Origin of the sequence: Chitinimonas sp. JJ19, from assembly GCF_036961565.1 — a bacterium.
Classification (GTDB): Bacteria; Pseudomonadota; Gammaproteobacteria; order Burkholderiales; family Chitinimonadaceae; genus Chitinimonas.
This window is the reverse complement of the sequence record NZ_JBAMDD010000023.1, coordinates 1-47,154: the sequence shown is the minus strand read 5'-3', so window position 1 is coordinate 47,154 and position 47,154 is coordinate 1. Positions and strand designations below refer to the sequence as shown.

General features: G+C 63.0%; 39 protein-coding genes and 1 other RNA gene. 15 read left to right on the top strand and 25 right to left on the bottom strand.

Annotated features, from left to right (window positions below):
- Positions 1-6: 6 nt before the first annotated feature.
- From V7714_RS19750 to ylqF, 8 genes are all read right to left on the bottom strand, one after another.
- Positions 7-810, bottom strand: a complete 804-nt coding sequence (locus V7714_RS19750) for a sulfite exporter TauE/SafE family protein (RefSeq protein ID WP_335711265.1) — start codon at positions 808-810, stop codon at positions 7-9.
- Entirely contained in the window at positions 807-1,274 is a 468-nt protein-coding gene (locus tag V7714_RS19745; protein WP_335711264.1) for an EVE domain-containing protein, read from the bottom strand. The genes V7714_RS19750 and V7714_RS19745 overlap by 4 nt, the downstream gene beginning before the upstream one ends.
- A gap of 153 nt (positions 1,275-1,427) precedes the next feature.
- Positions 1,428-2,003, bottom strand: a complete 576-nt coding sequence (locus tag V7714_RS19740; RefSeq protein ID WP_335711263.1) for a 5-formyltetrahydrofolate cyclo-ligase — start codon at positions 2,001-2,003, stop codon at positions 1,428-1,430.
- Positions 2,004-2,030: 27 nt separating this feature from the next.
- Positions 2,031-2,211, bottom strand: a non-coding RNA gene (ssrS, locus tag V7714_RS19735) — 6S RNA.
- Positions 2,212-2,239: 28 nt separating this feature from the next.
- A complete protein-coding gene (locus V7714_RS19730; RefSeq protein WP_284195441.1) occupies positions 2,240-2,548 on the bottom strand; it encodes a cell division protein ZapA in 309 nt (102 codons plus the stop codon).
- On the bottom strand, positions 2,545-2,760 hold the full coding sequence (locus V7714_RS19725) for a hypothetical protein (protein ID WP_335711262.1): 216 nt from the start codon (positions 2,758-2,760) through the stop codon (positions 2,545-2,547). Before V7714_RS19725 ends, V7714_RS19730 begins: the two co-directional genes overlap by 4 nt.
- 31 nt (positions 2,761-2,791) lie before the next feature.
- Positions 2,792-3,658 (bottom strand): helical backbone metal receptor, encoded by an 867-nt coding sequence (locus tag V7714_RS19720; RefSeq protein ID WP_335711261.1) that lies wholly within the window; start codon positions 3,656-3,658, stop codon positions 2,792-2,794.
- Positions 3,655-4,584: a ribosome biogenesis GTPase YlqF gene (ylqF, locus tag V7714_RS19715; RefSeq protein WP_284195444.1), complete on the bottom strand. Its 930-nt coding sequence runs from the start codon at positions 4,582-4,584 to the stop codon at positions 3,655-3,657. Before ylqF ends, V7714_RS19720 begins: the two co-directional genes overlap by 4 nt.
- Before the next feature lie 149 nt (positions 4,585-4,733).
- Here ylqF and V7714_RS19710 point away from each other — a divergent pair, with 149 nt between their 5' ends.
- The 3 genes from V7714_RS19710 (at position 4,734) to V7714_RS19700 (ending at position 7,632) form a co-directional block, all read left to right on the top strand.
- Positions 4,734-5,237, top strand: coding sequence for a TlpA family protein disulfide reductase (locus V7714_RS19710; protein WP_290333775.1), 504 nt, complete (start codon positions 4,734-4,736; stop codon positions 5,235-5,237).
- A gap of 184 nt (positions 5,238-5,421) precedes the next feature.
- Positions 5,422-5,958, top strand: a complete 537-nt coding sequence (locus V7714_RS19705; protein WP_335711260.1) for a DinB family protein — start codon at positions 5,422-5,424, stop codon at positions 5,956-5,958.
- A 300-nt stretch (positions 5,959-6,258) separates the two neighbouring features.
- On the top strand, positions 6,259-7,632 hold the full coding sequence (locus tag V7714_RS19700; RefSeq protein ID WP_335711259.1) for a hypothetical protein: 1,374 nt from the start codon (positions 6,259-6,261) through the stop codon (positions 7,630-7,632).
- A gap of 74 nt (positions 7,633-7,706) precedes the next feature.
- Here V7714_RS19700 and V7714_RS19695 read toward each other — a convergent pair whose 3' ends face one another.
- Positions 7,707-11,219 (bottom strand): indolepyruvate ferredoxin oxidoreductase family protein, encoded by a 3,513-nt coding sequence (locus tag V7714_RS19695; protein WP_335711258.1) that lies wholly within the window; start codon positions 11,217-11,219, stop codon positions 7,707-7,709.
- Between the two features lie 321 nt (positions 11,220-11,540).
- Between V7714_RS19695 and V7714_RS19690 the strand changes: the two genes are divergently transcribed.
- Entirely contained in the window at positions 11,541-12,407 is an 867-nt protein-coding gene (locus V7714_RS19690) for an alpha/beta hydrolase family protein (protein ID WP_335711257.1), read from the top strand.
- Between the two features lie 70 nt (positions 12,408-12,477).
- Complete coding sequence (locus V7714_RS19685; RefSeq protein ID WP_442891413.1) at positions 12,478-14,508, top strand: oxidoreductase; 2,031 nt, start codon at positions 12,478-12,480, stop codon at positions 14,506-14,508.
- A gap of 89 nt (positions 14,509-14,597) precedes the next feature.
- Here V7714_RS19685 and V7714_RS19680 read toward each other — a convergent pair whose 3' ends face one another.
- Positions 14,598-14,897, bottom strand: coding sequence for a DUF962 domain-containing protein (locus V7714_RS19680; protein ID WP_335711256.1), 300 nt, complete (start codon positions 14,895-14,897; stop codon positions 14,598-14,600).
- A 127-nt stretch (positions 14,898-15,024) separates the two neighbouring features.
- On the opposite strand from V7714_RS19680, the gene V7714_RS19675 reads away from it, so the two are divergent.
- From V7714_RS19675 to V7714_RS19665, 3 genes are all read left to right on the top strand, one after another.
- Entirely contained in the window at positions 15,025-15,423 is a 399-nt protein-coding gene (locus V7714_RS19675; RefSeq protein ID WP_335711255.1) for a hypothetical protein, read from the top strand.
- Positions 15,424-15,622: 199 nt separating this feature from the next.
- Positions 15,623-16,399 (top strand): BPSS1780 family membrane protein, encoded by a 777-nt coding sequence (locus V7714_RS19670; RefSeq protein WP_335711254.1) that lies wholly within the window; start codon positions 15,623-15,625, stop codon positions 16,397-16,399.
- Positions 16,396-16,779 carry a diacylglycerol kinase gene (locus V7714_RS19665; protein WP_335711253.1) on the top strand — a complete coding sequence of 128 codons (384 nt, stop codon included), beginning with the start codon at positions 16,396-16,398 and terminating at the stop codon, positions 16,777-16,779. The genes V7714_RS19670 and V7714_RS19665 overlap by 4 nt, the downstream gene beginning before the upstream one ends.
- Positions 16,780-17,582: 803 nt before the next feature.
- On the opposite strand, the gene V7714_RS19660 is transcribed toward V7714_RS19665, so the two are convergent.
- The 6 genes from V7714_RS19660 to tkt form a co-directional block, all read right to left on the bottom strand.
- A complete protein-coding gene (locus V7714_RS19660; RefSeq protein WP_335711252.1) occupies positions 17,583-18,731 on the bottom strand; it encodes a methionine aminotransferase in 1,149 nt (382 codons plus the stop codon).
- Between the two features lie 275 nt (positions 18,732-19,006).
- Complete coding sequence (gene fba / locus V7714_RS19655) at positions 19,007-20,071, bottom strand: class II fructose-bisphosphate aldolase (RefSeq protein ID WP_284195454.1); 1,065 nt, start codon at positions 20,069-20,071, stop codon at positions 19,007-19,009.
- Positions 20,072-20,151: 80 nt separating this feature from the next.
- Positions 20,152-21,009, bottom strand: a complete 858-nt coding sequence (locus tag V7714_RS19650) for a DUF4349 domain-containing protein (protein ID WP_335711251.1) — start codon at positions 21,007-21,009, stop codon at positions 20,152-20,154.
- A gap of 8 nt (positions 21,010-21,017) precedes the next feature.
- On the bottom strand, positions 21,018-22,187 hold the full coding sequence (locus V7714_RS19645) for a phosphoglycerate kinase (protein WP_335711250.1): 1,170 nt from the start codon (positions 22,185-22,187) through the stop codon (positions 21,018-21,020).
- 128 nt (positions 22,188-22,315) lie between these two features.
- Entirely contained in the window at positions 22,316-23,332 is a 1,017-nt protein-coding gene (gap, locus tag V7714_RS19640) for a type I glyceraldehyde-3-phosphate dehydrogenase (protein WP_284195457.1), read from the bottom strand.
- Between the two features lie 206 nt (positions 23,333-23,538).
- Positions 23,539-25,533: a transketolase gene (gene tkt / locus V7714_RS19635; protein ID WP_335711249.1), complete on the bottom strand. Its 1,995-nt coding sequence runs from the start codon at positions 25,531-25,533 to the stop codon at positions 23,539-23,541.
- A gap of 732 nt (positions 25,534-26,265) precedes the next feature.
- Here tkt and V7714_RS19630 point away from each other — a divergent pair.
- Both V7714_RS19630 and V7714_RS19625 read left to right on the top strand, forming a co-directional pair.
- Positions 26,266-27,477: an esterase/lipase family protein gene (locus tag V7714_RS19630; RefSeq protein WP_335711248.1), complete on the top strand. Its 1,212-nt coding sequence runs from the start codon at positions 26,266-26,268 to the stop codon at positions 27,475-27,477.
- 231 nt (positions 27,478-27,708) lie between these two features.
- Complete coding sequence (locus V7714_RS19625) at positions 27,709-29,445, top strand: hypothetical protein (protein ID WP_335711247.1); 1,737 nt, start codon at positions 27,709-27,711, stop codon at positions 29,443-29,445.
- Between the two features lie 115 nt (positions 29,446-29,560).
- Here the strand turns inward: V7714_RS19625 and V7714_RS19620 are convergent, their stop codons facing one another.
- The 5 genes from V7714_RS19620 to V7714_RS19600 all read right to left on the bottom strand — a co-directional run bounded on the left by V7714_RS19620 (position 29,561) and on the right by V7714_RS19600 (position 34,528).
- Positions 29,561-30,811 (bottom strand): hypothetical protein, encoded by a 1,251-nt coding sequence (locus V7714_RS19620; RefSeq protein WP_335711246.1) that lies wholly within the window; start codon positions 30,809-30,811, stop codon positions 29,561-29,563.
- Positions 30,801-31,682, bottom strand: a complete 882-nt coding sequence (locus tag V7714_RS19615) for a hypothetical protein (protein WP_284195462.1) — start codon at positions 31,680-31,682, stop codon at positions 30,801-30,803. Before V7714_RS19615 ends, V7714_RS19620 begins: the two co-directional genes overlap by 11 nt.
- A 633-nt stretch (positions 31,683-32,315) precedes the next feature.
- Positions 32,316-33,314: a 23S rRNA (adenine(1618)-N(6))-methyltransferase RlmF gene (rlmF, locus tag V7714_RS19610; protein WP_335711245.1), complete on the bottom strand. Its 999-nt coding sequence runs from the start codon at positions 33,312-33,314 to the stop codon at positions 32,316-32,318.
- Between the two features lie 2 nt (positions 33,315-33,316).
- Positions 33,317-34,054, bottom strand: coding sequence for a dienelactone hydrolase family protein (locus V7714_RS19605; RefSeq protein ID WP_335711244.1), 738 nt, complete (start codon positions 34,052-34,054; stop codon positions 33,317-33,319).
- A gap of 33 nt (positions 34,055-34,087) precedes the next feature.
- On the bottom strand, positions 34,088-34,528 hold the full coding sequence (locus V7714_RS19600; protein WP_335711243.1) for a hypothetical protein: 441 nt from the start codon (positions 34,526-34,528) through the stop codon (positions 34,088-34,090).
- 78 nt (positions 34,529-34,606) lie between these two features.
- On the opposite strand from V7714_RS19600, the gene V7714_RS19595 reads away from it, so the two are divergent.
- Positions 34,607-35,008: a MerR family transcriptional regulator gene (locus V7714_RS19595; protein ID WP_335711242.1), complete on the top strand. Its 402-nt coding sequence runs from the start codon at positions 34,607-34,609 to the stop codon at positions 35,006-35,008.
- 16 nt (positions 35,009-35,024) lie between these two features.
- On the opposite strand, the gene V7714_RS19590 is transcribed toward V7714_RS19595, so the two are convergent.
- Positions 35,025-35,660, bottom strand: a complete 636-nt coding sequence (locus tag V7714_RS19590; protein WP_335711241.1) for a LysE family translocator — start codon at positions 35,658-35,660, stop codon at positions 35,025-35,027.
- 111 nt (positions 35,661-35,771) lie between these two features.
- On the opposite strand from V7714_RS19590, the gene V7714_RS19585 reads away from it, so the two are divergent.
- Positions 35,772-36,785, top strand: a complete 1,014-nt coding sequence (locus tag V7714_RS19585; protein ID WP_335711240.1) for a helix-turn-helix transcriptional regulator — start codon at positions 35,772-35,774, stop codon at positions 36,783-36,785.
- Between the two features lie 52 nt (positions 36,786-36,837).
- On the opposite strand, the gene trhO is transcribed toward V7714_RS19585, so the two are convergent.
- The gene (trhO, locus tag V7714_RS19580) at positions 36,838-37,782 is read right to left on the bottom strand and encodes an oxygen-dependent tRNA uridine(34) hydroxylase TrhO (protein ID WP_335711239.1); all 945 of its coding nucleotides are present in this window, start codon (positions 37,780-37,782) and stop codon (positions 36,838-36,840) included.
- A 230-nt stretch (positions 37,783-38,012) separates the two neighbouring features.
- On the opposite strand from trhO, the gene V7714_RS19575 reads away from it, so the two are divergent.
- Positions 38,013-39,302 (top strand): metallophosphoesterase, encoded by a 1,290-nt coding sequence (locus V7714_RS19575; protein WP_335711238.1) that lies wholly within the window; start codon positions 38,013-38,015, stop codon positions 39,300-39,302.
- Positions 39,303-39,325: 23 nt separating this feature from the next.
- On the opposite strand, the gene V7714_RS19570 is transcribed toward V7714_RS19575, so the two are convergent.
- Entirely contained in the window at positions 39,326-41,062 is a 1,737-nt protein-coding gene (locus V7714_RS19570; RefSeq protein ID WP_335711237.1) for a PHA/PHB synthase family protein, read from the bottom strand.
- Between the two features lie 203 nt (positions 41,063-41,265).
- On the opposite strand from V7714_RS19570, the gene V7714_RS19565 reads away from it, so the two are divergent.
- Complete coding sequence (locus V7714_RS19565) at positions 41,266-44,352, top strand: S41 family peptidase (protein ID WP_335711236.1); 3,087 nt, start codon at positions 41,266-41,268, stop codon at positions 44,350-44,352.
- A 44-nt stretch (positions 44,353-44,396) separates the two neighbouring features.
- The gene (locus V7714_RS19560) at positions 44,397-45,590 is read left to right on the top strand and encodes a hypothetical protein (protein WP_335711235.1); all 1,194 of its coding nucleotides are present in this window, start codon (positions 44,397-44,399) and stop codon (positions 45,588-45,590) included.
- A gap of 232 nt (positions 45,591-45,822) precedes the next feature.
- Here the strand turns inward: V7714_RS19560 and V7714_RS19555 are convergent, their stop codons facing one another.
- A complete protein-coding gene (locus tag V7714_RS19555) occupies positions 45,823-46,908 on the bottom strand; it encodes a metallophosphoesterase (protein ID WP_335711234.1) in 1,086 nt (361 codons plus the stop codon).
- Between the last annotated feature and the right edge of the window lie 246 nt (positions 46,909-47,154).

The following is a 47,154-nucleotide window of genomic DNA, read 5'->3' as shown; positions in this document are numbered from 1 at the left end:
GGGTGCTCAGTAACCCAGCAGACCCAACAGCATCTTGCTGGCGATAATGATAAGCAGGGCGGCAAAGCACTTCTTCAGCGTGGCCACCGGCAGCCGGTGGGCCACCGCCGCACCCAGGGGTGCCATCAGCACGCTGGCCACCACAATGCCGGCAAGCGCCGGCAGATAGACGAAACCCAGGCTCCAGGGCGGCAGCTGATCCAGCCCGGCGCCGTTGACGGCATAGCCCAGCAGCCCACCCACCGCAATGGGGAAACCCAGCGCGGCCGAGGTGCCCACTGCCGTCTGCAGCGGCACATTGCACCAGCTCATGAAGGGTACCGACAGCGAGCCGCCGCCTATGCCGACAAAGGCCGATACGCCACCTATCAGCCCGCCAGCGGCACTGAGGCCCGCCGCACCCGGCAGTTGCCGGCTGGGCTTGGGTTTGTAGCCCGACAGCATCTGCGCCGCCACCAGATAAGCAAAGGCCACGAAAAACCACTTGAGCCACAGGCTATCCACCTGCGCTGCCAGCCAGGAACCGGCAAAGGTGCCCAGCGCCAGGCCCAGCCCCATGCGCTTGACGGTAGCCCACTGCACGGCTCCCCGGCCATGGTGGGCCCGCACGCTGGAGAGCGAGGTGAACACGATGCTGGCCAGCGAGGTGCCCAGCGCCAGATGCAGCGTGTGCTGGGGCGGAAAACCGTGCTGCTCGAATACCCAGACCAGGGCCGGCACAATGATCAGGCCACCGCCCACGCCCAGCAGGCCCGCCAGAAAGCCGGCCGCACAGCCGGTGGCCAGGAAGGCCAGCAGGGTCAGGCTCATGCAGGCTCACCCAGCAGCGCCATGACGGCCCGCCAATGGGCGGGCTCCACCGGGGTGATGGAGAGCCGGTTGCCACGTGCCAGCACCAGCATGCCTTCCAGGGCTGGTGTCGCCCGCATGTCGGCGAGGCTGAGGAAACGGGTCTTCCTGACCAGGCGCACGTCCACCTGTTGCCAACGGGGCTGGGCAGGGGTGGACTTAGGGTCGTAATAGTGATGGGACGGGTCGAACTGGGTGGGGTCGGGATAGGGGCCAGAACAAACCTCGGCGATGCCTGCAATACCGGGCACAGCACAGCCAGAATGGTAGTACAGCACCTGATCGCCCTGGCACATCTGGTCGCGCATGAAGTTGCGGGCCTGGTAATTGCGCACACCATACCAACCCACGGTCTGCCCAGGCATGGCGGCCAGATCGTCGATACTCACGTCGTCGGGTTCGGCTTTCATCAACCAGTAGGCCATGGGCTTGCTCCACCGTCAAAACCCGCAGTCTAGGGCCAGTTGGGGATGGGCCACCAGATGCAGTGACCATTTCTGCAGCCCGGCCACAGTACTGAATGCCGGTGCGGCCATGCGGATGGCCCTGTCGCGGGGTGAAAAGACTTTGAACGACGCTTAAGTGCGGTACAGCGCAGCCTCGCTGACCACCCCATCCAGCGGCGCATCATGGGGCTCGCGCGGAATGGCGGCCACCCGCTGGCATTCAAAGCCCACGCCCCACAGCCTGGGCTTTTTCCATTGCTGGCGATGGGCGCGGAAGGCAAATGTGGTGTCGTAATACCCACCACCCTGCCCCAATCGCCCGCCCTGAGCATCAAAACCCACCAGCGGCAGCAGTACTAGGTCCAGCGCGCGGGCGCTGATCAGCTTGCGGGCGTGGTATTCGCGTATGCCATAGCGGTTACGGCGCCACACGCCCTGCGGGTCGGCCAGTGCAGCAAAACGCATGCGGCGGCCACGGCGTGGTACCACCGGTAGGTAGACCGCCACGCCACGCGCTTGCGCTAGGCTGATCAAGGGTGCCAGGGAGAGCTCCGACCCCAGCGCCACATAGGCGGCCAAGCGCATGCCGCGCCGCAGCAGGGGCCGCAGGCGTGCTGCCACCAGGCGTTCTGCCCGCTCGCGCTCGGCAGCGGGCACAGCCATACGCCGCCGGCGCAGTTGGCGGCGGAGCGTGGCTTTGTCGGTCATGGGTGGGGTCTGCAATGGCGGGGAAAGGGGGTCCCCGCGGGCGCCGTTCCGGCTCTCATCTTGAACCTAACGGTTCAAGTGGTCGCAAGCGGCACGCCTTCAGGTGCATCGGATAAACGATGCGCGCAACAGGCGCGGCCAGCCATACAACCCGGGTCAATATATTGGTTCAAAGAATATAGAGCCGGAACAAACGCCGCAGGGAAACTGGAAAATCTGCGGAGGAGACCTTAGGGCTAGAACAGCTGTTGCTGTTCCTTCAAGGCCTCGTCGATAGTCTCCTGCATGTGGCCGATTCTACGCCTAAAGTCGGCTACGTCAAAACCGCCTGCGATTCGGGTGCCCATGAACTCATGCGCGATATTGAGCGCAGCCATGATGGCGATCTTGTCTACCCCCATCACATTGCCGCTATCGCGTATCTCACGCATGCGCCTGTCCACGAAGGCAACGGCCTCCATCAGGGCCACTTCTTCCTCGGGCGGGCAGGCCACCCGGAACTCGCGCCCCATGATGGTCACGTCCAGCTGCTTGGCCTCGCTCATTCGGCTTCCTCCTGCGCATCGACCAGCGGCAGCTGGCCCAGCAGTGCTTCCACACGGGTCTTGGCCCCCTCCACCTTCTCGTTCAGGCGGCGGTTGTCATTCTTCAGCGTCAGCACCGTCTTGCGCAGTTCGACATTCTCGCTGCGCAGCTGCTGGCACAACATGGCCAGGGTCTTGATGCGGTCTTCCAGGCTGTTGAGTTCGGCTTCCATGACGTTCCGGGCTGATGTCCTGCGGCAAATTCTAGTCGATTTTTGCGGGCGTGGCCCGTCGTAGCGTATCCAGCTTGCTGCACAAGGCCGTGGCAGCCGCCAGGAGGCGCGGCCCGGGGCGGCCCAGGGTATCGGGCTCCACGCTCAGGTAGGCTGGCTTGAACGGCAACCTGCGCCATTGCCCCAGCCATTGCTCGGCCGCAGCCGGGTCGGCCAGGGCCACCACGGCATCGGGCCGCATGGCCAGCAGTGATTCGGCCGACAGCAAGGGCACCGCAGCACGCTCGGTACCAAAGGGATTCCGGGTGCCGCAGGCGCGAAACACCGCTGCCACGAACTGCTGGTCGTTCACCGTCATGGCCGGTTCGTGGCCTACCTGGGGCACCACCCTCAGTATGGCGCTGCCGGCATAGCGCTGCTCCAGGCTGCGCCAGGCCGATTCAAACTGCTGCGCCGCCAGATCGGCTTGCCCTGCCAAGCCGGCCAACTTGCCCAGATCACGCATGGCAGCGGGTATGGCCGACACCCTGGCCGGCTGGCTGGCATACACGACTATGCCCAGCTCACGCAGCCGCGCCGTCGCCTGGCCGGCCTGCGGGCCTTCCCAGGCCACAACCAGATCAGGCCGCAAGGCCACGATGCTCTCTACATTGAAGGCACCATACAGGCCCACGGCCGGCAGCCGGGCGGCCGCCTGCGGGTAATCGCTGGCGCCGTCGCGGCCCACCAGCTTGCCGCCGGCACCGATGGCATACAGCAGCTCGGTGGCATGGGGGCTAAGGCTAACGATGCGCTGGGCCGGCTGGGCCAGTTGCACCGCCTTGCCAGCGTCGTCCTGCACGGTCACGGCCGCCAGGGCCGGCAGGCACAACAGCCAGGCCAGCCAGGCCCGCTTCACGGCTGCGCCTCGTCCAGCGTACCCGCCTGGGCATCCGGTACGCCCAGGTGGGCGTCGGGCTCGTCCTCACCCAAGTCCAGGTCCAGGCTATCGGCTGGTCTTTCCAGCGAGATACGGCCCAGGGTGGCCGCGCGGAAGTCCGTCAGTATCCGCTCGGCCGCTTTCTGCGCATCAATGCGGTTGCCCGACTGTACGCAACCGAGCGCACGGGCAGCCTGCTCGAACAGCACATCGCCCGGGGCGGCCAGGTCGGGCAGCTTGTAGCGGCCACGTATCACCTCGGGGTAGTGCAGCGCCAGCCAGCCCATGGCATACCAAGCCACTTCCTCGGCATCGAAGGCATTGCGGCCTATGGTGCCCGACAGCGCCAGTTTGTAGCCGTCGTTGTTGGAGGCAATCTTGGGCCACATCATGCCGGGGGTATCGACCAGGATGGTGCCGTCGGGCAGTTCAATACGCTGCTGCGACTGGGTCACGCCCGGGGTATCGGCCACCTTGGCCAGCTTGCGCTTGGCCAGGGCATTGATGAGGGTGGACTTGCCCACATTGGGCACGCCCAAAATCATGGCCCGCACCGGTTTCTCACCACCGGTGCGATGCGGCACCAGTTGGCGGCAGGCGGCCAGTACCTTGGCGGTATCACGCAGCTTGCCGGCCTCGTCCATGGTCAGCACGGCCGTATTGGCCTCCTGCTTGAAATGCTGCACCCAGGCGGCAGTCACCTTGGGGTCGGCCAGATCGGCCTTGTTCAATATCTTCAGGCTGGGCCGCTGCCGGTGCACCCGTAGCTCGTGTATCAACGGGTTGGTGGTGATCCGGGGCAGCCGGGCATCCAGCACCTCGATCACCATATCCACCTTGGCCATGGTCTCGGCGATCTGCTTCTTGGCCTTGTTCATATGGCCGGGGAACCACTGGATCGCCATAGCTGTGCTCGTCTCGTTTCAAAGGGCGCGGATTATAACGCCGGCAGCGAAAGCACCGGAAAATCAATACAATACCGCCTTTCGCAACTTTAGCAGGCTCTGGCGCTCTATTGCGCCATGATCCAGCATTCCGCGGTACATTCCCAACCATGAAACCCCTCGTCAAATTGGGCCTGGGCCTGGCTATTGCCGGCGCCATCGCCACCTTCTTCTTTGCCGACAACCTGGGCCGCAGCGCCGCCCCGGCCGTGCAATACACCTCGCTCAAGGGCGAACAGCTCACCCAGGCCAGCCTGAAGGGCAAGGTGGTACTGGTGAATTTCTGGTATCCCAGCTGCGTAGGCTGCGTCAGCGAGACTCCCAAGCTGGTCGCCACCCACCACAAATTCAAGGGCCGCGATTTTGCGACCGTGGGCGTGACCATGAATATCGACCCGCCCCAGGTCATCAACGCCTTTGCCGAGCGGTTCCAGATACCCTATTTCATCGCCCTGGATATCGACGGCAGCATCGCCCAGCGCTTTGGCGACGTCCGGCTGGCCCCCACCAGCTTCCTGATCGACAAGCAAGGCCGCATCGTCCGGCGCTACCTGGGCGAACCCGATTTCGAGCAGTTGCACGCCCTGATCGAGGAAAAACTCAAGGAAAGCTGAACGCCGGTGGCAAGACACCTGTCCCAACCCTATCAAGTGCGCCTGCAATGCCCGATTGGTACGGGCGTTCCAAGCTGACAAACGGCCGCTTATAGCGGCCGTTTGGTTGTGGGCTTGTGGCTAGCAGCACCTATGCTCATATGACAGGTATTACCGCCACATACCGAGCCTTCCGGAGGATGCAATGATTTCGTGGAAAAACCACTTCCTGTACCAGGCCGACTACCAGCACTGGGCCAGCGACAAGCTGTTCGAAAGCCTGGACAAGCTATCGGACGAAGCGCGCAAGCGCGATGAGGGGCTGTTCTTCAAAAGCGTGCATGGCACGGTCAACCACCTGCTGGTCACCAACCTGATGTGGTGGGGGCGCCTGCGGGGCGAACCGCAGGATCTGCGGCCCGATCAGCAGCTGTATGAAGACTGGCGCGAACTGAAGCAGGCCCTGAAGCAAACCCTGCGGCAAACCCAGCACTGGCTGCAGGCGCAACCGGCCGAGTTCTTTGAAGGCGAGCTGCGCTACCGCACCACCTCGGGTAAGGAACACACCCTCTGGGTGCATGACATCCTCACCCATATCGCCACCGACTGCGCCCACCAGCGCGGCCAGGCCTCGGCCGCCGCCACCCGCCTGGGCGCCCCGGCACCGGAGATGGACTACAGCTACTACCGGCGTGAGATGCAGGACAGCCTGGCGAATGCGCGGGTGGCGGCAAACGGCTGAGAAAGCGCCTGATAAACCCGACCATCCAGCATGTACTCACCACCCTCGCCATTCGCGGGGGTGGTCGATCAATGAAGCGCGCCAGGGTACCGGCACGCAATCACAGCCGTCTCCACTGCCTGCTCCGCGTAATCAGTTATCAAATCAATCATAATCGCGCCATGTGTGCGCATACCGCCCATATCAGCAGCGCCAAGCTGCCCCACCCTCCCCCATCTGGGTGGCCCACTCCCTGCCGCCAGCTAACCAACATTTTGCTGTTTGCCCTGGCGGGTCACTTTGGCTCGATCAACGACACCTATGCATCACAACGCTACACCCATAGCCGCTTCCCCCTATCTGGAGAAACTGGACAGAACCGCTTTTGAACGGGCTCTCAGTCATGGCCGCGGCGCAGCCATGCTGCATGTGCAGGCGTTTGGTCTGGACGGCATAGCCGACCTGGTTCTGACGGCTTGCCTGCATGACACAGCCTACGACTCGCAATGCGAAGCTGAACGCTCCTCCTGGCTTTACGCGATGTTCAAGACCTCCCCTCACTACAGCCAATTCGCTGCAGCTATCGTGGCCGCGCTGGCAGAGGCATCCGATCAGCACTCACTCGAGCAGATCTGCAATCTCGCCGGTCTGATGGCACTCGATGGCGACAGCAATGCCGCAAATGCGCTGCGTAACTTTGTCTGGGGACAGGACTTCTCGAATGAGGGTAATCAGTACGGCGGCCAAGCCCTCGCTGCACTGGACGGACTTTGCGCCATAGAGGAGCTGGCCCGTCGATTTGGTAGGCTCTTGCAGCAATTACCCAATGCCTGGGTGGATGACCTGGATCACCTGACGGAAAAATCAGGGAACTACGACGCGGCGCTCAGCACCTTGACCGCAAAGTCGGAACAGGATGATGCTATTGCGGCCTATGTTCTGCGGCATACCCAGGAATTGGCCGAGCGCCTGGCACAGCAGGCCAAGCCTGATGAGGTGCGAAAAAGAGAAGCCAGCCAACGAGTACGGCAGCAATCCCCGCTCGCAACCATGCTTTCCGCGGCAGAAGCCGGCAAGGGAGAGCGGCCCAGTTTCTACCTAGTGTTTGGTCGCTGGGCCACCGATGAAGAGCTAGGTATCGTGTACCAACACTTGCTGGCGACCAACTCGGCGGAAACTCGTTTGCGCCTGCTATGGGTTTTCAGAAAAGCACCGCTACCCAGCTTACCCCCCCAAATCTGGGAGTGGGTCGCAGACAGCGATTCGCGTCTTCGCGAAGCAGCGCTATATGCAATGGCCCAGCTTAGCGACGCCCGTATAGCGGTATGGGGACGTCAGCAACTCCGCGATCCCACCTTCTCCGAGGCTGACGCAGATGTGCTTGAGCTTTTTGCAAAGAACTATCAGGCCGGGGATGAGGTTTTGATCATGTCCGCACTACAAAAGCTGAAACTGGATGATGATGGGCTGCACGATATCGGCTTAGCTGCGCTACGCGTTTGTGACGGAAACACTAACCCTGCGCTGGCGGGCTTAGCGGAATGGGTATACAGGACCAATCCCTGCTCATTGTGTCGGCACAGCGCACTGGCATGGCTCCAACAGGCTGCGAGCCTACCTCTGGATATTGCCGAAGATGGTCGCCATTGCGCTGCCCCTGACACCCAAGCGCTGGCACAGACCACAAGCGGCTAAACATAGCGATCGGCTTTACGCCATGAAAAACGCCACCCCGAAAGGTGGCGTTGTTCATTGCTGGTTCCAGCCTGTCACAGCCTTACCGGTGCCGGCTTGGCAGCCGCTGCGGCGGGGGCAGCCGTGCCTTGGTATTGCTTGAGCTTGGCATCCCAGTCGCGCTTGACCGTGTCGTAGGCCGCCAGCTTGATATGGCCGTAACCACGGATTTGCTGGATCAGGCCGACAATATCGGCAGCCTGGGCCAGCTTTTCGCCGCTCAAGCCAGCCAGCAGTGTTTCCAGGCCTTGCTCGAACTCGGTGATCAGGCGGCGTTCCATCTTGCGGTCTTCGGCGTAGCCAAACAGGTCCAGCTTGCCGCCACGCAGGCCCTTCATCTTGGCCAACATGCCGAACGCGCCCATCACCCAGCCGCCGAGCTTGAACTTCTTGGCCTGGCCGTTCTTGGCCAGCCATTGCAGCCAGGTCGGGCCCAGGCTGAAGTTCAGGGTATAGCTGCCGTCGAACTGCTCGGCCAGTTGCTTCCTGAATTCGCCATCGGTGTAGAGCCGCGCTACTTCATATTCGTCCTTGTAGGCCAATACCTTGAAGTAGGCCCGGGCAGCCGCCCAGGTCAGCAGCTCGGATTCGGGCGCGACGCGGCGTTCTGCATTGCGCACCTTGTCCACCATGGCACTGTAGCGGGCAGCATAGGCTGCGTCCTGGTACTGGGTCAGGTCGGCTACGCGGCGGGCGATGAATTCGTCCAGGGTCTGGTTGGCCAGCTTGATGGCCTCGCGCACCTGCGGGAAGGCGATCTTCTCGACCATGACGCGGTCCACTGCGGCATGGCGGCCCCAGACAAAGGCCTGCTGGTTCATGGCCACGGCAGCGCCGTTCAGTTCTATGGCCTGCATGATGGACTCGCCCGTCACCGGGATCAGGCCCTTCTGCCAGGCAAAGCCGAGCATGAACATATTGGTGGCGATGGAATCACCCATCAGCGCAGTGGCGATCTGGGTGGCATCCACCTGGTCGAAATGCGCCTCGCCCACGGCCTGCTTGACCGTATTCAGCATGGAGCTGGCGGGGAACTTCATGTCCGGTTTCTTGGTGAAGTCGCCGGTAGCCGCCTCGAAGCCATTGAGCAGCGCGTAGGTATGGTTGTGCCGCATCTTGCCCAGGCAATCATTGGTGGCGGTCACCACCATGTCGCAGCCCAGCACCACGTTGGCGTCGCCCGCGGCAATGCGCACCGCGTGCAGCTTGCTCTGCTCGCTGGCAAAGCGCAGGTGTGTGGTCACCGCGCCGCCCTTTTGCGCCAAACCAGTCTGGTCCAGCACGGTCGAGCCTATCTCGTCGATGCGGGCAGCCATGCCCAGCACGCCGCCAATAGTCACCACGCCGGTGCCGCCCACGCCGGTCACCAGCACGCTCCAGGGGTGGTCCAGGCCGGGCAGGACGGGCTCCGGCAGCGCCGGCAGGGTGGCATAGGCTTCGGCACCCAGCTTGGAGCGCTTGGGTTTGACCTCGCCTTCCAGCGTGACAAAGCTGGGGCAATAGCCCTTGAGGCAGCTGAAGTCCTTGTTGCAGCTGGACTGGTCGATCTTGCGCTTGCGACCGTATTCGGTCTCGGCCGGGATCACCGACAGGCAGTTGGACTGCTTGGAACAGTCGCCGCAGCCTTCGCACACGCGCTCGTTGATGAACACGCGGCGGGGCGGGTCTATCATCTTGCCGCGCTTGCGCCGGCGACGCTTCTCGGCGGCGCAGGTCTGGTCGTGGATCAGGATGGTGACGCCGGGCAGCTCGCGCAGCTCGCGCTGGATACGGTCCAGCTCTTCACGCGGGTGGACGGTGATGCCGGCCGCCAGGCCGGTCACGCCCTGGTATTTCTCCGGCTCGTCGGTGGTGATGATGATCTTGTTGACGCCTTCGGCCTCCAGCTGGCGGGTCAGCATGGGGACAGTCAGCGTGCCGTCCACAGACTGTCCGCCGGTCATGGCCACGGCGTCGTTGTAGAGCAGCTTGTAAGTGATGTTGAGCTTGGCGGCCACGGCCTGGCGTATGGCCAGGATGCCGGAGTGGAAGTAGGTGCCGTCGCCCAGGTTCACGAACATGTGCTTGGTGTCGGTAAACGGCTGGATACCGGCCCAGGTGACGCCCTCGCCACCCATCTGGCTGAACATCTTGGTACCCGGCGTCACCCACATGGCCATGTAGTGGCAGCCGATACCGGCCAGGGCCAGCGAGCCCTCGGGCAGCTTGGTGGAGGTGTTGTGCGGGCAGCCTGAGCAGAAGTAGGGCTGGCGCAGGATGATGTCGCGCGGCTTCTTCAGCGCATGTTCCTTCTCGTCGAGGAAGCGCAGGCGCTCTTCGATGACTTCGCTGGTATAGAAGCGGGCAATGCGGCTGGCAATCACCTTGGCGATCATGGCCGGGGTCAGCTCGCCAGCAGCCGGCAGCAGCCAGTTGCCTTCGGGCAGGGTCCATTCGCCCTTTTCGTCGAACTTGCCGATCACGCGGGGGCGGACTTCCTCGCGCCAGTTGTAGAGCTGTTCCTTCAGCTGGTATTCCAGCACCTGGCGCTTTTCTTCCACCACCAGGATTTCATCGAGGCCCTCGGCAAAAGCGTGGGTGCCTTCGCTCTCCAGCGGCCAGGTCAGGCCAACCTTGAAGATACGCAGGCCGATATCGGCTGCCAGCTTTTCGTCTATGCCCAGGTCGTCCAGCGCCTGCATCACATCGAGGTAGCTCTTGCCCGAGGTCATGATGCCCAGGCGCGGCTTGGGCGAATCGACCACGATGCGGTTGAGCTTGTTGGCACGCACATAGGCCAGCACGGCATACAGCTTGTGGTGCAGCAGGCGTTCTTCCTGCTCCAGCGGTGGGTCGGGCCAGCGGATATTAAGGCCGCCCTCGGGCATCTTAAAGTCGGTGGGCAGCACTGGCTGCACCCGGTCCGGGTCGATATCGACTATGGCCGACGATTCCACCGTGTCAGAGATCGCCTTGAGCGTGACCCAGCAGCCGGAGTAGCGGCTCATGGCCCAGCCGTGGATGCCGAAATCGAGGAATTCCTGCACGCCGGCCGGATTGAGCACGGGCACCATGAAGGCGTCGAAGGCGTGGTCGGTCTGGTGTGGCAGGGTGGACGACTTGGCCGCATGGTCATCACCAGCAATCAGCAGCACGCCACCGTGCTGGCTGGAGCCCGCTGCATTGCCGTGACGGATAACGTCGCCGGAGCGGTCCACGCCTGGGCCTTTGCCATACCACATGGCAAACACACCGTCGTAACGGGCGCCAGGGAACAGGCCAACCTGCTGCGAGCCCCACACTGCGGTGGCGCCCAGGTCTTCGTTCACGCCTGGGGTAAAGACGATGCCGTGCGGCTCGAGGTATTTCTTGGCGCGGGCCAGCTCCTGATCCAACCCGCCCAGGGGGGAGCCGCGATAGCCGGAGATAAAGCCAGCGGTATTGAGGCCAGCGGCCTGGTCTCGCTGGTGTTGCAACATGGGCAGGCGCACCAGCGCCTGAGTACCGGTCATGAAGGCGCGGCCCTTGGCCAGCGCGTACTTATCGTTAAGGGAAACGATATTTCCCATGATGTCTCCTTCTTTTTGGCTGCAGGCCGCCTGCTCGATAGGCTGCGGTCGTGGCTAGCTTCGTTGTAGCTTGTGGCTGGGCGAAGCGGGATCCTATCGCCATCGAACATGCACACAATGGCAGGTAGGCCTGGCTACGACGACAGCGATGCGCGCGCATTCTAGGCGCTTTTTTGAGCAAATGCTCGGCTTATTTGACGTTAACGTCAATTGCGGGTTTTAACACACCTAGCAAGTGCTCGATTGACTACTTACTGATTAGTAAGTATCTTGCCTATCAAAGACTTGGCGAATAAATATCGTAAGGGTCATGGAGGCAAGATGAGCATCGAATCCACACTGGAAATCCACACTGCCGATGGCTATCCGCTGGCGGCGCGGCTGTATCGCCCTGATGGTGAGACACGCGGCGTCGTTCTACTGGTTTCGGCCATGGGCGTGCCGCAAAGTTTCTATGCGCCGTTCGCCCGTTGGCTGGCCCAGCAGGGCTGGACAGCACTCAGCTTTGACTACCGTGGCATGGGCGATTCGCGCCATGTGCCGCTGCCCAAGCTGGAAATCGACGTCATGGGCTGGGGCCAGCACGACTGCGCCGCCATGCTTGAGTCCGCCCAAGCCCAGGCACCGGGCAAGCCGCTGCTGTGGATAGGCCACAGCCTGGGCGGCCAGCTACCCGCCTTCACGCCCAACATCAACCAGGCCAGCCGCATCCTGACCATTGCCGCCGGCAGCGGCTATTGGCTGGAAAATGCCTGGGCGCTGAAGCGCCGCGCCTGGTTGCTATGGTTTTTCTTCGCCCCGCTGCTGACGCCTATCTGGGGCTATTTCCCCGGCCGTCGCCTCAATATGGTGGGCGACCTGCCCCGTGGCGTCATGCAGCAGTGGCGCCGCTGGTGCCTGCATCGCGACTACGCCGTAGGGGTGGAAGGCGAAGCGGTACGCCAGCGCTTTGCCGCCGTACGAACGCCCATCGTGTCGCTGGGTTTCACCGACGACGAAATGATGTCGCAGCGCAACGTGGCCTCACTACATGGTTTTTACACCGGCAGTACACTTAGCCGTCAACGCTATACCCCGCAGGAGCTGGGCCTCAAGCGCATCGGTCACTTTGGCTTCTTCCGCAAGGAAAACCAGGCTGCCCTGTGGCAGCGGCTGATCGCCCCCGAACTGACAGCGCTCAGCGCTTGAACTACCTTTGATTGAATCATAGATAAATCGCCGGCCAAGCCCCGGCGCCAACCCTACCGTACTGGAGCCCATGATGTCGCACGCCCGCTACCCCCACCTGCTTGAACCCCTGGACCTGGGCTTCACCACGCTAAAGAACCGCGTGTTGATGGGGTCCATGCATACCGGCCTGGAAGAGTCGCCCAATGGCTTCGAGCGCATGGCCGCTTTCTATGCCGAGCGCGCCGCTGGCGGCGTGGGCCTGATCGTGACCGGTGGCGTGGCCCCGAACGAGGCTGGCCGCGTCTATGAAGGCGGCGCCATGCTGCATAACGCCGACGAAGTGGCGCACCATCGCATCGTCACCGATGCCGTGCACCAGGCTGGCGGCAAGATCTGCCTGCAGATCCTGCATACCGGCCGCTACAGCTTCCAGCCCAAGCCGGTCGCCCCCTCGCCCATCACCTCGCCCATCGCCTTCTACGAGCCGATCGAGATGACCAACGAGCAGATACTGCAGACCATAGACGAGTTTGCCCGCTGCGCCGAGCTGGCCAAGGAAGCCGGCTACGATGGCGTGGAAGTGATGGGCAGCGAGGGCTACCTGATCAACCAGTTCATCGCCGAAAAGACCAACAAGCGTACCGACCGTTGGGGCGGCAGCTACGAAAACCGCATGCGCTTCCCTATCGAGACTGTCCGCGCCGTGCGCGAACGGGTAGGCCGCGACTTCATTATCATCTACCGCCTCTCCATGCTGGATCTGGTGGACAACGGCTCGGTGCTGGACGAGACCATACAGCTGGCCCAGGCCGTGGAAGCCGCCGGCACCACCATCATCAATACCGGCATAGGCTGGCATGAGGCCCGCATCCCCACCATCGCCACCATGGTGCCGCGCGCCGGCTTTACCTGGGTAACCCGCAAGCTCAAGGGCAAGGTCGGCATTCCCTTGGTCACCACCAACCGTATCAATATGCCGGACGTGGCCGAAGAAGTGCTGGCACGCGGCGATGCCGACATGATCTCGATGGCCCGCCCCTTCCTGGCCGACAGCGACTGGGTGAAGAAGGCCGAGGAAGACCGTGCCCTGGATATCAACACCTGCATAGGCTGTAACCAGGCCTGCCTCGACCATATCTTCCAGGCCAAGATGACCACCTGCCTGGTCAACCCGCGAGCCTGCCACGAGACCGAGCTGAACTACACCCCCACCCAGCAGCAAAAGCGTCTGGCCGTGGTCGGCGCCGGCCCCGCCGGCATGGCCTTCGCATCGGTCGCCGCCCAGCGCGGCCATGATGTCACCCTGTTTGAATCCGCCAGCGAGATAGGCGGCCAGTTCAACGTGGCCAAGCAGGTGCCTGGCAAGGAAGAGTTCCACGAGACCCTGCGCTACTTCAAGCGTCGGCTGGACCAGACTGGCGTCAAGATCAGGCTGAACCACCGCGCCACGGCCGCCGAGCTGGGCGAATTCGACGAAGTCATCCTGGCTACCGGCATCGCACCGCGCAAGCTGGATATTGCCGGCATAGACCACCCCAAGGTGCTCAGCTATCTGGACGTGTTGCGCCACAAAAAGCCTGTGGGCGAGAAGGTCGCCATCATCGGCGCCGGCGGTATCGGCTTTGATACCGCCGAATACCTGACCACCGAAGGCGTGCCTACCAGCCTGGATGTGGACGGTTTCCTGAAGGAATGGGGCATAGACAAGACCCTGACCGAGAAGGGTGGCCTGGCCACCGCCGGCGTACAGCCCCATCCCTCGCCACGCAAGGTCTGGCTGCTGCAGCGCAAGAGCAGCAAGGTCGGCGACGGCCTGGGCAAGACCACCGGCTGGATCCATCGCCAGGCCCTGAAGATGAAGCAGGTAGAGATGGTCTCGGCCGTGCAGTACGACAAGATCGACGATGCCGGCCTGCATATCCGCATCAAGGACAAGGCCGAGATATTGCCGGTGGACAACGTCATCATCTGCGCCGGCCAGGAGCCGCTGCGCGAGCTGGAAGAAGCCCTCAAGCACGCCGGCAAGACCGTGCACCTGATCGGTGGCGCCGATGTCGCCGCCGAACTGGATGCCAAGCGCGCCATCAACCAGGGCTCGCGCCTGGCAGCCACGATCTGATCACGGCACCCTGCCCTCGCCAGATACGCATCTGGCAGCTGACCACCCCCGGCCCAGTCCGGGGGTTTTTCATGCCCGCGCGGGCTCACTCAGAAGCGTATCTGCCCCCGCAGCATCTGCCAGAACATCACCCAATCACCCATCAGGCTATAGAGCGGGTGCTTGAAGGTGGCCGGCCGGTTCTTCTCGAAGAAGAAATGACCTGCCCAGGCAAAACCATAGCCTATGACCGGCAACAGCCACAGCAAAGCGGCCTGACCACGCAGCAGGGCCGCCAGCAATAGCAGCAGCACCAAGGTGCTGCCGACAAAATGCAGCCGTCTGCAAGTGCGGTTCTGGTGCTCGCCCAGGTAATAGGGGTAGAAATCCTTGAAGCTGGCGTAGGGCATGGCGCGTACCTTCTGAAGGTCGGGTAGGTTGAATGTAGCGCTCAGAGCGGCAGCTGCGCCAGCCCCTTGGATTCGCGATATGGTTTACGCTACAGACCCAGAATACTCCCCAAGCAAAGGCTGAAACATGCGCTTCCGACAGATGCCGCTGACCCTGAAACTGACCCTGCCTCTCTGCCTGCTGGTTTGCATCAGCAGCGTCGCCCAGGCCCTGTTGACGCTGCCGGCGTTGCTGCTGTTCATGGATCTGGCCCCGGAGCCCGCTGATCGCCTCGTGCTGTTCCTGCCGGTGGCGGGGCTGCTGCTGCTGGCCATGTTTGCCTGCTTCAGTTTTCTGCGCATCCTGCTGCGCCATTCACGGCTGTTTGCCCGGCTGTTCCTGATGGTGATGTTCGGCCTCTCGGCAGTTGCCCTGCTGCTCACACCAGCAGGGCAGCTCAGCGAGCTGCTGTGGGGCGTGCTGTGGCTGGCCCTGCTGGCCACCCTGTTCTTTACCATACCCCGCCATAGCCCCGATGCCGGCTAGCGCCCGCGCACGATGGCGGGCTGGTCAACCACAGTGCAGATGAACTGGTGCGCGCCAGGCGCTAGGATGTAGAGTCGTACAGCCTGCTCTGTGTAGTCAGACTGTAGCAAGCCTGCCTTAGCATGCGCCTGTTGGCCTAGCCTCAGGCCGTCCACGCTAACGCATCTTCAATATGATGGTTAACGGGAGTATTCCTTGCATGGACAAAAGCCTGCCTGTTTATCGCGTTGTGGCTGCCGGTCGCGGCTGGGACTGGATCGTTCAGGGTTTCGAGCTGTTCAAGCGCAACCCGGGTATCTGGGTGGCGATTACGGTGATCTGGATACTGCTCAATATGGCAGCCAGCATCACGGGCGCCGGTGCGCTGGCTGCCCCCCTGTTCGCTCCCGTGCTGCTGGGCGGCATGCTCATAGGTTGCGCCCGGCTGGTGCGCGATCAGGAGCTGGAGATCAACCATCTGTTTGCCGGTTTCAAGCAACCCTTCCTGCCCCTGCTGGGCGTGGGGGTGGGCCTACTGATCGCGCAATGGGCGGTGGCGCTGATTGCCGGCATGCTGGCCCTGATGTTGGGCGCCGGTACCTTCCTCAGTGGCGCCACCCTCAGCGGTTCCGCCTCCGAAACCGCCATCGCGGCCAGCGTGCTGGCTGGCCTGGGTATCAGCATCCTGGTGGTAGTGATGGTTGCCCTGCTGCTGTATGGCGTGGTGCTGATGGCCTTTACCTTCGCCCCCGCCTTGGCGGTGCTGGGCAATGTGGCGCCGATAGCCGCCATCCAGAGTTCGTTCAAGGCCGCCTGGGCCAACTGGCGGCCGCTGACCATCGCCGGCTTGATAGCCCTACCCCTGTGCATCATTGCGGCCATACCGCTGATGCTGGGCTACCTGGTGCTGATACCCGTGCTGATAGGCGCCAGCTACGCAGCCTATCGCGATATCTACCCAGACCTGCCAGAGCAACTGGCCGAGGACACCCCGTGAGCTCAACCGAAGAGAGCCCCTTCAAGGGCAAAACCGGCCTGCGCCGATTGATCAACGCAACCGGCTATTCCCTGGATGGCTTCAAGGCCGCCTGGCAGCATGAATCGGCTTTCCGCCAGGTCTGCCTGCTGGCGCTGGCTGGCATCGCCCTGGCGCTATGGCTGCCGCTGCCACACTGGGCCAGGGCACTGATCGTGTTCGCTCACTTCCTCAGCGTGGTGGTGGAGCTGCTCAACTCCGCCATCGAAGCCGCCGTGGACCACACCTCGCTGGACCACCACACCCTCGCCAAGCGCGCCAAGGACCTGGGCAGTGCCGCCCAGCTGTTCAGCCTGATCAATATGGCCTGCCTGTGGGCCTTTGGTCTGATCAATCTGTGAGAGCCTGGATGGATTGATGTCATCGCTGCATGATGGGCAGTGCGGGCGCCAGGGTAACCCTGGCGCTTAACGCCTGCACAGCCTGAACCCGTAGGCTCTCCCTTGATTGAATCCACACCCCCCGCCCTCGCCGCCGCGAGGGGGCCTCGCTGACGCTCGTTGTCGTGCCTTTCATGGGCTGAGGGCATCAATGAATATAACGCCAGAGCAGGCGCCAGGGATACCCTGGCGCTAAACGTCAGCGCAGCCTGAACCGACAGGCTCTCCCCTTGATTGAGTCCACTCCCCCCGCCCTCGCCGCCGCGACGGAAGTCCACGTTGCACGGTGCGTGGAGGGAGCCTCGCTGACGCTCGTTATCATTCTGAATACGCTTCAGCGCCTGTTATGGACTCCAGTCATCGCTGCATGACGGGCAGTGCGGGCGCCAGGGTAACCCTGGCGCTAAACATCAGCGCAGCCCGAACCCGTAGGCTCTCCTCTTGATTGAGTCCACTCCCCCGCCCTCGCCGCCGCGACGGAAGTCCACGTTGCACGGTGCGTGGAGGGAGCCTCGCTGACGCTCGTTGTCGAGCCTTTCTGGGCTGAAGGCATCGATGGGTGTAACGCCTGAGCAGGCGCCAGGGAGACCCTGGCGCTGGACTTAAGCGTAGCCTGATAGGGTGGGCTCTCCCCTGATTTATCCCACACCCCCCGCCCGCGCCGCCGCGCGGGAGCCTCGCTGACGCTCGTTATCTTTCTGAATACGCTTCTGCGCCGGTTACGGACTCAGGTCATCGCTGGGCGACGGCGGGCAGGAGTACGGTCAGCGCAGTCCGGCCAGCCGGCTGATGGCGGCGTCCAGTGTCTGCTGCTGCTTGGCAAAGCAGAACCGCACAATATGGTGATCTCGCCCATCGGCATAGAAAGCCGATACCGGGATGCTGGCCACGCCGTGTTCGCGGGTCAGCCATTCGGCAAAGGCCAACTCGCCCAGATCGTGCCGTATGGCGGAGTAATCGACCAGCTGGAAATAGGTGGATGCACTGGGTAGCAGGGTGAAACCCGCCGCCTGCAGGCCTGCTGCCAGGTGATCGCGCTTTTGCTGATAGAAGGTCGCCAGGCCCTGCCAGTGGGCTGCCTGCTGCAGATGCTTGGCCAGGGCGTGCTGCATGGGGGTGGAGACGGAGAACACCAGGTACTGGTGCAGTTTGCGGAATTCCGCCATCAAGGCCGGGGCGGCCACGCAGTAGCCTACCTTCCAGCCGGTGGCATGGAAGGTCTTGCCAAAGGAGTACACGGCAAAGCTGCGTGGGCGTAGCTGCGGGTGGCTGAGCACGCTGGCATGCTGCTGGCCGTCAAACACCAAATGCTCGTACACCTCATCACTGAGTACCAGCAGGTCGTGCTGTTCGGCAATGCCGGCCAGGGCATCGAGATCAGCACGGGAGAAGATGCTGGTGGCCGGATTGTTGGGGTTGTTGACGATGATCAGTCGAGTGCGCGGGGTCACGGCAGCGGCCACGGCCTGCCAATCCACGGCGAAGCGCGGCGGCGCCAGGCTGATACGGACGGGCACCGCGCCCTGCGCCACGATGGCAGGCGCGTAGCTATCGTAGGCCGGCTCCAGGATGATGGCCTCGTCACCCGCCCGCAACACCGTGGCAATGGCGGTATAGAGCGCTTGGGTGGCACCGGCAGTGATGGTGATCTCACGCTCCGGGTCGACCACCAGACCCGCGCTGGCTTCGAACTTGTGGGCGATGGCCTGGCGCAGCAACGGCAGGCCTGGCATAGGGGCGTACTGATTGTGCCCGGCCTGCAGCGCAGCACTGACACCTTCCAGCAAGGCGGCATCGCAGGCGAAATCGGGAAAGCCCTGCGACAGGTTGATGGCACCGGTCTCTGCCGCCAGTGCACTCATGCGGCTGAAGATGGTGAGGCCGAGATCGGGGAACTTGGACTGTAAGGGCATGGCGGCAGGGCCTTAGGGTAGCAACCCAGCCATGCTGCCCGTGCTCGGGGCTACTGCCAAATAGCCATTGGCAATGAGCTGAAAACCGTCTGCACCAAGGCAGTGCGCGTATCCGGCGCCACAAAGAAAAACCCCGCGCAAGGCGGGGTAAGTCTTTCGAAAGTACCGCTTTCTCGGGCGGCGGCAAACCGAATCAAGCTCACGCGTATATTCTCAGATACGACTAAATTCTGATAGTTCAGTATAGTCTTTCAAAACAAGATTTTATTGCTTTATTATTTTACCACAGCTGCCAGCTCGCCGCGCTTGTAAAGATCAGACATCTTCTCCATGGAGATCGCCTTGATCTTGCTGGCCTGGCCGGCACAGCCAAACGCCTCGAAGCGGGCCTTGCAGATGTCCTTGGCCGCGCTGGTCGCTTCCTTGAGGAACTTGCGTGGATCGAACTCGCTCTTGTGCTGGGCCAGGAAGCGGCGGGTAGCGCCGGTCATGGCCAAGCGGATGTCGGTATCGATATTGATCTTGCGCACGCCGTACTTGATGCCGGTGACAATCTCTTCCACCGGCACACCATAGGTTTCCTTCATCTCGCCGCCAAACTCGCGAATGATGTCCAGCCATTCTTGCGGCACCGAGCTGGAGCCATGCATGACCAGGTGGGTATTGGGGATACGGGCGTGGATCTGCTTGATGCGCTCGATAGCCAGGATGTCGCCCGTGGGCTTGCGGGTGAACTTGTAGGCGCCGTGGCTGGTGCCGATGGCAATAGCCAAGGCATCGACCTGGGTGCGCTTGACGAAATCAGCAGCCTCATCGGGATCGGTCAGCAGCTGGTCGTGGGTCAGCACGCCTTCGGCGCCATGGCCGTCTTCCTTCTCGCCCATGCCGCTTTCCAGCGAGCCCAGGCAGCCCAACTCGCCTTCCACGCTCACGCCAATGGCGTGGGCCATATCCACCACGCGACGGGTTACATCGACGTTGTAGTCATAGCTTGATGGGGTCTTGGCATCTTCCAGCAAGGAGCCGTCCATCATCACGCTGGAGAAGCCCGAACGCATGGCCTGGATACAGACGGCAGGCGACGCGCCGTGATCCTGGTGCATCACGATGGGAATATGCGGGTAGGCTTCGGCCGCAGCCAGGATCAGGTGGCGCAGAAAGGCTTCACCGGCGTATTTGCGGGCACCGGCCGAGCCCTGCATGATCACCGGGCTGTTGCACTCGTCGGCGGCCTGCATGATGGCCTGGACCTGTTCCAGGTTGTTCACGTTGAAAGCCGGCAGGCCGTAACCGTTTTCGGCGGCGTGGTCGAGCAGCTGGCGCATCGAGACGAGGGACATAGTTCACTCCAAGAACAATGGGTGCCAAAAGGCAGTGGTTTGTGCGAGATTTTAGCAGGCTTGTAGCACTGTAATCTCGACTACATTTTAGCCGCGCGGCGTTTGCGCCAGGCACGGCGGATAAATAGACCCATGGGTATCAACAGCAACAGCCAGGGCAAGAGGGACGCCACAAGGGTCAAAAGGCCAGCCAAGCTGTCTGATGCCGTGTAGCCCATCGAATGCCAGGCGTCCCGCAGGGGGCTCAGGGCACTCCGCTCTATCATACTGCGCGGTGGGCGCAGGGTAAGCTCAAGCTTGACCTTGTCGGTCTGGTCGGCCAGCGCCTTGCGTTGGCCGGTAAAGCTGTCCAGCTGGCTTTGGGTTTCGGTCAGCGCCTGCTGTACTTCCAGCACATCGCTCAGCTTGCCCGGCCGCTCCGCCAGCATCTGCCGCAGCCGGTCGCGGGCTTCGGTCAGGTTCTTGAGGCGGGCGTCCACATCCACCACCTCGGCCGTCTTGTCTTCGCTGTCGGTACGGGTATTGACCAGCTCGCCCCCTTGCGCCAGCAAGGCATACAGGCTGGGCACATGCTGGGGCGGCAGGCGTAGCGACAAGGTTGCCGTTGGCTGTCGGGCGTCACCGCGCGACAGCTCCGCACTCACTACCTCGCCACCCAGCGACACCACCTTGGCCTGTAATTGCCGCCATAGGGGCTCTACCTGCTCAGCCGCCGTTTCTACCTCAAGGTAGTGGCTGATCGCCAGGTAGCGACGCGGCGTAGCGCTCGGCGTGGCACTCGGCTTGGCCTCTGCAATCTCGGGAGGCGGCACAAAGGCAGCCATAGGCGGCATGTCCTCTGTGGTTTCGGCCGACTTCTGGCCGCAGGCGGTCAACGCCAGGGCCAGCAGCAAAGGCATCAGTACCTTGGTAAAGGGACCGGACTCAGCGAGCGACATGGTCCGGTTCAAGCGCGCTGTTCCAGCATCGCCACCGCCGGCAGGGTCTTGCCTTCAAGGAATTCCAGGAAAGCGCCACCGCCGGTGGAGATATAGCCGACCTGCTCGGTAATGCCGTACTTGGCCACGGCCGCCAGGGTGTCGCCCCCACCAGCAATGGAGAAGGCCGGGCTGGCCGCAATGGCGCGGGAAAGGGTCTCGGTACCCTTGCCGAACTGGTCGAACTCGAATACGCCGACCGGGCCGTTCCAGACGATGGTGCCCGCCTGGGCCACCACGGCAGCCAGTTGCGCGGCCGTATCGGGGCCGATGTCGAAGATCATGTCGCTATCGGTCACGGCGGCCAGCGGCTTGGTCACAGCGGGCTCGGCCGGGTCGAACTTCTGGCCCACCACCACATCGACCGGCAGCGGCACATCGCCACCGCGTGCGCGTATCTTGGCGATCACGGCACGGGCCTGGTCAACCAGATCGGCTTCGGCCAGCGACTTGCCTATTTGCTTGCCCTCGGCCAGCAGGAAGGTGTTGGCGATGCCACCACCGACAATCAGCTGGTCTACCTTATCGGCCAGCGATTCCAGTATGGTAAGCTTGGTCGACACCTTGGAACCGGCCACGATGGCCACCAGGGGCCGCTTGGGCTGCGCCAGCGCACGGCCCAGTGCATCCAGCTCGGCTGCCAGCAGGATGCCGGCGCAGGCCACCGGGGCGAACCGCGCCACCGCATGGGTGGAGGCCTCGGCACGGTGGGCAGTGCCAAAGGCATCGTTGACGAAAACATCACACAGGGCCGCATACTGCTGGCCCAGGGCATCGGCATTCTTCTTCTCGCCGACATTGGTGCGCACATTCTCCAGCAGTACCAGCTCGCCGGCCTTTACCGTATGGCCGACCCAGTCGGCAATCACGGGCACATCCCGGCCCAGCAGCTCGCCCAGGCGCCGTGCCACCGGGGCCAGCTTGTCTTCCTCGGCAATCGTGCCTTCGGTGGGGCGGCCCAGATGGGTCATCAGGATCACGCCGGCACCGGCCGCCAGAGCATGGCTGATACTGGGCAGCGAGGCGCGGATACGGGTATCGTCGCCGATCACGCCATCCTTGACCGGGACATTCATGTCCACGCGGATCAGCACTTTCTTGCCGGCGAGTTCGAGGTCGGTAAGCTTCTTGAAGTTCATGGCGGGTCTCGGGTGAGGGTGGGCGTATGGCCTCAATGTAGCAGCGTAGGCGCCTGTAGTGCGTTCGGGGCGCTTACGCGCCCCGAACCGGTTACTTCCACGCTGGCAGCCTAGCTTTGGCGTTGCGCTTACTTGGCCTGCATCATGGCGCGGGCGGTGTTCAGCATCTGCACCGAGAAGCCCCATTCGTTGTCATACCAGGCGCCGACCTTGACCAGATCGCCATTGCTGACCTTGGTGAGGGTGCTGTCGAAGATGGATGCTTCGTTGGTGTGGTTGAAATCGATGGAGACCAGCGGCAGGTCGTTGTAGCCCAGCACGCCCTTGAGCTTGCCGCCGCCTGCGGCGTCGCGCATCAGGGCATTGATTTCTTCTTTGCTGGTGGCGCGGGCAGCCTGGAAGGTCAGGTCGACCATCGAGACATTGATGGTGGGTACGCGCACGGCAAAGCCATCGAGCTTGCCATTGAGCTCAGGCAGCACCAGGCCCACGGCAGCGGCAGCGCCGGTCTTGGTGGGGATCAGGCTCTGGGTGGCCGAACGGGCGCGGCGCAAGTCTTTGTGACGCACATCGGTCAGCACCTGGTCGTTGGTGTAGGCGTGGATGGTGGTCATCAGGCCCTTGACGATGCCGATGTGGTCGTTCAGTACCTGGGCCACGGGCGCCAGGCAGTTGGTGGTGCAGGAGGCGTTCGACACCACGGTCATGTCACGCGTCAGGATGTCATGGTTGACGCCGTAGACCACGGTAGCGTCCACGTCCTTGTCGCCCGGTGCGGAGATCAGCACCTTCTTGGCGCCAGCATTGAGGTGGGCCTGGCACTTGGCCTTGCTGGTAAAGGCGCCGGTACATTCCAGCACGATATCGATGCCCAGCTCGCCCCAAGGCAGCTCGGCCGGATTGCGGGTGGAGAAGAACCGGATGTTCTCGCCATTGATGCGCAACCAGTCGCCATCGGCCTTCACTTCAGCGTTGAAGCGGCCATGCACGGTATCGAAGCGGGTCAGATGCGCGTTGGTCTCGATGTCACCCGAGGCGTTGATGGCGACGATCTTGAAATCTTCGTTGCGATTGAGTTCATACAGCGCGCGCAACACGTTGCGACCGATGCGTCCGTAGCCGTTGATGGCGATGCGGATGGACATACTGGAGTTCTCCATGACGATGGCAGCTCAAAATGTAGTCGCTACCATTATGACTACAAGGGCGCGATTGTAACCGTCCAAATGCTTGAAAGGGAGCTACAAACACGACCATTTGTTGCAGCGCGGCGAAAGATCCGGGTCGCGATCCCGCCGCCGCGCAAGCAAAACGGCCCCGCCGATCAGCGGGGCCGTTCTGGCCTATAGGCTTACAGCACGGACTTGGCCGTGGCGACCACCTGCTCCACGGTAAAGCCGAAGGCCTTGAACAGCGCGGGTGCCGGGGCCGATTCACCGAAGGTGTCCATCCCGATCACGGCGCCTTCCAAGCCCACATACTTGCGCCAGAAGTCAGACACACCGGCCTCGATGGCGACGCGCGGCACACCACGGGTCAGCACGCTGGCGCGGTAGGCCGCATCCTGGCGATCGAACACATTGGTCGACGGCATGGACACCACGCGGGCACGGATGCCCTCGGCAGCCAGCTGGGTCTGGGCCTTCAGTGCCAGTTCGATCTCCGAACCGGTGGCGATCAGAATCACTTGGGCAGCGCCGCCCTCGGCCTCGCGCAGCACATAGCCACCCTTGGCGATATCGGCAATCTGGCCCGCATCGCGGCTGACGAAGGGCAGGTTCTGGCGGCTCAGCACCAGGTTGCTGGGGCGATTCTTCTGCTCGATGGCGTGGGCCCAGGCCACCGCCGTTTCGGTGGTGTCGCAAGGACGCCAGGTGTCCATATTGGGCACGTAGCGCAGGGTGGCGGTCTGTTCCACCGGCTGGTGGGTGGGGCCGTCTTCGCCCAGGCCTATCGAATCGTGGGTGAACACGAAAATGGGGTTGATCTTCATCAGGGCCGACATGCGCAGGGCATTGCGGGCGTATTCGCTGAACATCAGGAAGGTGCCGCCATAGGGACGCAGGCCGCCGTGCAGGGTCATGCCGTTCATGATGGCAGCCATGCCGAACTCGCGCACGCCATAGCTGATGTAGTTGCCGTTGCCCTCGCCGTCTATCCACTTGGAGCCCGACCAGTTGGTCAGGTTGGAGCCGGTCAGGTCGGCCGAGCCAGCCAGGAATTCAGGCAGCTTGGGCGAGAAGGCTTCCAGTGCAATCTGGCTGGCCTTGCGGGTCGCCACGGTCTGTGCAGCGTCATTGATCTTGGCGATGGCAGCCGCCTTGAACTCAGCCCAGTCAGCCGGCAGTTCGCCCCCCATGCGGCGCTCGAACTCTGCAGCCAGCTCGGGGTGGGCGGCACGGTAGGCAGCAAAGCGCTGGTTCCAGTCGCTCTCGCTGTCCGCACCCTTGGCCTTGGCATCCCAGCCGGCATAGACATCGGCCGGCACCTCGAACGGTGCGTGGTCCCAGCCCAGGTGCTCGCGGGTAGCGGCAATCTCGGCCGCGCCCAGGGCGGCACCGTGCACATCGTGGGTGCCCTGTTTGTTGGGCGAACCCTTGCCGATCACCGTCTTGCAGCAGATCAGGGTGGGCTTGCCGGTCTCAGCCTTGGCAGCCAGGATGGCAGCGTTCACGGCATCCACATCGTGGCCGTCCACATCGGCAATCACATGCCAGCCATAGGCCTCGAAACGCTTGGGCGTGTTGTCGGTAAACCAGCCTTCGACATGGCCGTCGATGGAAATGCCGTTGTCGTCCCAGAAGGCAATCAGCTTGCCCAGGCCCCAGGTGCCGGCCAGCGAGCAGGCTTCGTGCGAGATGCCTTCCATCAGGCAGCCATCGCCCAGGAAGACATAGGTGTGATGGTCAACAATGTCGTGGCCGGGACGATTGAACTGACGGGCCAGCAGCTTCTCGGCCATGGCCATGCCCACGGCATTGGTAATGCCCTGTCCCAGCGGGCCGGTGGTGGTCTCCACGCCCGGGGCGTAGCCGTACTCGGGGTGGCCCGGCGTCTTGCTGTGCAGTTGGCGGAACTGCTTGAGATCGTCGATGGACAAGGCATAGCCGGTGAGGTGCAGCAAGCTGTAGATCAGCATGGAACCGTGGCCGTTGGACAGCACGAAGCGGTCGCGATCGGCCCACTCGGGGTTCTGTGGGTTGTGCTTGAGATGGCCGCCCCACAAGGCCAGCGCGATCTCGGCCATGCCCATGGGCGCGCCGGGATGACCGGAGTTGGCTTGTTGCACCGCATCCATGGACAGGGCGCGGATTGCATTGGCAAGTTGGGTACGGGTAGCGGCCATCTAGGTTCTCTTTCGCTTGGGGTAGGCGGAAAACAAACGGCCCGGAATAGGGGGCGGGCCGGTTCAAAAGCGCGCGCATTATCCCTTTTTAGGCCCACCAGGGCAAGCCAAGTCTTTGATATTTCGTTGGAATTCATGCTCTAGCCGTAGTTTTGTTACAGCTGCGGAGGCGGGTTTTATTGTGTGCTGCTACAGCCAGCACCATGGCTGATGCCACCGCAGGGTGACTGGGAGGCGCCTGATCAGCGTCATCCCGCCGCCCGCTGCATCAGTGCATGCCGGATTAATGATGCTACTTGCATATTGACCGAGTGCTTGCTCTATAACGTGTAAGCGCCGCCACCACCTTGTTTTGTTTGGTGTTTTCTTAGAGCCTGTTCAAAGTCTTTTCGCTGCGTCGCTGATCTGGAAAAAGGCCAGGCACAAGGCGTGGTGCGCAGGCAATAACCAGTTATTGCCAAGCGCCACAACGCAGTGAATGGCCGTTTTCCAGATCAGCCCTTCGGGTTCGCAGCCTTGCCGGCGAAGGGCGGCGTTGCAAGCCGCTGACGGTACCCGTACCGCTGCGCGGCTTGCGCCTTGCCCTTCATCCGGCAAGGTTGCGAACGACGCGGCGAAAAGACTTTGAACAGGCTCTTAGCCAGCGGCGCGGCACACATAAGGACGCCACCCGTCACCCTGCCTTGCCAAGGCGAGCTGACAGGCGGCCCCAAACATAAAACTGGAGCAGACATGTATCGAACCGCACACTGGCTGGCCGCCCTGCTGGGCCTGGCTACCTTGACGGCGAACGCCGCCAACAACGACCCCCTGGTACTGGTACACGGCTTTGCCGGCTGGGACCGCGACGAGCTATGGGGCCTGTACCCCCACTGGGGTGGCACCACCGACCTGCAGGAGGAGCTGAAAAAGCTGGGCCACCCTACCGTCACCGCCGCAGTCGGCCCCTTCAGCTCCACCTGGGACCGCAGCGTGGAGCTGTACTTCCAGCTCAAGGGCGGCTGTGTGGACTATGGCGCCGCCCATGCCGCCCAGCACGGCCACGCCCGCATGGGCCGTTGCTACAACGGCAGCCGCCCCTACGAGGACGCCAAGCGCCTGCCGCAGTGGGATGCCGCCAACCGTATCCACCTGATCGCCCACAGCCAGGGAGCCCCTACGGTCAACATGCTGGTGGAACTGCTGAGCAACGGCTCGGCCGCCGAGCGGGCCGCCAGTGGCAGCGGGGTGTCCGAACTCTATCTGGGCGGCAAGGACTGGGTACGCTCCATCACCACCATCGCCGGCGCCAACAATGGCACCACCTTTGGCAAGCTGAGCGGCTTCAATGAATTCGCCAAGCAGCTCCTCAAGCTGGCCGGCGCCGCCGTGGGCATGGGCGGCAATCCAGAAGACTTTCCCTATGACTTCAAACTGGATCAATGGGGCTTGGCGCGCGCCGCCGGCGAAAGCCAGCAGCAATACTGGAACCGGGTCTGGGCCTCACCCATCTGGCAAAGCCGGGACGTGGGCCTCTACACCCTCAGCCCCGAGGGCGCTGCAAGCGAACGGGCCTGGGTACGCACCTCGCCGCAGGTGTATTACTTCTCTTTCAGCAACGCCACCACCCTGCCCGGCCTGATCACCGGCAACCACTATGCCGACCCCAGCACCAACCTGCCCTTGATACCCTTCGCCACCGGCATGGGCGCCTATCGCGCTTACGGTGACGGCTGGCGCCAGAACGATGGTGTGGTCAACACCATCAGCATGAAGGCGCCCTTCGGCGCGCCGTTGGTGGAATACAACGGTACCCCCCAACAGGGCAAGTGGAACCATATGGGCTACAGCCAGCAGGACCACTGGGAGGTAATCGGCAGCGGCGATGTGGCCGGCAACCTGTTCTACAACTGGCGGCTGGTGAACTTCTACAGCCAGCATGCGGATATGCTGAAGCGCCTGTAGGTATGACGTCTGACCCAGCTTGAGCCACACCAAGCTACCCCTGGGTACGATCTGTGAGCCATCCTGGCTGTCCCGCAGGATGGCGCCGTTGCCAGGCCTTAGCCGATTCGGGTGTAATGGGGCCCGCCTTGTACCTGGCCCTTTCCTGGCTCAACCCAGCGGGCAGGTAAGGGGCGATAAGACTTTGAACAGACCCTAGCTATCTACCCTTATCCGGCCATTCCATACCCTATGAGCAACGTGAAAATACCCCCGGTACAAACCTTCGAGATCGGCGCCCTACCCGAATTGGTGCGCAAGGAGCTGGCCACCGCGCTGGCACCCAAGACGGCCTGCCCTGGCCTGATATTCGCCAACCGGCGTAGCCTGGTCGGGCAACTGCTGTCCTATACCTGCTTGCTGGCCCTGGCCGGCTTTGTACTGTTCCTGTATGCACAGGGCGGCTTTGGCCAGGTCAGCTCGCCCGACATGCATGACGGCCCCTACTCCCTGCTGGTCTATGGCGGCAGCCTGGCGACCATGGCACTGGCCATCCTGGGTGCCTGGCGTGCCATCGTACTGCATAGGCGGCTGCCCTTTGCGCCGGGCAGCTATCTGTTCCCCCGCTCCATGCTGGTGGCAGAATCCACCGAGCTGACGCTGCTGGACCTGAACCAGCTCACCGACGAGCAGGTAGCGCACAAGCGGGATAGCAACGGCCAGTACCTGGGTACCGACATCACCTTCCAGTTCGGCCCCAAGAGCAAGTACGTCTTCAGCATACGCAACCGCAATGCGGAGAAGATGGCACAGCTGCTACAGCAGATCCCCGCCTTGCGCGAGCAGGAGGAGGCCATGGCCCAGGCACAGGACTTGAAAGGCCTGCTCCAGTTCGATCCCCTGTACATCGTCCGTACCGGTCGCATCAAGCCCGGTGCCAGCAAACCCGGCCCGAATGCGATTGCACCGCTAGCACCGTTCTTCCGCTGGCGTATCGGCATCGCCCTGCTGCTGGGCGGCCTGATCAGCCTGCCGCTCTGGTATATGCGCAACAAGCTGAGCGACGATGCCGCCTACGCATCGCTGGCCACCCGACCCTATGAGGCGCCCCACCAGGAATACCTGCAGCATGGCCGCTACCATATCGCCGAGGTTCAGGCCGCCCTGCCGCGTATTGCGTTCAAGGAGGCCCTGGACAAGCGCAGCGTGACCGCCCTCCGTACCGTGCTGCAGCGCTACCCGGCTGCCGGGCTGGAAGGCGAAGGCAAGGCGGCAATCCACAAGCTCTATCAAAGTGCTTTCGAGAAGTTCAAGCGGCAGGCCGCAGCGTCGGACCCTACCCTGGTGCCGTTTATGCAAGCGCTGCTGGCCACCCTGGAAACCTCGGGCAACCCTGCGGTGCAGATACGCTTCAGCCGCCCGACCACCGAGGCCCTGGCACAGATGGATGAAAAACTGTCGGCCTACGCACGCCAGAACCAAGGCACGATGGCGCCTGCTGCACCGCAGTTTGAGGCCGACACCGCAGCGGTCCGCGAAGCGCGCATCATCGAGGGCCTGCAGCGGGGTTTTTCGGTCATCTTCCCCAACGATGTGCTGAGCCTCAGTCACGCCAAGCGCATCAACGACAAGCTGCCGCTGCTGGACATCACCTACCAGATCCAGCCCTCAGGCCAGGTCTATACGTCCAAGGATGATCCGAATGACAAGCGCATGTTCGTCGGCCTGATCTGCAACTTCGACGCCAATGTGACCCTACCCGACCAGCCGCTGGGCTGGCAGTTTGCACTGTCGGTCGAGCCGCCTGATGTCTTCGAGGTGCCCAATGATGAAAACAGTCTGCTGGGTAATATACCGCCCACAGAACGTGTCTACCGCGTGATGGCCGAGCGGGCTTTCGATACCTTGAACGCCAAGCTGCGGGCCGCCCTGTTCAACCCCGAGAGCGAGGCCTACAAGCGCTTTTCCGTCGCCAAGCGCGCGCCCTAAACGGCCCGCGTCCTTGCTGGCCGGCAGCTCATTCAGATGATGACAAGCGCCAGGGTCTCCCTGGCGCTTGCGCAGGCGTCACCGCCCATCCATGTCTTGAGTCCACAATAGACGCTCAAGGCCCGGTCAGCTGGTCCACCTGGCCCTGCGCCAGGTCCACGTCTCGCCCATATTCGGCCAGGTAGCGGTCGCGCTCCTCGCTGGTCCATTCATCAGCCGAGAAGCCATTAAGGCTATAGGCCTTGCTGACATGCACCGTGCCCATCAGCCGTGGCAACAAGGCGCGGTCGGGGTGGGTATTTTCCTTCAGCAGGTAGCCATCCACATCGCGCAAGGTAAGCGGAAAACTGGGCTTGAGGTCGCGCAACAGCTTGCCGAATACCGTCAGCTTGATCTGCTGCAGGCCGGCCGGCAGCACATCGTTGAAGCTCAACAGGGCCAGGGGCTTGCCGCTGGCGTCGTCCAGGCGTCCACTGACCAGGTAGCGGCCGGGCGTGCTGACCTGCACCGGCATATAGAGGTAGAGCGATCCCCGCTCCACTACCTCGCGCACCGGCCCGGCCCAGACGGCGGGTTGTTCGGGCGAGTAGTACACGTCAAAACCATGCAGGCCCTCCCGCCCGGCCAGCTTCAGCTTGACCTCGACACGTATGGCGCCGTCGTACTGCGCAAATGGCCCCTGGGCGGGGGCCAGCAAGGCGCTCTGTACGCCATCACCCGCGCGGGCATCGCCCTGCGTGCCCGCATCGCCAAACACCACGGCCTGCTGCGGCAGCTGCCCGCCCCGCCCCGGCGAGGGCAGGCCCAAGGCGCGGGCCTGGGTCACGGTGAAGGCCACCGGCTGGCCGCTGCGGTCACTGGCGGCGATGGTGAACACCACGCTTTCGCCCGCCGCCATGAAGACGCGGCTTTGCGCGGTCTTGACGTTGATGGTGGGGTCGGTCTGACCGTCCTCGGTGCGTAGCGCGCTGTCTTCCGCTACCGGTCGGTTGGGATAGGTCTGGTCGGCATGCTCGCTGATGGGGCGCGACTCGAAGGGGTAGCGGGTACCATCGCGATAGCTGGCCAGGGTGTGCTTGGCCCGCTCCAACCGCTCGGTCCAGACTGCCAGTTGGGTGGCCCGCTCCTCGGGCGACATGGCTGGCGACCGGGCCTGACCCAAGGCAGGCCAGCCGGTAGGCGTGGGCGCCGCGGTAGCGGCGGCGCCCTTTGCCGTGGCGGCCTGCATGGCCGTCGGGCCATCGCCATCAAGCCACCAGGCCAGGCCAGCCAGCACGGCCAGCCCGCCAGCGATGCAGGCTAGCCATGCGCGCCAGCCTGCTGCGGCCGGCGCGGGTGCTGCAGGCAGTTGAGCCTTACTGCGCATTGGTCACTGTATCGGCACGCACCACCGAGATGATGCCGCCCCAATTACCATTGGCGTAGTGGTTATAGCTCTCGTTGTTGTCGCGGAACTTGACCGAGTGGTAGGACCACTTGGTGCTACCGCCTTCGTTGGCGGCGGTGCCCATGTTCAGGTCATTGCAGAACCAGTCGCTGGGGTTGCACAGGCCCTGGCCGCCGCTACCCGATACCCCACCGGTGGAGTGGTAGGCCACGGCTTCGTCATCCTGGCCCGGCAAGATGCCCGAGTACAGCGTGCCACTGGCGCCGGCAAACATGTAGAACCACACGTTGCGGGTACTGTTGTGGTTGTAGAGCGCACGGGCTGTGGTGGTCTTGAGATCCTTCACCAGCGGCTCGGACGTAGTCCACGAGCCCACGTCGCTGAGCTCGGAGCCACCGCCCGCGCCCGAGGCGACATTGACCCACTTGATGTTCCAGCCCACCTGGGTGCTGCCGTCACTATTGCCGCACTGGCCGGCCGCATTGGGCGAGGCATTCTTCTTGTAGCGGGTGGAGCCGCCGTAGTTGGCCAGGGTGTATCCCATCATCAGGTCGCCTGCGCTATGGGCGGCGATATAGCACCAGTTGGTGCCGGTGCAGAAACAGTCCAAGGCATCGCGTATCAGGTAGTTCTGGCTGGAGATATTGCTGCGGCCATCCCAGTTGACCGCCTTCTTGTTGACGCCGGCCGCCGTGGTTGCCGGGCCCCAATAGGTAAAGCTGTTGTAGTTGCCTATCTGGCCACCGCCGGTACGGCCGTTGACCCATAGCGTGTAGTTGGCGGCATAGGCTGGCAGCGCCGTGGCGGCTACCACAAAGAGTGCGACAAGACTGCGGTACAGCTTGATCATGCTAACCCCTTTCGTTTCATGCTCCATTCGGATCACCAGGCACCAGGACAGGGCCGGGCGTTGATTCCGGTACGGCATATCGCCCATCTAGCGTGAGGCTGCCATGCGCTGCCGACCGGACAGCTACAACGGCGAAACGGCACCGGCAAACGACACGCCGCCGGTGCGATACAGCAGGATGAAGTCGGTATTTCTGCAGGCCTGCCAGCGATGCGACTTTGCAGCCAGGGCAGCCTGTTGGCGCTAACCCGCCCCTTGCTGGGGCGTGTGGGTGCATCCTAGAGCAAATGATCTAATTCGCAAGCCTAGCAACCGCTTGGGAGGCAGGCTGTTGCAGAAATGCCGGTGCATGGCCAAGAAATCGGGTTTGGTATCAGTGGCTTGCAAACGGACGCGCGGCGACCTTAGCGCCCGCTGCACGGAGATGGCCGCTAGACGGTGTGGCACTTGACGGGGATTTTGGCGTGGGGATACCTGACCGGGGCGCAGCAGCCGGCTCGCCACGCCCTAAAAATACGCGTGGCGATCAGCAGCTAGAAATCAGGTAGGAGGTACGAAAGATAGGGACAAGTCTGCGGCGGACGCTACCCACCCGCTCAGCGGAACACAGGCAGCGTCACACCGCTTGTTGGCCTATGCACTCCAGCGATGCAGGCGCCAAGCCTGCTGCTGGCGCTTGTCGAGGAAGGTCCAGGCGACGATGCGGCTGATTTTCTGGCCTTGCGCCATCTCTATGGTCTTGCTCTCCACCACGCCCGCCTCGGCCAGTGCGCGGTAGATGGCCGGCAGGCTGGTGGCCTTGGAAACCAGCGAGGTGTACCAGAAGCAGCTGGCTGGCCACTGCGCACTCTCGGCCACCATGCGGCTGATAAAAGCTTCTTCGCCGCCATCGCACCACAGCTCGCCAGCCTGGCCACCAAAGTTGAGCACAGGCTGCTTGCCGGCGGCCTCGGCGCGGCCCAGGTTCTTCCATTTGCGCTGGGTGCCTGCCACTGCCTCGGCGTGGGAGCCATGGAAGGGCGGGTTGCACAGGCACAGGTCATACCATTCTCCCGCCTGTATCACCCCATGCAGGATGGCAGGCGGGGCCGCCTGCAGGCGCAGGGTGATGGCATCCTGCAGCCCCGGATTGCCATTGACGATGGCCTGGGCACTGGCCAGTGCCGTCGGGTCGATCTCGCTGCCGGTAAAGTGCCAGCCGTAGCTGCTATGGCCTATCAGAGGGTAGATGCAGTTGGCGCCCACACCGATATCCAGCACCTGTATGCCGGCACCGCGCGGCACCTTGCCGCCGTTGTGGCCGGCCATCAAATCGGCCAGGTAATGCAGGTAGTCGGCTCGCCCAGGTATGGGCGGGCACAGGTACTGGGCCGGGATATCCCAATAGCCCACCTTGTAGTGGTGCTTGAGCAAGGCGCGATTGAGCGCCTTGACCGCCGCCGGGTCGGCAAAATCGATGGATTCATTGCCGTAGGCGTTGATGGCGACAAAGGCCGCCAGTTCGGGGCTGGCGGCGATCAGCTGGGCAAAATCATAGCGGCTGCGATGGGCGTTGCGCGGATGCAGGTCGGTCTTTTCGGCCACCGGGGTACGAATGGCAGCCTGCTTGGGGTGATGAGGTTTATTCGACATGATCAGCCTAGTTTGCGACGGAATAGCGCCAAGGCCAACTGGTATCCCAGTTGCGCCAGCTCGGGATCATAGCGTTCGCCCTCATCACGCATAAAGGCATGCTGGCCGTTGAACTCGTGCCAGGTAAAGTTCAGGCCGGCCTGCGCCAGGCTGGCGTAGACCTGGGCACGGCCCTCGGCGGGGATATGCGGATCCTGCTTGCCCCAGATCATCAGCAGCTCACCCGTGATATCGGCCAGCCGCGCCATGCTGTGCTGGCCTGCAGGGCTGGGGATGACCTGGGTGTGCAGATCGGTGGCATAGAAGCAGGCAGTAGCGCTGACCTGCGGTTGCAGGGCGGCACGGAATGCCAGGTGGCCGCCCAGGCAAAAGCCCATGGCGCCAAACTGGCCGCTGCACCAGGGCTGGGCCTGGGCCCAGCTGATCAACGCGCGGTTGTCGGCATCGTAGCCGGTCACTGGCTTGGCGGCCTTGTCGGCATTGCCCTTGTCGCGGCCGGCCGCATCGTAGGCCAGCACCGTGCCTGCCGGGTTCAGTTCGTGGAACACCTCGGGCACCAGCACTACATAGCCATGGCCGGCCAGCAGCCTGGCCGAGCGCTCGATGGGGCCGGTCTGCTGGAAGATCTCGGAATAGAACAGGATGACCGGATAGCGGCCATCGCCCTGCGGCCTATGCACATAGGTGCGCATGGGGCCGCTGAGGGTGGCGAGATCAACGGTGTGGGACTGGATAAGCATGGACCGGCCTGGGTGATCGTTATGGCCCTGATTTTACCCTGCCGCCCCACCCAGCTCGCGGCTATCTGCATGGGCATGCTGCGTTCGCACCGGCAGCGCCTGGGCAATGCCCCAGGCCAGCTCAACCACCAGAAAACCGGCCACCAGCCAGCTGGCGCCCTGCAGCAGTGCATAGGCCTGCCATAGCGCAAACAGGCCCCGGGCCACCGCATCGTAACGGCCGAACTGCTGCTGCGGATCGCGCAAGCGCAATACCGACCAGACGCAGACGATGGAACCCAGCAGATTGGCCATCAACATGGGTACGGCAGAGAAAGCTGGAAACTCGCCCGGCAGCGCCAGTGCCGTCGCCACGGCGGTCAGGGCGGCATGTAGCAGGGCAAAACTCCAGGGCGTGGCGAAGGCGGCGGTGACGACCAGGTCGTAAGCAGCACTGGCGCGTACCAGTCGGCGATATTGCTCGGGAGTCCACATGGGGCGATTCCTTGACGGTGATGGGTAGAGCACACAGGCTAAAGCCTGGAGTACACTCCAAGGTCAAGGAGATATCTCATGCGTATCGGTGAACTGGCGAGCGCCAGCGGCATCAGCCGCGACAGCCTGCGTTTCTACGAGCGGGCCGGACTGCTGCAGGCGAGGCGGCAACAGAACGGCTACCGCGACTACCCGGCCGAAGCCGTGCAACTGTTGCTGTATATCAAGACGGCGCAAAAGCTTGGTTTCAGCCTGGCCGAGATCGGCAGCAACCTGGCACGCTTGCGCACGGCACCCGACCAGGAGGCAGCCATCACCGCCTTGCTGGCAGCCAAGCTGCAGGTGGTTGAACAGCGCCTGGACGAGCTGGCAGCCCTGCGCAACGAGCTACAGAACAGGCTGGGGCAGGTCTGCCCCTTACGCCTGCAAGCCGGCCCAGGCACCAGCCCTGCGGAAGCTGCCAGAAAACTCAGCGTCTAACGCGCGTAACTATCGCTCACCACCCCTGCCAGCCGGTCAGGCCGGTGTACAGCGCCGCGCCCAGCAAGCCCAGCCCCACCACGCGTGCCAACCACAAGCCCACCCATGGCCGCTGCGCCAGCCAACCCCGCGATTCCCCCGCCGCCAGCGCCAGCCCGCCATACACCGCCAGTTGGGTGAACGCTGTAATGGCGCTCAATACCACCGCCTGCAGCCACAAGGGGCCATAGCGCACCTGCATGAACTGCGGAAACACCGCAAACATGAAGAGATAGGCCTTGGGGTTCAGCAGATTGGTCAGCACCGCTTGCCGGAACGTCCCCCACTGCGAGCGCGCCATACCTGGCGCCACCTCCAGCACAGACGCCCTGCTACGCAGCAGCGACCACCCTATCCAGGCGATATACCCCGCACCCGCCAACAGCAAGGCATTGAACAGGCCAGGAAAGAGCTGTATCACCAGACCCAGACCCAGGCCCGTCGCCGCCACATGGCACATCCCGCCCGCCACCATGCCCGCCACGGCGGTCAATCCTGCCCGCCGCCCACCCACCAGCGAACTGGCCAGCACATAGGCCATATCCAGGCCAGGCAACACGATCACGCCCAGCACCAGCAAGAAGTACAGCCATAAATGTCCAAACTGCTCCATATCCCGCCCCATCTTCCTATTGACGCAACTCGGCCACCCCGAGTCGCACTGGGCACAGGATAAAATCCAATCAGGTCAATTTCTGTCCTGATTATGTTTTAAGCTATTGCAATGTATCACCCTACCACCCGCCTACTCACGGTACTCGAGCTGTTGCAGGCACATGGCCGCCTCAGCGGGCCAGAGCTTGCCCGCCGGCTTGATGTCGATGTGCGCACCTTGCGCCGCTATATCGTACGGCTGGAAGAGCTGGGGATACCCATCATGGCCGAACGTGGCCGCCACGGCGTCTATGCCCTGGTCGCCGGCTACAAGCTGCCCCCCATGATGTTCAACGACGATGAGGCCCTCGCCCTCTCGCTAGGCCTGCTTGCCGCTGGCACCCTGGGCCTAGCCAGCGCCACACCGGCCGTCGAAAGCGCCCAGGCCAAGATAGAGCGGGTGCTGCCCACTGCACTCAAGACACGGGTACATGCCCTGGCCGAGACGGTACGCCTGCAACTGCGGCCCGGCAGCCCTCGCCATGATGGCCAGACCCTGCTGACACTCAGCAGTGCCGCCCATGCCGGGCAACGCGTCGCCTTCCATTACCAGGCCGGTTCCGGCCAGCAGACCGACCGCGAGGTCGACCCTTACGGCCTCATTTACCGCGACGGCCTATGGTATCTCGTCGGCCATTGCCACTTGCGCCAGGCCCTGCGCAATTTCCGGTTGGACCGCATCAGCCAGGTCACCGCCCGCTCGCAGGTCTTCAACCTTCCCGCCGATTTCGACCCTGTCGGCTTTCTCGATCAGCAACTGGCCAGCCTGCCCCGCAGCGAGCGTGTTGAAGTCCGTCTCCATACCAATCTCGACACCGCCCGCCAGGCCTTCCGACCCGATATCGGCCTGTTTCTCGCCCAGGCCGACAGCGTGTTGCTGCAAGCCCGGACCGATCACCTCGACTGGTTCGCCCGCCAGCTCGCCTGCCTTCCCTTCGACTTCGATATTCTGCATCCCAGCAGCTTGCAGCAGGCGCTGCACAACCATGCCCAAAAGCTGCTGCGCCACCAGCCACATCAGCAAGGGCAGACAGCCACCGACCAAGCGGCGGCTTCACCCGCGCAGCCTGCAGACGGCACTTGATGATGTCCCGCCCGGTCGCAGGTAAGGATCCGCTTGATCCCGGCGTGCCGGCCTACTTGGCCTTGTGGGCCGCCGCTCGCGGGTCGTAACCCATGGGGTGGGGCTGGTTGCGGGCCTTGGCCAGTTCGATCTGCTTCTGCCGTTCCCGGGCGCTGGCGCGGGTTTTCTCGCTCAGGCTATCCCAGCAATTGGGGCAGCTGATGCCGGGGCTGTAGTGTGGCGAGGCACGGTCGGCTACCGATACCGGCTGGCGACAGGCGTGGCACAGATCGTAGTCCCCTTCGCTGAGGTCGTGCCTTACCGTCACCCGGTTATCAAACACAAAGCAGTCGCCCTGCCATTTGCTTTGATCCTGCGGCACCCGCTCCAGATATTTGAGTATGCCGCCCTTGAGGTGGTAGACCGCTTCAAAACCCTCCCCCAGCATAAAACTGGAGGCTTTTTCGCAGCGTATGCCGCCAGTGCAGAACATGGCGACCTTCTTGTGCCGGCTGGGGTCGAAGTGCTTGCGCACATACTCGGGAAACTCGCGGAAGCTCTCGGTATGCGGGTCGATGGCACCTTCGAAGGTGCCAATCGCCACCTCATAGTCGTTGCGGGTGTCGATCAGCAACACTTCCGGGTCATTGATCAGCGCGTTCCAGTCTTCGGGTTCCACATAGGTACCCACCTGGGTATTGGGATTCACGCCCTGAACGCCCATGGTGACGATCTCTTTCTTGAGCTTCACCTTGGTGCGATAAAACGGCTGGGCGTCGCAATAGCTTTCCTTGTGGTCGATATCCACAAAGCGCGGATCGCGCTTGAGCCAGTCCAGCAGGCCATCTATGCCGGCGCGGGTGGCGGACACCGTACCATTGATGCCCTCCTCGGCCAGCAGCAGCGTGCCTTTGACGCCGTTGTCTTCCATGCATTGCTGCAGCGGTGCGCGCAGCGCCTGGTAATCACTGAGGGTGACGAACTTGTATAGCGCCGCCACCACGATCTCTTGCGTCATGGTCTTCTCTTAGCCAGTGGTCGCTCCCGTAAAGAGCGGACCGGTTAAACAATATGGGCGCCAACCAGCATGCATTGACCATCCGCAGGCCGGCGCGGCCGGAATTTTACATTGAAGAATCAATCCATTACAGCGATTGCTGCAAATAGTGCAACAAATCGTGTCGCGGTAGTGCGCAACACCAGGGGAAACCCTAATATTTCGGGCTTTCTCCATAGCTATTCCCAATCATGCGCAAACGCCTGTCCCGCTGGCTACTCGGCACCTTTATCCTGCTCACCCTGCTGTGCCTGGGCCTGCTCTGGCTCACCCATTTCGAAATCACCCGCCATGGCGTGCACACCGGCTTGCGGGTAGACCTGCCAGGAAGCGACCTGCGCCTGCGCACCTATGCCGGTACCGGCGATGCACCACGGATACCAGGCTTTGTCGATGGCCCGCTGGTGCGTATCGGGGCCGATGGGCAGTGGCAGGCGCAATGGTTTTGCGAGGACAAGACCGCCAGCCAGCAAGGCCGTGGCACGCAGCTGCAATTCAGTTGCGGCGGCCGCGAGTACCGTTATGCCCTGGCCCAGCCAGCCCCCGCAGCAGATGTGCAGGCCGAGATGCCCGAGCGGCTGGTGGTGCTGAGCGATATCGAAGGCAATCTGGCCTTTCTGGATGCCGCCCTGCGCAGGCTGGAGATTGTCGACGCCCAGGGCAACTGGCGCTTTGGCCGCAACCAGCTGCTGTTCAACGGTGACCTGGTGGACCGGGGCCGCGATGCCCAGGCCGTCCTGTGGCGGGTACATAACCTGACCCTGCAGGCCCAGGCCGCCGGGGGGCAGGTGCATACGCTGCTGGGCAACCATGAACAGTACGATCTGCGCGGCAACCTCTCGCGCGCCCATCCCGAGCACATCTTTGCTAGCCGCCAGTTGGGCGGGTTTACTGCTACCTATGGGGCCGACACGGTGCTGGGGCAATGGCTGCGGCAGCAGCCGGTTGCCGTCAAGCTGGGCAAGGTGCTGTTTGCCCATGGCGGCATCAGCCCGGCCGTGGCGCAGAGCGGTTTGTCGGTATCGGCGCTGAACCAAACCATGCGCGATTACTGGCTGGCCAAGCCCGCCAGCACCACCGGGCTGGATGCCGTACTAGGTCGCCAGGGGGTCACCCAGTTCCGTGGCTACCTGCCCGACGAAACGGGCAAGTCGCTATCGCCTGCCGAGTTGGAGCAGGTGCTGCAGGCCTTTGGGGCAGAGCGCATGGTGGTGGCCCATACCCTGGTGGACAAAGTCGAAGCCCTGTACGACGGCCGTGTCTATGCGGTGGACGTCAATACCAACCAGGCCCAGCCGCAGGTGCTGGTGTTTGAGCAGGGCCAGCCCCGCGTCATCGACCTGGGCGTGCCGCGAGGACTGCCCGAGGACAGCCCCACCCTGGTCCGGCCTTTCCGCGTGACCTCGGGCGAGGACTGGCGCGCCATCAAGGCGATGGTGGACAGCCTGCGTACCCTGTCCAAACTGCCCCACCCCTACTAGCGGTATGCGACAGCGCCGCTGCCTTACTCGAACACATAGCTGCCCGGTGCCTCGATCAGCTTGGGGTATTGCTTGTTGCTCAGGGGTGGTGGCTTGATCTGCGCACCGCAGCGAGGGCGCAGCCAATCCACCCAGCTGGGCCACCAGGAGCCTGGGGTCTTTTGCTGGCGGGCCAGCCAGGCCTCGGGCTGCTCCCTGGCGCCCACACTACCCTGCCAGTAGCTGCGCTTGGAATTGGCCAGCGGTGGGTTGACCATACCCAGGATATGACCAGAGGTGGAAAGGGTGAACGTCGCCGGCTCGGGCAGGTGCTTGAGCAGGCTGTAGGTGGTCTTCCACGGCGCGATATGGTCTTCCTCGGCGGCCACCATAAAGAGTGGCTGCCGTATGCGGCCCAGGTCCAGTGCCTGCCCGGCCATGCACAAGCTGTCCGGCTCAATCAGCCGGTTATGCAGGTAGAACTCGCGCAGATAGTAGCGATGCATGGCGGCCGGCATGCGGGTCATATCGGTGTTCCAGTACAGCACGTCCATGGCGCGTGGCGTCTCGCCCAGCAGGTAGTTGCTGACCACATAGTTCCAGATCAGGCTGTTGGGCCGCAGCATGCGAAAGCTCGATGACATCTCCTTGCCGTCGAGAAAACCCTGTTTCTGCATGATGCCGTCGATGACATCAAGGCCGTCCTCGTCGATAAAGACTTCGATATCGCCCGGGTTGGCAAAATCGGTCAGGGTAGTCAGCAGGGTCCAGTGTGCTACCGGCACCTTGTCGGGGTCCTGCCGATTGGCCCAGGCCATGTAGAGGGCCAGCAGCGTGCCGCCTATGCAGTAGCCCAGGGCATGCACCTGCTCACTCTTGCCCACGCTCCGGGCCACCTCGATGATGCGGGCGGCGCCTTCGACGATATAGTCGTCGAAGCTCACCTCGGCCATGTCCTCGTCGGGGTTCTTCCAGCTAGTGATAAAGACATTGAAACCCTGCCCCACCAGATACTCCACCAGCGACTTGCCCGGCGCGAGATCAAGAATGTAGTACTTGTTGATCCAGGGCGTGATCAGCACCAGCGGCATGGCATGGACGGTCGGGGTGGTCGGCGCGTAGTGGATCACCTCCAGCAGCTTGCCGCGATAGACCACCACGCCCGGCGTCAGCGCCAGGTTGCCGCCCACGGTGTAGGGTGTGCGGTCGGTCATGCTGACATCGCCACCGCCTGCATCGCGGGCCAGGTTCTGCAGGCCCTTGAGCAGGCTCTCGCCCCGGCTCTCCCAGGCTTTTTGCTGGGCAATGGGATTGAGTGCCAGGAAATTGGTCGGGGCCAGGGCGTTGAGGCTCTGCCGCAGCCAGAAAGCGCTCTTGCGCCGTTCGGCATCGCTCAGGCCCGGGCTCTGGTACAGCATGTCCTGTATCCAGCGGGTCTGCATCAGATAGGCTTCCTTGACGTAGTCCCAGCCGGGGTGGTCGCGCCAGACCGGATCGGCAAAGCGTTGATCCTCGGGGTTGGGCGGAAACAGATCGGTGTCCGGCTCGCCCAGCCAACGGCCCACGCCCTGCTGCTGCAAGGTGGCAACATCATGGACATAGCGGGTCATGGCCGATGCCAGCTCCACCGGATGGCTCAGCCAGGAGAACGCGGCCTTGCTGTGTATGGCCACCAGGCCCCAGGGATCGAAAGCCTGGCGTAGCTGGTGCTTGAGGTTGGCATAGCGGACTTCCTGCTCTTCCAGAAAGCGGGCGCGGCGGGCGGCGGGTGAATCAGACATGGCGGGATACTCCGGTAGCCTGGGTGTACTGGGCAGCGGCCCTGCTGGCGCGGGCGGCACTGCAGACTTCACTCTAGTAGTCATGACGCACTGCAACAAGTTCCACGTGGCGTCGCGTGGATACCACGGCAAGCAAGCCGCCCCTGATTGCCCAGCCCGGAATGGCCTAGACTGCGCGCTTTCCTGCCTTGCTGGACGCCGCCATGCGCCTGACCCCGCTGCTTGCCACCCTGCCCCTGTTTACCCAGGCCGCCCCCCTGCTATACGAACCCGCCATCTCGCCCGACGGCCAGACCCTGGCCTTCGTCTCGGGCGGCGATATCTGGACCGCCCCCAGCCAGGGTGGCGAAGCCCGCCTGCTGGTGGCCCACCCGGCCACCGAATCACGCCCGCTGTGGTCGCCCGACGGCAGCAAGCTGGTATTCAGCTCCAACCGCAGCGGCAACGGCGATCTCTACCTGCTGGATATCGCCAGCAACCAGCTGCGCCGTCTCAGCCATGACGACAGGGCCGAACAGGCCAGCGCCTGGTCGGCCGATAGCCGCTGGGTGTATTTCCACCATGCCTCGCACGATATCCAGCGCATGAACGATGTGTACCGGGTGGCCGCCAGCGGCGGCACGCCCATGCCGGTGCTGGCCCAGCGTTATCTGGATGAGAGCCAGTCCAGCCCCTCACCCGACGGCCAGTGGCTGGCCCTGAATGCCCGCAGTTTCGGCCAGTGGTGGCGGCGCAATGGCGCCCATATCGACCAGGACGAGCTGTGGCTGGCCCCGCTGAGCGGCCAGGGTGGCTGGCGCAAGCTCTCCACCGATGGCGCCCGTGCCAGTTGGCCCATGTGGGCCGCAGATGGCCGCAGCATCTGGTTTGTGGGCAACCCCGGCGGGCAGGACAATCTCTATCAACAGGCACTGGACGGCCAGCCCAGGGCTGTAACGCAGTTCACCACCGGCCGGGTGCTATGGCCCAGCCTCTCGGCCAATGGCCAGACCCTGGCGTTTGAGCGCGACTATGGCTTGTGGACGCTGGACACCCGCAGCGGCGCCAGTCGGCAGATTCACGTGAAACTATCGGGCAGCGGCCCCACCCCGACCACCGAGAAACTGGCCGTGGGCGACAAACTGGAGGAGCTGCACCTCTCGCCCGATGGCAAGCAGCTGGCCTTTGTCGCCAGGGGCGATATATGGCTGGCAGCCGTAGCAGGCGGTAGCGCCAGCCGGCTGACCCGCAGTGCCGCAGCCGAATCGCAGCTGGCCTGGTCACCCGATGGCAAGCAGCTGGCGTATACCTCGCTGCGCAATGGCCCAGCCGAAATATGGCGCTACAACCTGGCCAGCAAGACCGAGCAACGTGTCAGCCAATCGGCCGAGAGCGATGCCTTTCCGCGCTGGTCGCCTGATGGCAGCCAGATCGCCTATATCCGCAACGGCAAGGCGCTGCATAGCGCCAGCCTGGCCGATGGCAAGACCCGCCTGCTGAGTGCCGTGCAAACCGGCCGGCCGCCGATTTGGGCCGACTCCCCCCTGGCCTGGTCGCCCGATGGCCAATATCTGGCCGTGGTGGAGCTGGGCCACAAGCTCTTGGCCCAGGTAACGCTGGTGACACTGAAGGATGGCAGCAAGCAGGCCCTGACCCAGCTGGCCAGCCCCGGCACCGGCAAGAAACTGTGGTTCCGCCCCGAAGACCAGGGCTATGGCCAGCCCAGCCTGCAATGGCGGGCCGATGGCCAGTTGCTGTGGTGGCGTGCCTTCCAGCACAGCGAAGCCGGTGGCCGCATCGTCGAGATTCCGCTGGCGCCACCCGCACCGCTGGGCGCCGACGGCGAGCCGGCCAAGGTGGCCCGCCAGCCCGATGCTGCCTGGGCCCGCAGCCATGCCAGCCTGCTGCCCAGCCCTATCGATAGCCAGTACTTTGCCGCCAGCCGCGATGGCAAGACCCTGGCCCTGGTGGGCATTGTGGCCGGCCAGCCCAATATCTGGCGCTACAAGGCCGGTGAGCTACCGCGCCAGCTGAGCTTCAGCACAGCCACCAAGCATGGCCTGCAACTGAGTACCGACGAAAAAGAGGCCTACTACCTGGAAGGCGGCAAGGCCATGGTGGTGGCGCTGGACGGCGGCAGCCCGCGCACCATCCCGCTGCAGGCCGAGACCGAAGTGGCGTTCGAGGCCGAGAAACAGGCCGTCTTCGACGAGGCCTGGCGCACCCTGGGCGACTTCTTCTTCGACCCGGCCATGCGCGGCCAGGATTGGGCAGCCCTGAAGACCCGCCACCAACCCTGGGTGGACGCGGCACTGACCCGCGACGAGCTGCGGCGGGTAGTGTGGCTGATGCTGGGCGAGCTGGACACCTCCCACACCGGCCTGGCCGCCCCGCGCGGCGAGACCCAGACCACCCTGGGCCGGCTGGGCCTGGACCTGGATCGCAGCGCCTATGAGCGCGACGGCCAGCTACGGGTGGCCCAGGTCGTCGCCAACAGCCCGGCCGCGCAGGCAGGCGTGGCCGTGGGCGACATCCTGATCGGCCTGGACGGCCAGACGGTGGAACGCCATGACAACCTGGACCGCCTGCTGGACGGCAAGATAGGCAAGCTGGTGGCGCTGAGCCTGCGCGCTCAGGATGGCAAGCAGCGTACTGCCTATGCCAAGCCGGTGGCCGCCGCAGACGAGAGCACCCTGCGCTACAAGCAGTGGGCCGCCGCCAAGCGGGCCGAGGTGCAGCGGCTCAGCGGCGGCAAGCTCGACTACATACACATGGTGGACATGCGCGAGGCCTCGCTGGACCAGTTCCACCTAGATCTCGACCGCCTCAGCCATGCCGCCCAGGGCGTGGTGCTCGACGTGCGCAACAACTATGGCGGCATGGTCGATAGCTGGGAACTCGATACCCTGGCACGCCAAAGCCACTACAGCTTTACCGCCCGCCAGTTGCCCACCGCACCGGGCCGCCTGGCCGTGGGCCAGCAGACGCTGGAAAAACCCACCATCCTGCTGACCAACAAGATCACCCTGTCGGACGGCGAAGTCTTCACCGAAGGCTACCGCGCCATGCAGCTGGGCAAGGTCGTGGGCGAGCCGGGCGCAGGCTGGGTGATCTTCACTTCGTTCAAGGTGCTGGTGGACGGCTCGGTCCTGCGCCTGCCCTTCAGCCGGGTGGTATCCACCCGCAACGGAGACGACCTGGAAAGCGGCCCCAGGCCGGTAGACATTGCCGTTGCCGACAAGCTGGGCGAGCAGACCGATGCACAGCTGGAAACCGCCGTGCAGGTGCTCTTGGGGGGCAAGGCACCCTGAGGGCCTGTTCTGAATCTCCGGCGCTGGAGAGCCAGGACGACCAAATGGATGAACCGCAGGCGGGTGCTGAGCAGCCACTCGCGGTTCTTCCAGCTCAGTTTCCATTAATAATCTTATTAGTCAAATTACAGAAAAGAAGGCACACCGTGACGAAACCACCCTTTAATAATTTTCTAAATAGCCCCACCTTTATTGCGGCCCGGAAACTTCAGGAGCGACTTGACAGACAACTAGCCCCCTTTCAGCGCTTCATAGATGCAGCAGAACAGTTAACGCAAAACTCAAGTAGTCAGGCGTTAAAAAATGTACAGAGAAATAGCGAGCTTGCCAGACACACGCTGTTGGTGAGTGAGCAAGTACGGGTCGCAGAGCGCATAAGTCACGTCATTGAGCAGTGCTCTTTCATCACAAAACTAAAGCGCGGCACAGACCTACGATTACCGCAAAGCACTATCGAATTCATCAATCAATATGATAGTTTTCAAAAAGCCACCAATCTCGGCTCAATCAGACAGATTACCGATCTTATTAAGCATTTCTCCGCGAGTCATTCTGCATATAAATCAACTTTTTCAGCACTACATCCGAAAATATTGAACGGCTTACCGGAAGGTGAGCTATCCAAAATAAATGCCACTTTTCTGGCTATAGCAGATGCGCGCAAGTTCCTGGACAGCTTTGGGCCAGATCTAAGTGATATTGACTTCAGTCATTTAGAGCTTAATGATGCAGACGAAAAGCAAGCCAAATCAGCCACAGAGGAACTAACCCGAGTAGCCAATGATGGGCTGCCGTTAGGTGAGTTCTTTCAACAATTCACACTGTATATCACAAACATCCCTAGCACTTCCGCCCAGGCCATTCTCATCGTCTGCTTTTTATACTTATTGGACAGTATTACGCAAGGCTACATAGGAGCACTTGCCCAGCGCCATTTAGACCACGTTTTTCCCGTAACGCCAAAGGAGGCTACGACAGAGGCTCAGAAGTGTGTGCGCACTATGGTCGGCCCGCTGGATATTATCTTGAAGAATTATCGAATAGTCACCGCGTCAAAGCTAAAAGTTCGGCACTGTCCCAGGGCACTCTCGCCAGAAATCGCACACTTGACAGCAGGCAATGTAGTAATGTTACTGAAGAAGGAAAAGGACTTCACCTTGGTCTCGTGGAAAGACACTGAGAGCGGCGTTGAAATCCAAGGATGGGTGTTCTCACGTTACCTTCAAAAGCTCACTTAACCCCACCGTGAACGCAGAGAGCAGCTCTCCTCAAAGAAGTGTTGCTCCCGGCGAGCATGGCGCTATCACTACGGTGCCACTACCGGCATCCCTGTCTTTGCCAGCTTGCTCGTACTTCAGGGGTATTTTTTCTACGCATTCCAAAAGTTGTCGGCACTAGAGGAAGATCGTGAACAGGCTCTGAGGAGAAATCATCGGTACCGCATTGTTGCTGCAACGGTGCGGTGCTGATTCACTCCTGGCCCGGCAATACCCCGCCGCTATCCTCGCCAGCCGCCAGCTCGCTGCGCCGGCCATCCATGGTGCCGCGCCACAGCTTGCCATCCTGCCATAGCAGCAGTTCGCCGCGCTCACCGTCCTTGATGCCGGCGTCCACCCCTATGACCCTGCCGCCATACAGCGATACCAGCTCGCGCTGGGTGGTGTGTCCCACCACGATGCGGCGGGCGCCCAGGCGATCCAGCAGGGCATTCACATCGGCCAGGGTGGCGCGCTCGGGCAGGAAGTAACCGCGGTACCAGAGCGGACCCTTGCTGCCCATCAGATAGCTGGCTTCGGGATCCTGCGCCAGTTCGGCCTTGCTGGCGCCCAGCCGCTCGCGAAATCGCTGGTTGATATGCTTGAGGTCTATCGCCGCCTGGGCCAGCTCCGGATGCAGGCCGCCGTGCAGGAACACGGTGTCGCCCAGCTTGAGCACAGTGGCCCGGTTGCGCAGCCACTGGCCCAGCTCGGTATCGCGGCCATACAGCTGGTCGTAGCTGCGGCCCAGCAGTTGGGCCACGGCCTGATAGCGCGGGTGGATGTAGCGCAGATCACCGCGCAGCACCATGGCCTCGTGGTTGCCCAGGACAAAATGCACGGCGCCGCCGGCTGCACGGGCCTGCTGTTCCAGCTGGTAGACCTGCCACAAGGCCTCGTTCACCGTGGGGCCACGGTCAAAGATATCGCCGGCGATCACCAGCACCCCCTTGCCCCATGCCCAGTTGCCCTTGCCGTCGATTACCCCCTGGGCCTTGAGCAGGGTCTGGAAGACGCCCGCCTGGCCATGGATATCGGACAGCGCAGCCCAGCGCTGCGGTTGCGGCTGGATATCGGGCGCCACCGGATTGCTGCGGTTCAGCGCCAGGCCCTTGAGCTCGCCACACGGTATGGCCAGCTTGCCGCCAGCTTGGACCGGCAGGCGCTGTACCTGGCCCTGGCACACCCAGGCCGCCTCGCTGGTCTGCCCCTGGTGGATCACATAGGGGCCGTCATTGAGGCTGTCGTCAGCCCAGGTGGCAAGGCAGGCAAGGCTGAGCAGCAGGGGAGCAAGGCGCATGGCGGCTAGGGGTCGGTTGAAGAGCCGACATTCTGGGGAGGTGGGGCAGTACAGGCAAGCGGCGCAGGTGTTTATGTCTAAGAGCCTGTTCAAAGTCTTTTCGCCGCGTCGCTGATCTGGAAAATGGCCAGGCACAAGGCGTGGTGCGCAGGCAATAACAAGTTATTGCCAAGCGCCACAACGCAGTGAATGGCCGTTTTCCAGTTCAGCCCTACGGGTTCGCAACCTTGCCGGCGAATGGCGGCG

Coding starts and splice junctions, on each gene's coding strand:
- V7714_RS19705 (WP_335711260.1), top strand. CDS start 5,422: ATGATTTCGTGGAAAAACCACTTCCTGTACCAGGCCGACTACCAGCAC.
- V7714_RS19695 (WP_335711258.1), bottom strand. CDS start 11,219: ATGGGAAATATCGTTTCCCTTAACGATAAGTACGCGCTGGCCAAGGGC.
- V7714_RS19555 (WP_335711234.1), bottom strand. CDS start 46,908: ATGCGCCTTGCTCCCCTGCTGCTCAGCCTTGCCTGCCTTGCCACCTGG.
- V7714_RS19625 (WP_335711247.1), top strand. CDS start 27,709: ATGAGCAACGTGAAAATACCCCCGGTACAAACCTTCGAGATCGGCGCC.
- tkt (WP_335711249.1), bottom strand. CDS start 25,533: ATGGCCGCTACCCGTACCCAACTTGCCAATGCAATCCGCGCCCTGTCC.
- V7714_RS19645 (WP_335711250.1), bottom strand. CDS start 22,187: ATGAACTTCAAGAAGCTTACCGACCTCGAACTCGCCGGCAAGAAAGTG.
- V7714_RS19750 (WP_335711265.1), bottom strand. CDS start 810: ATGAGCCTGACCCTGCTGGCCTTCCTGGCCACCGGCTGTGCGGCCGGC.
- V7714_RS19565 (WP_335711236.1), top strand. CDS start 41,266: ATGCGCCTGACCCCGCTGCTTGCCACCCTGCCCCTGTTTACCCAGGCC.
- V7714_RS19740 (WP_335711263.1), bottom strand. CDS start 2,003: ATGACCGACAAAGCCACGCTCCGCCGCCAACTGCGCCGGCGGCGTATG.
- V7714_RS19685 (WP_442891413.1), top strand. CDS start 12,478: ATGATGTCGCACGCCCGCTACCCCCACCTGCTTGAACCCCTGGACCTG.
- V7714_RS19690 (WP_335711257.1), top strand. CDS start 11,541: ATGAGCATCGAATCCACACTGGAAATCCACACTGCCGATGGCTATCCG.
- V7714_RS19615 (WP_284195462.1), bottom strand. CDS start 31,682: ATGATCAAGCTGTACCGCAGTCTTGTCGCACTCTTTGTGGTAGCCGCC.
- V7714_RS19630 (WP_335711248.1), top strand. CDS start 26,266: ATGTATCGAACCGCACACTGGCTGGCCGCCCTGCTGGGCCTGGCTACC.
- fba (WP_284195454.1), bottom strand. CDS start 20,071: ATGTCCCTCGTCTCGATGCGCCAGCTGCTCGACCACGCCGCCGAAAAC.
- V7714_RS19590 (WP_335711241.1), bottom strand. CDS start 35,660: ATGGAGCAGTTTGGACATTTATGGCTGTACTTCTTGCTGGTGCTGGGC.
- trhO (WP_335711239.1), bottom strand. CDS start 37,782: ATGACGCAAGAGATCGTGGTGGCGGCGCTATACAAGTTCGTCACCCTC.
- V7714_RS19725 (WP_335711262.1), bottom strand. CDS start 2,760: ATGGAAGCCGAACTCAACAGCCTGGAAGACCGCATCAAGACCCTGGCC.
- rlmF (WP_335711245.1), bottom strand. CDS start 33,314: ATGTCGAATAAACCTCATCACCCCAAGCAGGCTGCCATTCGTACCCCG.
- V7714_RS19600 (WP_335711243.1), bottom strand. CDS start 34,528: ATGTGGACTCCCGAGCAATATCGCCGACTGGTACGCGCCAGTGCTGCT.
- V7714_RS19660 (WP_335711252.1), bottom strand. CDS start 18,731: ATGCCCTTACAGTCCAAGTTCCCCGATCTCGGCCTCACCATCTTCAGC.
- V7714_RS19710 (WP_290333775.1), top strand. CDS start 4,734: ATGAAACCCCTCGTCAAATTGGGCCTGGGCCTGGCTATTGCCGGCGCC.
- V7714_RS19575 (WP_335711238.1), top strand. CDS start 38,013: ATGCGCAAACGCCTGTCCCGCTGGCTACTCGGCACCTTTATCCTGCTC.
- ylqF (WP_284195444.1), bottom strand. CDS start 4,584: ATGGCGATCCAGTGGTTCCCCGGCCATATGAACAAGGCCAAGAAGCAG.
- V7714_RS19650 (WP_335711251.1), bottom strand. CDS start 21,009: ATGTCGCTCGCTGAGTCCGGTCCCTTTACCAAGGTACTGATGCCTTTG.
- V7714_RS19595 (WP_335711242.1), top strand. CDS start 34,607: ATGCGTATCGGTGAACTGGCGAGCGCCAGCGGCATCAGCCGCGACAGC.
- gap (WP_284195457.1), bottom strand. CDS start 23,332: ATGTCCATCCGCATCGCCATCAACGGCTACGGACGCATCGGTCGCAAC.
- V7714_RS19570 (WP_335711237.1), bottom strand. CDS start 41,062: ATGTCTGATTCACCCGCCGCCCGCCGCGCCCGCTTTCTGGAAGAGCAG.
- V7714_RS19680 (WP_335711256.1), bottom strand. CDS start 14,897: ATGCCCTACGCCAGCTTCAAGGATTTCTACCCCTATTACCTGGGCGAG.
- V7714_RS19560 (WP_335711235.1), top strand. CDS start 44,397: ATGGATGAACCGCAGGCGGGTGCTGAGCAGCCACTCGCGGTTCTTCCA.
- V7714_RS19675 (WP_335711255.1), top strand. CDS start 15,025: ATGCGCTTCCGACAGATGCCGCTGACCCTGAAACTGACCCTGCCTCTC.
- V7714_RS19620 (WP_335711246.1), bottom strand. CDS start 30,811: ATGCGCAGTAAGGCTCAACTGCCTGCAGCACCCGCGCCGGCCGCAGCA.
- V7714_RS19605 (WP_335711244.1), bottom strand. CDS start 34,054: ATGCTTATCCAGTCCCACACCGTTGATCTCGCCACCCTCAGCGGCCCC.
- V7714_RS19745 (WP_335711264.1), bottom strand. CDS start 1,274: ATGGCCTACTGGTTGATGAAAGCCGAACCCGACGACGTGAGTATCGAC.
- V7714_RS19585 (WP_335711240.1), top strand. CDS start 35,772: ATGTATCACCCTACCACCCGCCTACTCACGGTACTCGAGCTGTTGCAG.
- V7714_RS19670 (WP_335711254.1), top strand. CDS start 15,623: ATGGACAAAAGCCTGCCTGTTTATCGCGTTGTGGCTGCCGGTCGCGGC.
- V7714_RS19730 (WP_284195441.1), bottom strand. CDS start 2,548: ATGAGCGAGGCCAAGCAGCTGGACGTGACCATCATGGGGCGCGAGTTC.
- V7714_RS19700 (WP_335711259.1), top strand. CDS start 6,259: ATGCATCACAACGCTACACCCATAGCCGCTTCCCCCTATCTGGAGAAA.